43 protein-coding genes (1 of these 43 running past the window's edge) are annotated in these 57,671 nt (G+C 41.4%); 16 read left to right on the top strand and 27 right to left on the bottom strand.

The features are described 5' to 3' along the window. Nucleotides 1–1,047, top strand: the 3' portion of a protein-coding gene (locus tag LV85_RS13750; protein ID WP_111320384.1) for an alanine racemase. 36 nt of this gene lie to the left of the window's left edge; the window shows 1,047 of its 1,083 coding nt (coding positions 37–1,083); its start codon lies beyond the left edge, outside the window; it ends in the stop codon at nt 1,045–1,047. Between the two features lie 57 nt (nt 1,048–1,104). Then, the gene (locus tag LV85_RS13745) at nt 1,105–1,698 is read left to right on the top strand and encodes a porin family protein (RefSeq protein WP_111320382.1); all 594 of its coding nucleotides are present in this window, start codon (nt 1,105–1,107) and stop codon (nt 1,696–1,698) included. 416 nt (nt 1,699–2,114) lie between these two features. Here LV85_RS13745 and LV85_RS13740 read toward each other — a convergent pair whose 3' ends face one another. Together LV85_RS13740 and LV85_RS13735 are read right to left on the bottom strand one after the other, a co-directional pair. After that, nucleotides 2,115–3,206 (bottom strand): SO2930 family diheme c-type cytochrome, encoded by a 1,092-nt coding sequence (locus LV85_RS13740; protein WP_111320380.1) that lies wholly within the window; start codon nt 3,204–3,206, stop codon nt 2,115–2,117. Then, complete coding sequence (locus tag LV85_RS13735; protein ID WP_111320378.1) at nt 3,206–4,498, bottom strand: parallel beta-helix domain-containing protein; 1,293 nt, start codon at nt 4,496–4,498, stop codon at nt 3,206–3,208. Before LV85_RS13735 ends, LV85_RS13740 begins: the two co-directional genes overlap by 1 nt. A 192-nt stretch (nt 4,499–4,690) precedes the next feature. Here LV85_RS13735 and LV85_RS13730 point away from each other — a divergent pair, with 192 nt between their 5' ends. Beyond that, on the top strand, nt 4,691–5,803 hold the full coding sequence (locus tag LV85_RS13730) for an endo-1,4-beta-xylanase (RefSeq protein ID WP_111320376.1): 1,113 nt from the start codon (nt 4,691–4,693) through the stop codon (nt 5,801–5,803). A 53-nt stretch (nt 5,804–5,856) separates the two neighbouring features. Here the strand turns inward: LV85_RS13730 and LV85_RS13725 are convergent, their stop codons facing one another. The 5 genes from LV85_RS13725 to LV85_RS13705 form a co-directional block, all read right to left on the bottom strand. Continuing rightward, nucleotides 5,857–6,762, bottom strand: a complete 906-nt coding sequence (locus tag LV85_RS13725) for an NAD(P)/FAD-dependent oxidoreductase (RefSeq protein WP_111320574.1) — start codon at nt 6,760–6,762, stop codon at nt 5,857–5,859. Between the two features lie 102 nt (nt 6,763–6,864). Then, a complete protein-coding gene (locus LV85_RS13720; protein WP_111320374.1) occupies nt 6,865–7,587 on the bottom strand; it encodes a 3-ketoacyl-ACP reductase in 723 nt (240 codons plus the stop codon). A 96-nt stretch (nt 7,588–7,683) separates the two neighbouring features. Next, nucleotides 7,684–8,424: a subclass B1 metallo-beta-lactamase gene (gene bla / locus LV85_RS13715; RefSeq protein WP_111320372.1), complete on the bottom strand. Its 741-nt coding sequence runs from the start codon at nt 8,422–8,424 to the stop codon at nt 7,684–7,686. 65 nt (nt 8,425–8,489) lie between these two features. Beyond that, nucleotides 8,490–8,798: a nucleotidyltransferase family protein gene (locus tag LV85_RS13710; protein ID WP_111320370.1), complete on the bottom strand. Its 309-nt coding sequence runs from the start codon at nt 8,796–8,798 to the stop codon at nt 8,490–8,492. A gap of 440 nt (nt 8,799–9,238) precedes the next feature. After that, nucleotides 9,239–10,129 (bottom strand): winged helix-turn-helix domain-containing protein, encoded by an 891-nt coding sequence (locus tag LV85_RS13705; protein WP_111320368.1) that lies wholly within the window; start codon nt 10,127–10,129, stop codon nt 9,239–9,241. 146 nt (nt 10,130–10,275) lie between these two features. Between LV85_RS13705 and LV85_RS13700 the strand changes: the two genes are divergently transcribed. Further along, the gene (locus LV85_RS13700; protein ID WP_111320366.1) at nt 10,276–10,848 is read left to right on the top strand and encodes a hypothetical protein; all 573 of its coding nucleotides are present in this window, start codon (nt 10,276–10,278) and stop codon (nt 10,846–10,848) included. A gap of 145 nt (nt 10,849–10,993) precedes the next feature. Here the strand turns inward: LV85_RS13700 and LV85_RS13695 are convergent, their stop codons facing one another. Next, complete coding sequence (locus tag LV85_RS13695) at nt 10,994–13,999, bottom strand: PVC-type heme-binding CxxCH protein (protein ID WP_111320364.1); 3,006 nt, start codon at nt 13,997–13,999, stop codon at nt 10,994–10,996. Nucleotides 14,000–14,125: 126 nt separating this feature from the next. On the opposite strand from LV85_RS13695, the gene LV85_RS13690 reads away from it, so the two are divergent. Next, a complete protein-coding gene (locus tag LV85_RS13690; RefSeq protein ID WP_245942310.1) occupies nt 14,126–15,232 on the top strand; it encodes an SGNH/GDSL hydrolase family protein in 1,107 nt (368 codons plus the stop codon). Between the two features lie 97 nt (nt 15,233–15,329). On the opposite strand, the gene LV85_RS13685 is transcribed toward LV85_RS13690, so the two are convergent. The 5 genes from LV85_RS13685 to LV85_RS13665 all read right to left on the bottom strand — a co-directional run bounded on the left by LV85_RS13685 (nt 15,330) and on the right by LV85_RS13665 (nt 29,451). Further along, on the bottom strand, nt 15,330–16,556 hold the full coding sequence (locus LV85_RS13685) for an MFS transporter (RefSeq protein WP_111320362.1): 1,227 nt from the start codon (nt 16,554–16,556) through the stop codon (nt 15,330–15,332). 114 nt (nt 16,557–16,670) lie between these two features. Next, the gene (locus LV85_RS13680) at nt 16,671–19,421 is read right to left on the bottom strand and encodes a hypothetical protein (RefSeq protein WP_146260478.1); all 2,751 of its coding nucleotides are present in this window, start codon (nt 19,419–19,421) and stop codon (nt 16,671–16,673) included. A gap of 113 nt (nt 19,422–19,534) precedes the next feature. Beyond that, the gene (locus LV85_RS13675; RefSeq protein WP_146260477.1) at nt 19,535–23,017 is read right to left on the bottom strand and encodes a gliding motility-associated C-terminal domain-containing protein; all 3,483 of its coding nucleotides are present in this window, start codon (nt 23,015–23,017) and stop codon (nt 19,535–19,537) included. 112 nt (nt 23,018–23,129) lie between these two features. Beyond that, nucleotides 23,130–23,882 carry a peroxide stress protein YaaA gene (gene yaaA, locus LV85_RS13670; protein WP_111320359.1) on the bottom strand — a complete coding sequence of 251 codons (753 nt, stop codon included), beginning with the start codon at nt 23,880–23,882 and terminating at the stop codon, nt 23,130–23,132. Between the two features lies 1 nt (nt 23,883). After that, nucleotides 23,884–29,451 (bottom strand): T9SS type B sorting domain-containing protein, encoded by a 5,568-nt coding sequence (locus tag LV85_RS13665; RefSeq protein WP_111320358.1) that lies wholly within the window; start codon nt 29,449–29,451, stop codon nt 23,884–23,886. A gap of 82 nt (nt 29,452–29,533) precedes the next feature. Here LV85_RS13665 and LV85_RS13660 point away from each other — a divergent pair, with 82 nt between their 5' ends. Beyond that, nucleotides 29,534–30,580 (top strand): PorP/SprF family type IX secretion system membrane protein, encoded by a 1,047-nt coding sequence (locus LV85_RS13660; RefSeq protein WP_111320357.1) that lies wholly within the window; start codon nt 29,534–29,536, stop codon nt 30,578–30,580. A gap of 218 nt (nt 30,581–30,798) precedes the next feature. Here LV85_RS13660 and LV85_RS13655 read toward each other — a convergent pair whose 3' ends face one another. Then, entirely contained in the window at nt 30,799–32,220 is a 1,422-nt protein-coding gene (locus LV85_RS13655; RefSeq protein WP_111320356.1) for a Gfo/Idh/MocA family oxidoreductase, read from the bottom strand. 325 nt (nt 32,221–32,545) lie between these two features. On the opposite strand from LV85_RS13655, the gene LV85_RS13650 reads away from it, so the two are divergent. The 3 genes from LV85_RS13650 (at nt 32,546) to LV85_RS13640 (ending at nt 35,649) form a co-directional block, all read left to right on the top strand. Then, a complete protein-coding gene (locus tag LV85_RS13650; protein WP_111320355.1) occupies nt 32,546–33,568 on the top strand; it encodes a ThuA domain-containing protein in 1,023 nt (340 codons plus the stop codon). Between the two features lie 28 nt (nt 33,569–33,596). Continuing rightward, on the top strand, nt 33,597–34,682 hold the full coding sequence (locus LV85_RS13645) for a type I restriction enzyme HsdR N-terminal domain-containing protein (RefSeq protein ID WP_111320354.1): 1,086 nt from the start codon (nt 33,597–33,599) through the stop codon (nt 34,680–34,682). 115 nt (nt 34,683–34,797) lie between these two features. Further along, nucleotides 34,798–35,649 carry a sugar phosphate isomerase/epimerase family protein gene (locus tag LV85_RS13640; RefSeq protein WP_111320353.1) on the top strand — a complete coding sequence of 284 codons (852 nt, stop codon included), beginning with the start codon at nt 34,798–34,800 and terminating at the stop codon, nt 35,647–35,649. A gap of 236 nt (nt 35,650–35,885) precedes the next feature. On the opposite strand, the gene LV85_RS13635 is transcribed toward LV85_RS13640, so the two are convergent. The 9 genes from LV85_RS13635 to LV85_RS13595 form a co-directional block, all read right to left on the bottom strand. Then, entirely contained in the window at nt 35,886–38,759 is a 2,874-nt protein-coding gene (locus LV85_RS13635) for a type I restriction endonuclease subunit R (protein ID WP_111320352.1), read from the bottom strand. Between the two features lie 465 nt (nt 38,760–39,224). Continuing rightward, nucleotides 39,225–39,455 (bottom strand): hypothetical protein, encoded by a 231-nt coding sequence (locus LV85_RS13630; RefSeq protein ID WP_111320351.1) that lies wholly within the window; start codon nt 39,453–39,455, stop codon nt 39,225–39,227. 336 nt (nt 39,456–39,791) lie between these two features. Beyond that, nucleotides 39,792–40,739 carry a hypothetical protein gene (locus LV85_RS13625; protein ID WP_111320349.1) on the bottom strand — a complete coding sequence of 316 codons (948 nt, stop codon included), beginning with the start codon at nt 40,737–40,739 and terminating at the stop codon, nt 39,792–39,794. Between the two features lie 145 nt (nt 40,740–40,884). Further along, the gene (locus LV85_RS13620) at nt 40,885–41,262 is read right to left on the bottom strand and encodes a hypothetical protein (RefSeq protein WP_146260476.1); all 378 of its coding nucleotides are present in this window, start codon (nt 41,260–41,262) and stop codon (nt 40,885–40,887) included. A 131-nt stretch (nt 41,263–41,393) separates the two neighbouring features. Next, nucleotides 41,394–42,065 (bottom strand): DUF3800 domain-containing protein, encoded by a 672-nt coding sequence (locus LV85_RS13615; protein ID WP_111320345.1) that lies wholly within the window; start codon nt 42,063–42,065, stop codon nt 41,394–41,396. Between the two features lie 85 nt (nt 42,066–42,150). After that, a complete protein-coding gene (locus LV85_RS13610; protein WP_111320343.1) occupies nt 42,151–42,981 on the bottom strand; it encodes a toll/interleukin-1 receptor domain-containing protein in 831 nt (276 codons plus the stop codon). A 137-nt stretch (nt 42,982–43,118) separates the two neighbouring features. Next, entirely contained in the window at nt 43,119–43,949 is an 831-nt protein-coding gene (locus LV85_RS13605) for a toll/interleukin-1 receptor domain-containing protein (protein ID WP_111320341.1), read from the bottom strand. A 13-nt stretch (nt 43,950–43,962) separates the two neighbouring features. Beyond that, a complete protein-coding gene (locus LV85_RS13600; RefSeq protein WP_111320339.1) occupies nt 43,963–45,267 on the bottom strand; it encodes a restriction endonuclease subunit S in 1,305 nt (434 codons plus the stop codon). Then, nucleotides 45,267–46,835, bottom strand: a complete 1,569-nt coding sequence (locus LV85_RS13595) for a type I restriction-modification system subunit M (protein ID WP_111320337.1) — start codon at nt 46,833–46,835, stop codon at nt 45,267–45,269. Before LV85_RS13595 ends, LV85_RS13600 begins: the two co-directional genes overlap by 1 nt. Before the next feature lie 550 nt (nt 46,836–47,385). On the opposite strand from LV85_RS13595, the gene trhA reads away from it, so the two are divergent. Beyond that, complete coding sequence (gene trhA / locus LV85_RS13585) at nt 47,386–48,075, top strand: PAQR family membrane homeostasis protein TrhA (RefSeq protein ID WP_111320333.1); 690 nt, start codon at nt 47,386–47,388, stop codon at nt 48,073–48,075. 121 nt (nt 48,076–48,196) lie between these two features. Here trhA and yidC read toward each other — a convergent pair whose 3' ends face one another. Together yidC and LV85_RS13575 are read right to left on the bottom strand one after the other, a co-directional pair. Next, nucleotides 48,197–50,002: a membrane protein insertase YidC gene (yidC, locus tag LV85_RS13580; RefSeq protein ID WP_111320331.1), complete on the bottom strand. Its 1,806-nt coding sequence runs from the start codon at nt 50,000–50,002 to the stop codon at nt 48,197–48,199. A gap of 42 nt (nt 50,003–50,044) precedes the next feature. Next, on the bottom strand, nt 50,045–51,661 hold the full coding sequence (locus tag LV85_RS13575; RefSeq protein ID WP_111320329.1) for a CTP synthase: 1,617 nt from the start codon (nt 51,659–51,661) through the stop codon (nt 50,045–50,047). Between the two features lie 321 nt (nt 51,662–51,982). On the opposite strand from LV85_RS13575, the gene LV85_RS13570 reads away from it, so the two are divergent. Together LV85_RS13570 and LV85_RS13565 are read left to right on the top strand one after the other, a co-directional pair. Then, complete coding sequence (locus LV85_RS13570) at nt 51,983–52,759, top strand: hypothetical protein (RefSeq protein WP_111320327.1); 777 nt, start codon at nt 51,983–51,985, stop codon at nt 52,757–52,759. A 129-nt stretch (nt 52,760–52,888) separates the two neighbouring features. Next, the gene (locus LV85_RS13565) at nt 52,889–53,293 is read left to right on the top strand and encodes a hypothetical protein (protein ID WP_111320325.1); all 405 of its coding nucleotides are present in this window, start codon (nt 52,889–52,891) and stop codon (nt 53,291–53,293) included. Between the two features lie 66 nt (nt 53,294–53,359). Here the strand turns inward: LV85_RS13565 and LV85_RS13560 are convergent, their stop codons facing one another. Both LV85_RS13560 and LV85_RS13555 read right to left on the bottom strand, forming a co-directional pair. After that, on the bottom strand, nt 53,360–53,767 hold the full coding sequence (locus tag LV85_RS13560; protein ID WP_111320323.1) for a hypothetical protein: 408 nt from the start codon (nt 53,765–53,767) through the stop codon (nt 53,360–53,362). Next, entirely contained in the window at nt 53,764–54,339 is a 576-nt protein-coding gene (locus LV85_RS13555; RefSeq protein ID WP_111320321.1) for an RNA polymerase sigma factor, read from the bottom strand. Before LV85_RS13555 ends, LV85_RS13560 begins: the two co-directional genes overlap by 4 nt. Nucleotides 54,340–54,443: 104 nt before the next feature. Between LV85_RS13555 and LV85_RS13550 the strand changes: the two genes are divergently transcribed. The 4 genes from LV85_RS13550 to LV85_RS13535 all read left to right on the top strand — a co-directional run bounded on the left by LV85_RS13550 (nt 54,444) and on the right by LV85_RS13535 (nt 57,538). Then, nucleotides 54,444–54,785: a DUF6249 domain-containing protein gene (locus LV85_RS13550; protein ID WP_111320570.1), complete on the top strand. Its 342-nt coding sequence runs from the start codon at nt 54,444–54,446 to the stop codon at nt 54,783–54,785. A gap of 115 nt (nt 54,786–54,900) precedes the next feature. Beyond that, the gene (locus LV85_RS13545; RefSeq protein WP_111320319.1) at nt 54,901–55,371 is read left to right on the top strand and encodes a hypothetical protein; all 471 of its coding nucleotides are present in this window, start codon (nt 54,901–54,903) and stop codon (nt 55,369–55,371) included. Further along, nucleotides 55,368–56,810: a CCA tRNA nucleotidyltransferase gene (locus LV85_RS13540; RefSeq protein WP_111320317.1), complete on the top strand. Its 1,443-nt coding sequence runs from the start codon at nt 55,368–55,370 to the stop codon at nt 56,808–56,810. Before LV85_RS13545 ends, LV85_RS13540 begins: the two co-directional genes overlap by 4 nt. 23 nt (nt 56,811–56,833) lie before the next feature. Then, nucleotides 56,834–57,538 carry a tetratricopeptide repeat protein gene (locus LV85_RS13535; protein WP_111320315.1) on the top strand — a complete coding sequence of 235 codons (705 nt, stop codon included), beginning with the start codon at nt 56,834–56,836 and terminating at the stop codon, nt 57,536–57,538. Nucleotides 57,539–57,671 lie beyond the last annotated feature (133 nt).

Here is a 57,671-nt window from a genome sequence, read left to right as displayed (position 1 = left end):
GATAACTTCGAGTTTCTGAAAGAGAAATTTTCCAGTAACGAAATCTCTTGGGGAGTTGTGTCCAAGCTATTCTGTGGCAACAGACTTTTTCTGCAAGAGCTGATCAAACTAGGAGTGGAGGAAATCCATGATAGTAGAATTTCTAATCTTGCAATGGTTAAATCCTTGAAGACTGAAATCCAAACGGTCTATATCAAGCCTGTTTCCAAGAGAAATATTGGCAAGATGGTGCAGTTTGCTGATGTCAGTTTGAATTCCGAACTGGAGACGATCAGATGGATCTCTGAGGAGGCTAAGGACCAAGGGAAATCTCATAAGATCATTATTATGGTCGAAACTGGAGATCTTCGCGAGGGCGTGATGGGAGAACAATTAGTGGAATTTTATTCCCAAATTTTTGAGCTTCCAAACATTGAGATCATCGGTCTTGGGACGAATTTGAATTGTCTCAACGGAGTCATGCCTTCCACCGATAAACTGATTCAGCTTTCGCTGTATAAGCAGATCATTGAGCTCCAATTCAATAAGAAAATCCCATGGATTTCTGCTGGGACCTCTGTGACAATTCCGCTCATGCTAACGCAGCAATTGCCTAAAGGAATCAATCATTTCCGAGTGGGTGAGACGCTATATTTTGGGGTGAATTTGTTTGAAGAAAAGATAATAGAAGGAATGCACGATGATGTGTTTGAACTGCATGCGGAGATTATAGAAATGCAGGAAAAACCTCTGTTACCCGTTGGTAATCTGGCAGCTAACCCTCAAGGAGATGTGATGGAGTTGGATGAAACTCTCTATGGGAAGAGCTCATTTAGAGCGATTATTGATATCGGACTCTTAGATGTGGATACCAAATACCTTATCGCAAAGGACGGTTCTTATGATATACTGGGAGCGAGCTCTGATATGGTGATTATCAACCTAGGAGAAAATCCTAATAACTATAAGGTAGGCGATACGCTGAATTTTGACCTGAAGTATATGGGAGCATTGAGTCTATTGAACTCCAACTATATCGACAAAAAAGTAATTGGCCACTTGGATTAACTAATCGCTTTTGGCATGGTCATGGGAATACTCCGGGAAACCAACTAGTATTTGACTATGAAAAAAGTATTGTTATTTCTTGCTATTGGACTCTGCGCAGTTCAGCTATCTCATGCACAATCATCCGAAAAATTAGGGGGCTTTGGTCTTCGAGGAGGAGCCAATTTCTTCAATTTTGGTGGTAGTGATGTCTCGGAAAATGACTACAGTAATAGAGTGGGATTTCATGTGGGAGGCTACACTATGCTCTTTATGACAGATCGCTTGGCACTGGAGCCTGGAGTTTACTACTCTGTGAAGGGAACCCAAAATGATGATTTTGCCGATAGCCGTGCTATCTTGAATTATGTGGATGTTCCCGTTCTTTTTAGATTCTATCCTACAGATGGGATTAACATCTTCGCTGGTCCACAGATTTCATTCTTGGCAGGCTCCAAATTTGAAGGGGATTTCTTTGGGAATACGATTTCTTACGACTCAGATGCTATCAAAGAAACTGATATAGGCTTGGTGCTAGGTCTAGGCTATAATCTCCCAAAAGGATTCAATGTGCAGGCTTCTTATGATTACGGTTTCACTCCGATCTTCAAAGACAGCGATGCTGATGTGTACAACAGGGGATTCAAGTTATCTGCTGGGTATACTTTCTAATGGAAGCGTTATATAGAAAAAATACCTCCGTCTTCATGGCGGAGGTATTTTTGTTTAATCACAGAGAGTCAAATTTAAAATTTACAAAAGAGTGATGACGGTGTCTGCCTGAGCACTTGAGAGACGAGAGTCTCGAAATCGAAGGAGCCTTAAAATAAGTAAGTGAAGTTATTGTCCTCGACTTCGCTACCAATGACAGATTGATTTGAGGACATCAAAAGCTGGTCAGTTCGAGCGAAGTCGAGAACCTTTCGACTTCGCTCAAGGTGACCATGGTTATGGTTCCAAACTAAATTACTGTCATTTCATTTTTGTATGTTCAAAGAATATTTAATACTCCGACTGACACGCTTTCCGTATCTTCAAATTAAGCTTTCACTTGTAATGGATTCGTATTCCTAATTTTTAATAGGCTATTAATTCATACTGTTAATCCAATCCTTGATCAGTTGAACGCCCTCTTTGTGGACTGTAGTTCTGCCAAGTTCCGGCATTGCGATACCAACTTCGGTAGAGTTCATACGATGCGTAATGATGGATTCATCAGCCTTGCCTGGCACGATATCAAAGTCAAAGGTCCCAGCTCCATTTCCTGCGGCTACAGGGATCTTGTTTACACCAAGCTTTCTAGGATCTGTTTGATCGTAAGTGAGAAAAAGCCCCGAAGTACTCGCAGGACCTTCCGCGCTGTGGCAATGAGAACAATTGATGTCTAAGTAAGCCATCGCTCTATCGTCCAGAGGAAGATTCTTGTCCTCGTAATTGATCATCGCTGGATGTGTATTTTCACCTTCGAATCCTTCCAACTTACCCAACTCAGTCCAATGTGCTAATTGATTGGCTTTGCCTGAGTTGAATTCTAGCTCATTATTTAAGTGCTGAACTTTTACTCCAATAGGCGTCAAAGTTTCGGATTTATTGTGGCAGGTTTTGCACTGATTTTTGTTGGGAACGAGGTAGTTGATCACCTGATCTTTTCCATCGTAATCGGTGAAAGAAACCTCAACTTCTCCACCTACTACTTTTAGAATGGCTTCAGTCTGGCTCTCATTCCAGATGTAAGGATAGGCTACCCATCCATTTTCCTCATTGATCAGCAAGCGAGTTTCAATAATTCTACGGGCATCTTCTGGCTGCCTGAAGTCTTCTGGATAATAGAAGTTTTTGATGAGAATTGTGCCTTGCGGGAAATCCAGTTCATTGGAAGTAAGTGTCGCTTTTTGCCCCTCAGGAAAGAAAATAAAACGGCTTTTCAGCGCATAATCTGTGAATAAGGAGGATGCAGGCTTGTATGGGATTACCTCTTCGATAGGAGTCAATTCATTCAATTCACCCGAGAAGAATCCATAGGTCGACAGCCTTCCATAAGGAAAAACTCCAGATGCTATTTCCTCTTTCAAGACTACGGCTTTGGATTCGGTTTTAGCGGGTTCGTTTTGACAGGCAAAGGTGATTATCGCCAAAGCGAGTACTAGATTGAACCCCCAGAAAATTCTACTTTTTGACATTACATTTCAGCGATTGCGCTGACGTTTGTATTTACAGGTACGCTACAGTTTTGGAAGGGAGAAGCATCCGCAAAGGCCTTGATATTGTCCTCGCCTTCAGTCAGGTCGAAACGGGTAAAGAATAGGTCTTCTATGCCTTCTTCGGAAAGACAGATTCTCATCGGATTAGTGGTGATATCTGCGCTGATAGCCTCATCCCATATACCATCATAGATGATATCCTGCGTTTTGGCTTTGCCATGTGCATTGTAAATGCTGATCAATTGTCCCAGTTCTCTGCTCAAATCCGGGAAGCCTTTGGTACGATCGTATTCATTATCATGCACATAAATGTCGCTGGTAAATGGAGACCAGTTAGGGGCCTCACTTGGGAAACCAGTGATCTGATAGCTTGCAATGGCGACACCAGTAGTTTTGTTGCGAAGGATGCGGTTATTGTAGATTTCCACTTCTTTGGCCGCAAGTAGAACTATTCCAGTTCCTGGGGGTACCATTGTTATCGTATTTCCATTTGCACTTTCTCCCATTGCTGTAGCAAAGTTTTTATGGTTGTTTTCGATGATCTCGTTATCGTAAATTTTTGTTTTTGCTCCATCACCCTTCGGCAAACCTGGGAGATTGAAAACTAGGATTCCAGCCGAATTATTACGGGCTACATTTCCAAAAACCTCTGCATTATCAGAGTTCTCAATTTCGATTCCTGCTACATTTCCGAAGGCAAGAGAATTCTTGACAATGATGTTTTCTGATTGTCCAACATAGATTCCTGCGTCACGAGAATGAGAAGCGATTACTTCGTCGATCATGACATTCTTGCACTGAACTGGATAGATCGCGTAAGTACCATTCTTGGACTTGTCGCCGTTGGTCCAGGTGACGTTGATTCTACGGAAGGTAATCCCATCGGTATGCTGCACTTTCACGCCATCCCCAGGTGCATCTTCTACGGTTAAATCTTGGATGGTTAGATTATTTCCCACCAATTTGATTCCTTCGCCGCCTGTCTTTAAGTTTTTGAAAGAAAGCACTGTTTCCTCCATACCTGCACCTTGGATCGTGATATTCGATTTGTTGTCGAGTATCAATTGGGTGTTTAACTCATAGAAACCAGCAGGGATTTGGATGGTGGCACCATCTTCAGCCATGATGAAATCCTCAATAACCTTTTCAGTTTGCTCCTGAGTCATTCTTGGCAGTTCTGAACTGTCAAAAGTTTGTTCGTTCGAAGAGCTGCTGCAGCTGAATCCAATAATAGAAACTAGAAGTAGAGCGAGGAAATTGAGTTGTTTCATGATTTATTTGCTGGGTTAATAATCGTTTCAAAGCTAGGTAGATACAAAACTTTATACCTTGACTTTTGTCAAATAATAGAATTTTGCTTTGTTAATGTTCGTAAATTCTGGTTCTGAAACCTCATTTCAGGCTAATCAGGTTATGAATATTCTTTTTGCTAATTTGTCAATGCCTATTAAACCAAGATAACCATGTTGAGAACAAGCCTAACCTTTATTCTTCTTACTATAATTTTTTCTTCGCAAAAGCCGAAAAAGAATGGAGTTAAAGACCTTTTTAAAGAAAGCTTTTACATAGGAGTTGCCGTAAATGGGCAGCAGGTTTCGGGAAAGGAAGCAGGAGCTTTACCGCTGATTGAGGAGCATTTCAATAGCTTAAGCCCTGAGAATGGGCTGAAATGGAGCTTGGTACATCCCAAGCCTGAGGTTTATTCCTTTGATTTTGGAGATGCCTATGTGGCTTTGGGTGAGAAAATGGATGCCTTTACGATTGGTCATTGCTTGGTTTGGCATCAGCAAGTTCCCAACTGGGTTTTTGAAAATGAATCTGGAGAACCACTGGACAAGGATAAACTACTTGCCAGAATGGAAGATCATATCCAAACTGTGGCTGGACGCTATAAAGGCAAGATTGACGGTTGGGATGTGGTGAACGAGGTATTCAATGAAGATGGGACTTTCCGCGAGTCAAAGTGGTATCAGATTGCTGGAAAGGATTTTATCAAAAATGCTTTTCGAAAGGCTTATGAGGTAGATCCAGCCGCCGAGCTTTACTACAATGACTATAATGTATGGAAAGCCTCAAAACGAGCTGGGATTTTGAAACTGGCGAAGGAAATGAAAGCGGAAGGGATTCGTGTCGATGCCATAGGGATGCAAGGACATTACACCTTGGGAGGACCTTCATTGGATGAAATTGAAAAAGGAATAATTGAAATTGCTGAAGCAGGATTTAAGGTAGTCATCACAGAATTGGACGTGGACGTGCTTCCTAGACCTAATAATTCAGAGGGAGCAGATTTGAATATCAATTTCGCAAATTCACCAGAGTATAATCCCTTTGTAAATGGAATTTCTCCGGAAGCTGAAGCCAAGCTTGCACAGCGATATGCAGATCTTTTTCAGCTGTTCCAGAAGCATAAGGACAAAATCACAAGAGTAACGCTGTGGGGATTGCATGATGGGAAAAGTTGGTTGAATAACTTTCCAGTACGCGGACGTACTAATTACCCCTTACTTTTTGATCGGGATCTGAAATTGAAAGAGGATGTTTTTGCTAAGCTTAAAGTGGTATCTAAACAATAAGCAGTGTTCAGTGATCAGTCGCAGTTTACAGATTTTAGCAATCTTAAGTGTATCTAGAATTCTGCATCCACCAATTCCTTATTGCATGCAGCTCCTGCCATAGTGCCTGTTGATACAGCAAAGGAAACGGAACGGAATTGCGTAGTATTATCTCCGCAGGCGTAAACTCCCGGTATGCTTGTTTTTTGCATCATGTCAACTTTAATATGGCCATGATCGGTCAATTCAATTTCCAGACTTGATGGGATGTTCCCATTTTGCACAAAGTCAGCTTTTGCATACAAGGCTTGCAAGGGGAGTTTAGATCCGTCTTTGAGAATTAGCTGCTCGATCTTTCCATTGGTATGCTCAATTTGTTCAATCTCAGTATCGATGATTTGGACTCCTTTTGCCATCAATTTAGCAGTTTGTTCTTCTGTTAAAGTTGATTTACCATTGGTGAAAATCGTTAAATCTTCAGTCCAATTGGTGATCAGTTTTCCAAATTCGTAGCCGAAATCTCCATTTGCCATAATCCCTGTTTTCTGATTTCTCACCTCATAGCCATGGCAATAGGGGCAGTGAATTACAGATATTCCCCAGCATTCGGCAAAGCCTGGGATTTCCGGCATAATGTCGGTTACTCCTGTTGCCAAAATCAGCTTTTTACCTTCAAAAAGTTCTCCTTTTTCTGTTTTGATTTCAAAGCCTGAATCGGTCTTTTTCCCTTCCACAGCGAATCCTGAAAAGAAAGTTACAGTGTCATATTGCTCCACTTGCTTTCTAGCTATAGTGGAAATCTCCGCAGGAGTCTTTCCGTCTTGCGTCAAAAAATTATGAGAATGGGGAGTTTGTCTATTGCAAGGCTTCCCGCCGTCTATGACCAATACTTTTCTCAAAGATCTGCCCAAAGCCATAGCTGCTGAAAGACCAGCGTAACTTCCGCCGATAATGATTACCTCAAATTTGCTTGAATCCATGTCTAGTGTAGTTAGATACCCAAAGGTAAAAAAAGGAATCATTTATGCAATAATGTTGCATAAATGATTCCTAAGTAAGAGGTAAATTATATCCTGTGATGATTAAGGATTAGTAGACCAAAACTCTACGTTTTTCACCAAAGCTCTTTTTGGAAGCTTCAAGTGGGAGATGAGTAATTCTGCAAAATCCTCCGGTTGCAGCACTGTGTCAGGATTTCCATCTGTCAGGTTATTTCCGATAGCCAAGTCAGTTGCAATTGTGCTAGGAGTCATGCTGAATACGCGGATATCTGATTTACGAACTTCCTGCATAAGTGATTCGGTCAGTCCGTTCAGTCCAAACTTGGATGCGCTATAGGCACTTGTCATCGCATTTCCCTTTAGGCCTGCTGTGGAGGAAACATTTACTATATCACCTGATTTACGCTCCAGCATGCCAGGCAGCACTTCGTGAATTACATAATACACTCCAAGTAGGTTAACTTTGATCATATTTTCCCATTCTGATACTTCCAGATCTAGGAATTTGCCAAACTTGCCAACTCCGGCATTATTGACCAAAATATCAGGGGCTCCGACCTCAGAGATCAATGAAGCGATTGCAGTTTTGATGCTAGCGTATTCAGACTGATCTGCTACGGCATAACTTACTTTCAGTGAAGCGTCAATTCCCGCTACGGTTTCTTTGACTGCCTGTAGATCTGATTCTGTTCTGGACAAAAGTGCCAGATTTACGCCTTCCTTGGCCAATGCTACGGCTATTGCTTTGCCTAATCCTTTTCCGGCACCTGTGATAAGTGCGGTTTTCCCTTGTAGTGATTCCATTGTTTTGTGTTGATCGTTAGTAGATACAAAAACAGCTGGCAGGGATTTGAGTTCAGCAGGATGATTATTTCTTTTTACAATCTTAAAATGTTCGAGTTATTTCTTCTCAAACATCTCAATCGTATAGTCCAAAAGCTCTGTTCCGCCAATATTCCCATGTCCAGGAATGACTATATTAGTTTCAGGAAATGCTAATTTTACCTTTGAGACCGTCAGAGGCCAGGCTGCTACATTAGCGTCTTCGAGGTTGCCATTTCCAGCACCGAGTGCCTTGATCATGCAACCGCCAAAGATGACTTTGTCTGCAGGGACATAAGCCACGAAATTGTCTTGGGTATGTCCTTCGCCGAAAAACTGGTTGATGACCTTTATATTTCCTGCTTCTAGGGACATCTTCTTCTTGAATCCATTTTCAGGAATTGGATAAGATGCAGCTTTCGCCAAGGAAATGGTCTTTTCAGAAGCGTAGGAGGCTATTCCCTTCGCATGAAACTCATTCAGTCCGCCAAGGCAATCCCAGTGAAAGTGAGTGGCTACGACTCCTTTTACTTCTGACTTTTGATCATTTTCCAGCCAGTTGATCAATTCTACACTCGCTTCATCGTTCGCCGGTGTATCAAAAACTAATGCCTCGCCTTCATTAATAATAATTATTCCGTTGCATGCCACCTTACCAAAATCATTGGTATTCAGGTAGCTGATATGTACAAAGGTATTTGGACTGATTTGTTCGATTTGGAGGGTTTCTGAATTGTAGATTTGTTCACTCTGTTGCGCAAAAATGGAAGTGCTAATACAAAGTATGAGTAAGATTGTGATTGAAAAATAGTGTTTCATTTGAAAAGTTAGGTGCTAGTATTGTTCACTAATTTGCTACTTAATATACTCTCGATATTTATGCCTTAGCATTCATAAAGTGGGGTTTTTGACTTATTTATCTCTTGAATTAGTATGAGGTTTTTTAATGATTTTTCAGAGACAAGATCAATTGATCTTTTAAATAATTTTTCCAGACTCTCTAATAATTTAAAATAATTGTTCGCATAATCCAGTAGTTCTATTGAGTTGGAAAAACGTACCAGAAAGTCAATATCACTGGAATTGTCAAAATCGCCATTGGCTGCTGATCCGAATAGAGCAAATGAATCCACCTTATGCTCTTGGCACAAAATTTCGATTTGAGCTAAATGTTTTTTGACGAGTTGATTCATAGCTTTCCAAAGTTAAAATATTTTTACATTAACTAGTCTAGCAGATACTTGACATAAAACAAGCCCAATGAAAGTGCGTCGCGACAACTCCTTTTACTTCTGTCTTCTGATCATTTTCCAGCCAGTTGACCAATTCTAAACTCGCTTCATCACTTGCCAGTGCGTCAAAACTAATGCCTCGCCTTCATTTTTAACGATCATTCCATTACATGCTACCTTACCAAAATCGTCTGTATTTTGAAAGCTGATATGTACAAAGGTATATATCAGCTTCCTAGCTGGCAGACATTATCAACCAGAAAATTCCCGGCAAGGTTGTCTGTCGACGGAGAAGCACAACACCCTAGCAAACGAGCCGTCAGCCTAAATTCACGGACACTAGAGAGTTCGTAAATGGCAAAGTGAATTTTAATAACTTCAGGTTGGAGAGGGAAGATCCTCTAAGAGCTGATTTCAAGCTTATATCCTTTGCCTCGTTTAACAACAATGTTTATGTTCGGATCAAACTCCAGTTTTTTTCTGAGCTTTGATATGAACATATCAAGACTGCGGCCCACAATAACACCTTCGTCCTCCCATATCTCTTTTTGTAGCTGGCTCCGCTCTATAACTTCGTTAGGTGACAAAGCAAAAATGTGTAATACACGGGATTCGGTTCTGGTTAGATCGATGGTCTTATCATTTATCACAAGTTTGCGGGTTTCTGCGTCAAAAGACATGGATCCCAAAGTGAGCAAATTAGCATTTCGACTGTCGGGCGGAGACTTCCTCGGTTTGACTGTTCTCAAAAAAACAAAACCGACAATTGCTAATGCGATTAAAGACCCAATTATATACTCATTTTTTGCCAGGGATATGCCCGCTGGTTCAAATTGAATTTGGATCATATAGTTCCCAATAGGTTGCCTTCTTCCTATGCAGGCTATAATATCATCCTTCTTGTTTTTTGATATAGCATATCCAAAAACTACACTGGCATCATCAGAGTTAACCACGTTAACAACATAATCAGGTGCAAACGGACCATTGGCTAATAAACTTTGGATGGTATTTACGAGGGAGTCGGGTTGAAAAGTAAGCTCATTCTCAAAACTGATCTGATATTCATTTACGGCGATCTTTTTTACCGGAAGCACTCGTGATGTGCTGTCACCTGATTGTAAAAGAAGTTCATGTCCGATTTTGCGAAGTAGAATTTCCTGCCTGGCCAGATCAAAGTCATCTCTGCTCACTATGCTGTAACCCACACAAATCAAAGAGATAAAGATAAGCAGTACCGATGCATACAGGTAGTTAGGTTTTCTGGAAAGGGTGTTTTGCCTGAGATGCATCGTGTCAAAAGTTTATTTACAAAGTTTACATTTCTATTTACAATCCAAATTTCTCAAGCTGCAAAATATTAAAGTAAATTCACTACATCAATTTTGACAGGGCATGAAGCTAACATGCTAACTTCTTATTCTTATAAATTAATCAAATGAATAATAAAAGAAAAGGTTTGACCTGCCTGACTATTCTGTTAATAGGAGTACTTTTTTTTACCCTACAAGCTCAACAAAAAACCGATATTCGGCGTGCTGACTTTTCCGGTGAATGGAAATCCAAAGAGTCGATAAGTATGGACGGAAATATTGTTTGCAGCTATGACGAGGGTGATCGAATGTTGGCTGATTTTATGAAAATATCACAGCAGGAAAATACTCTAAACATAGAAGTTTCAAGCTCCTTTCCTGGCAAAGCGCCGGTTGCAGGCCAGGAAACGCTAACCTTCGATGGAAAAGAAATCCAAATTAATCATGGTCCGGAAAGAGGGAAAAAATATAGCACAAACTGGTCAGCTGATGGAGAAACCATGACAGTTAACTCAGTTGTGCATTTGATGATCCATAATCCTTATAAAGAAAATCCTCGGGAACAAATGCTAGTTTATGTAACAGAGGTTTGGAAGTTGAGCAATGATGGCCAGTCTATTTCTATTCAGGCCAAGGCAAAAGCAGACATGTTCGGCGAGGAGCGCTCTTGGACAACCGTATTCGATAAAGTCTATTAGCATTCAACTGTAAAGGGGTGCAAGCCATGTGTTCGAACTTTTGTGGGATTAAATGCCTGCACTTTCTACATCGCTGATATGTTTGTAATCCCAGCCTATTTCCATAAACTGGGATTTGAGCTCATTATTTTAAAGTGTGGATTTCTTATTTCCTCAATGTCTCCAGATAGCTAACTAAATCCACCAATTCAGTTTCAGAAAGCGGAAACTTAGGCATCAAAGATTCATCCAGCTGCGTTACGCTTTCCACATCCACAAGTTTGTAGATTTTCTGTTCGCCCGATCCTAGCAATTTCACAACGAGATCATTCTCAGTTTTCGAATTGACAATACAGGTGAACTCAGTGCCATCCTTCATTTTTACCAATTGAGTCTCGTATCCAAAACCCATGCCTTCGGATGGATTGATGATGGAATTGAATAGTCCCTCTTTGGATAGTTTGTCTCCGATTTCAGTCAGTCCTGGGCCAAAGTCAATGCCCTCATTTCCAACCTTGTGACAGGCTAGGCAATAATTGGAAGCTATGGTTTTTCCATTTTCCACAGAGCCTGTCGCTGCTGTCATTTTCGCAATATCGTACTCGTTTTTAGCTGAGTCGCCGAAGAACGCATTCGCTTCGGCTCGAATATTTCCATTCCAAGATGAGAGAAGAATTTTCTGCGCGATTGGTAACATATCAGCTGGGATTTGGTCTGATTTCGCTAGCTCCCACAGATACGGCTCTGAGTTAAAACCTTTCGCCGCTTCCATTGCTACAGTTCTTACTTCCAGGGGCTCCGATTGGTTTGTATAGATTTTGGCAAGTACTTTTGCCATAGCCTCATTGTCAATCGTTCCAAACTTTTGAATGGCCAAAATACGCTTTGCTTGATCAGTATTGTCAAAAGACTTTTCTATATCAGCTATTCCATATAGCGAGCCATAGATGCCTGCTGCCATTTGCGAATATTGATTGTTCTCAGACTGGTATACCAGTTTTTCTAATCGAGCTTTTTGATCTGTCAAGCCATACTTGCTCACCACATCCAAAAAGTCTCTGTCATCAGCGATGCTTCCTGCGGTTTGTTTGGCGAGTGTAAGAATTTGTCTATCGGGATTTTCAGAATCAAAATTGATCTGTCTCAAAATGATCAACTGATCTTCCTCAGTTACATTTGCCAGTAGTGATTTTAAGGTCTCGCTTTTGGCAGTGGGTGATTGGAAATCCAATGCGCGATAATAAGTCTGATTGTCTCGGCCTGGCTGGGTAAGTATGATTTTTCCCAACAAATTTGCTGTGTTGGTAGCTCGTGATCTCCAGACAATATCCTTAGCTTCTTGACTTTCCATCCATCCCGAACCAGTCGCGTCTAGGTAAAGAGGTAGGTAGTCGTCCCAGAATCCTTCTGCGGCAATTCCCAGAGCTTCCAAATACCATCGATCTCCGCTTTCGTATCCATCGACAAGCTTTAGCCATACTTCTGGAGCAGACTTATATCGAATAGCCAGGGCGACTTCTCTACGAACTTGCGCAGATTCGTCTCCAGCCATTTCAAGCAAAAATGATACATCGCTCATTTTATTATTTCTATAAGCTCGAATAGCTGCTACTCGGATGTTTTCATCATTGTCTGAAGCTGCGGTTTTGATGTAATCATTTCCATTGGGAAGTTTGGTGAGTACCCAGAAGGCTCTGGCTCTCATTCGACTTTCACCATCGGTAAATAATTTCTCAAGCGCATCTTTTGCTTCATCGCCTTTTGCGACCAGCGCCATAAAAGCCTTGAAGTGTGTCGCACGGTTAGGGTTTTGTAGTAAATTGATCAAAGAAGAAACGCTGGTATAATCAGGCTTGCCGATTTTATAATCAATCTCTTTTGGCGCTAACCTATAAACTCGACCTTTGTCCAGATCTCCCATTGCATGACCACCTACTCCTGGATCATACCAGTCTGAAATGAATAAGGAACCATCTGGTGCTACAGTCACATCGGATGGTCTAAACCAATTGTCTCTGGAATTCCCATCAAGTAGATTGATGATTTTTGCAGTGAAACCAGCCCCTGAAGGAACCGCTGGATAAGCTCTCACGATATTTGGCCCAGCATCAGAGTGGATTACTTGATTTTGGTATTCTTCAGGAAGTAATTTTCCCTCATATACCAAAATGCCTGTAGGCGAACCCGCATAAGTTTGGAGGAGATTTGGAACTACCCCCGGATCATTCAAATGCCAGTGCTGTTGATACACGGAATCCTCCATGTTGATTCTTCTAGATCTCCAGCCAGCTCCCGTAAACTCGTCTTTGAAGCCATAGTTGCCGTAATCCATCACATAGTTGATCCGAGTACTTCTGTTGCCATCATCATCATTATCAGACTGCCACATTCTGCCGTAGCTGTCTGTGGCGACTTCATAATTATTTCTGAAATTCCATCCTAGTATTTCCACATCTGAACCATCGGGATCCATTCGGAAAACCATTCCTTCTCTATAAGGTTGAGTTTGATTATTGACAGGTCTGCCAAGTGGGTCAAGAATCGGAGTGCCGTCCGCATTATGTAAGCCTTCACCGGCATTTCCATAGTTGAAATACAATTTGCCATCAGGCCCAAAAGTAAAGGCATGCATACCATGGTCATGCTGCACACCACCTACACCTTCAAATAAAATTTCTTTTTTCTCAGGTACATCATCTCCGTCAGCATCAGTGAATACATATACATAAGGGCTGACAGATACATACACTTTATCACCAAGTACAGCAATTCCCAATGCCGCATTGATGTCATTTCCTTGGTAGAAAACCTTGGATTCATCTGCTACACCATCGCCATCCGTGTCCTCTAGAATCAAGATCCGATCTCCTTCAGCTCTCGTTGGATTTCTTGGGTTCAAAGTGGTACGGTAATTATATGCCTCTGCTATCCAGACCCGCCCACGGTCATCGATGTCCATGTTGGTAGGGTTTGACATCATAGGTTCAGATGCAAAAAGCGTGAGCTCTAGCCGATCGTCTGCTAGGATGATCCCATCTAAGGCATGTTCTGGACTTCTCTTTTCCTCCTCACTAAGCTTGGAATACGCCTCATCGTTGAGTAGTTCAGGTTTTTTTTCGCAGGAAAAAAGGGATAATCCCAGCAAACTGAGAATCGTTAATTTCTTAAACATAGGAGGGTGGTTAATAGGGTTTGATCATTAGAAAATCAAATTAGTGAAAAGTTATGAAAGCGGATGAAATACATGCTAAAAGGTAAGGTTCACCTGTTTTTTCCTCTCAATATCTTATGTTTAGGTATGATAAATACTATGAAGGTTTTGGTTACTTTAATTCTACTGCTGCTTTGGAATAATTCTATTGCGCAGGAAATCCAATGGCATGGCGAAAGTCCAGCTATGATTGCAGCCCTGGAAGGTAGGGGCTGGGATGATATAGGATTTAACAGGCTTCCTAGTTCTGCCGAAAATATAGTTAGAACTCCCGTATGGAATTTGTCCCGACAAACTGCTGGACTTTCCATCAGCTTTAGCTCTGATAGTCCTGAGATCCAAGTTTCTTATACTCCAACGTCAAAGAATCTGGAAATGCCTCATATGCCTGCCACTGGCGTGTCAGGAGTGGATTTGTATGTGGAAAATGAGTCAGGAAAGCAGCACTGGGTTAGAGGAAATTATAAGTTCGGAGAAGAGGTGAGCTATGTTTTTCGACTTGATACTGAGGCTGGCTCGGCCAAAGATTTCCAGCTTTTCTTGCCGCTATACAACGGATTGACGGATTTAAAAATTGGTGTTCCTGAAGGAAAGAGTTTTGCCTTCAAAGCGAAACGTACTGAAAAGCCTATTCTGGTATATGGTACTTCCATTGCGCAAGGGGCTTGTGCTTCTCGACCGGGCATGGCTTGGACAAATATTTTGGAAAGGGAAATGAATATGCCGACGATCAACTTGGCTTTTTCAGGAAATGGTAGAATGGAAACTGAGGTTATAGAATATATCTCTCAAATCGATCCAGCTATTTTTATTTTGGATTGCTTACCTAATCTGGGGCCTAATGCAGGTTTTTCATCAGAGGAGATTAAGGAAAAGATCAGGTATGCTGTTACCACCTTACGTGCTAAATATCCAGATACCCCGATTTTATTGACTGAGCATGCAGGCTACTCAGATGGCTTGGTGTATGAGCCTAGAGCGGAGATTTATAAGAACTTGAATACTTGGCTTGAGGAAAGTTATATGCAATTAAAAGCGCAGGGTGTATTCGGTCTTTATACTTTGAGTAGAGAAGAGATAGGGATGGGAACAGATGACTTTGTGGATGGAACGCATCCTACAGACTTGGGAATGGCAAAGTATGCTTCAGCCTATGCGAAAAAGCTGAAGGTGATTTTTTCGGAAACCAATTAGGCTTCCTCTTTTCATATAATTCTAGATCTATTATTCAGAGATAAAGAAGTGGTTAAGGATCAAAAAAAAAGCAGCTCGAAAGCTGCTTTTTTTGAATTTAGTGAGCTGCGGAAACAGCTGGTTTCTTGCCTTTTTGCCAGAAGAATAATATGGTAAATAGTACAATAAGAATGATAGGGAATAGCATCATTTTCTCAAGTGTATCCTGTCCGGTAGCAAGCTCTAATGCATTACCTGTAAGTCCTTTTGCAGTATTTTCAACTGTAGAACTATCAATCCAATGACCAATTACTGGTTGGAAAAATCCTGAAGAGAACATTCCAATTGCACCAATTACAGACATTCCTAATGCACTACTCAAAGGGACTCTCTGAGCAACTGCTCCGACCATAACAGGCCAGAAATAGGCATATCCTAATCCATAAATGATGGCAGCAAGATATGCTACAGGCCCAGTGACAACACTAAATAAATAAATCCCTAATGCTGTGAAAATAGCTCCTCCTAGTAGAACTCCAGTTTGACCCAGTGATGAAACTACAGGCCCTGCAAAGAATCTAAGAACTGTCACTAAACCAGCAGTAAGTGCTAGAATAATCATTGGATCAGCTCCACTGCTTCCTAGGATTACACCTACCCACTGCCCAGGTCCAAATTCTGAAATAGCAGTAAATGCCATACATACAAGCAAGAAAATGTACAATGGCGACATCATAGATTTTAAATTGCTTGAGAGGGAAGTAGCTTCGTCCACTTTTGGCTCAGGGAATTTTTTACCGTAGAATAGGACAAAATAGGTGATCGCTGGGATCATAATAACTCCCATTTGAGCTTGCCATCCCAGGTCAAAAATTGTCATAAACTTCGAGATCAATGCTCCCATCACGATCCCACCAGGGAACCACATATGGAATCTGTTGAGCATCTTATTCATGGTGTTGCCAGAATACATATCTGCAATCATCGGGTTACAGGCTGCTTCAGTACAGCCAGTTCCAAGACCTATACATAGCATGGATATCAGAAGTCCAATATAGCCGCCAGCGAAAATAGTAAGTAGAACACCTAGTGTGTGTGCTACAAAAGCAATTTTCATAATGTTTTTTGGTCCCACTGAGTGGTAGAATAAACCACCGAGGATCATTGAAATAGGAAAGCCAAAGAACCACATGGAGTTGATGTGACCTAATTGTTCTCCTGTTAGGTCGAATTCAGCGCCAAGTTGAGAGAGGATGCCTGCACGAATGGAGAAGGATAGTCCTGTGGTAATCAGGGCAAAACAACTTCCGTTGAACAGTGCGCTTTTGTTGATGGTTTGATTCATATGATAGGTTTTAGAATTTTGGGATAAGAACAATCGATTGTAAAGACTGAAAAATAGGAAAAATATTGCATTCCGCTTTCCCGCTAATAAAAAATATTCTTCTGAAATCTGAGATTAATACAATACGAGTAATGATCCTCTTTCTTTTTCATCAAGCCCATAAAGTGGGTTGCGAAGTACAATAACGACTGCATAAGTGCCTGTAGGTACGTACTTTCCGTCTGATCTGCCATCCCAAGAAAGTACGGGTTCTTCTAGGGGAATATCATTGGTAGCGCTATGGTAAATAAGCTCTCCTTGGCGGTTTAAAATAAATAGTTCTGCCTCTGTAATACCTTCGCTTATAATGACACGGAAGTCCTTATCAGGATTTCCAATGATCATCGCATTTGGATATACGAGTTGGTAGTCACAGACATCGTAGGTTCTGAAGCTATCTTCAAACACACAACCATCTTCGGTAGTCACAAACAATTGGTAGTTGCCAATTTCGGTTGGTTTGAATAAAGGCTGTGTCGAAACAAGTTGTCCTTCGAAATACCATTCATAGGAAGAATACTCTCCTGGGTCGATAGGTGGAAGTGTGTTGTCCTTTGAGCATATTGGATAACTCTCATCCAAATCGGGTAAGGTTAGCATTGTGCTTTCTTCCACTGCAATGAAACTTCTTCCTATTTCACAATGCAGCTTGTTGTAGGCTACTGCCTCATAAGTACCTACTTTATCCACAGTGATTTCCATCATATTATCGAATTCAGGTAGTTCACTTCGCTGATCATTCGAATCGTAAAAAATCCACTCAGTATTTAGAACCTCATCCTCATCTGTAGTCAGTGTAATTACAGATGTCCCAGGTTCTGGACAGATCTTGGTAGCTTCGAGTACCATCGGGACAGCGGTGATAGGAGCTACTACTTCAAACTCGAATGGAGTTACGTTACAAAAGCCACTCGCCAAAGGCTGAACAAGCAGGGAGTAATAACCTATAGTAGAAGGATAGAATTCAAGCCCTCGGCCTACGATTTCATTCTCTGAATTGAGCCAGCGTATGCTGGTTTCTTCTGGTAATAATCCTTGGATGTCAGCAACATATAGAATGGGGTCAAAGCAACCTCTTTCTACCTTCTCAGGCGCGAAAGTGATTTTTTGAGAAACGGTGACATTGAAATCCTCAAATAATGCGCACAGGGTTGAAGATGAGCTGTTTGCTTCTCCTTTTAAAGAATATTGACCTCCTTCAGTAAGCAAAAAAGCTTCTCCTGCATTCAATGACTGCATACTTCCATCTGGGTATGTCAAGGTGAAAAGCAAATCCTCATCTGTTTCAGGGATAAAATCAAAGCTTTCACAAATAATAAAGTCTTCTGGAATACTGAAATCTACCTCAGGCTGATCATCTATCGTGAAAGATTTAGTAGGGTAGGTGCATCCATCTATGATCAATTCTAGAAGGTATTTTCCGGAGGACATATCAAGATCCAAGACTCCGTTGCTGGGAACAGTACCAGAGTCTATTTCACCTTTTGTAGTAGAAAATAAGCGATATGTCCCTGTACCGATAGCTTGTCCAAAATCTACTTCGACCTTTCCTTTTATGACACCGTCTTCAGCACAAGTTTCTGGTAAAACTTTCACTTGTGGGGTTAATTGATTTGGCGGGCTAGGTGATACAGGAGGGTTTGCCGCGTCTAGCTGTACTAATTTGGTGATTTCACACCCATTTTGGGTAGCTATAATAGAATATACCCTAGGTGTGAGATTGGTGTAGGTAAGTACTTGTCCCGCCGCAATTGGGCCTAGAGATATTCCAAGTTCAGGAATCTCGAGGGCATCCAAATCACTGACGCTAGTAAGCTGAAAGCTACCATTATCTGTGATGCAATCGTCTGGAGAGGTTAGGATCTGTAAGTCAAGCTTGGGCGATTCTAAGAATTCAAAGTCAATTTTCCTTTCAGAGGGGCAATCTGGATAGTTAGCATCAATAGCTCTGAAGAAAACTTCATATACTCCAGGACCATCCAGATCACTGGAATTTAGCGTTACTTCAAAGGCATTTCCCAAGCTGGTTTTAGTAGAAGCAGTGCTTTTTTGAATAAACCATTCTCCTGTCAATGGAGTGTCAGTGCCCAGTGTTAGATTAGATCCTTCGCAAATTTGATCAGCGGATTTCGTGATTTGATAATCAATCGCTGGACCGACATAAGTAGATCCCTTGATGGTGCAGCCTTGGGAGCCATCTGCATTTGTAAGGAATAGCTCCACAAAGTGGTATCCTGTTGAGTTGGTTAGGAATTCGTTTCCAGATCCTATAATTACGTCCTCACCATTTTCATCTAGAGATTTCCACACAATGGTGTAGTCAGAAAGGTTAGGAGTGCTAGGGTCTAAGGCAATAAGCAGCACAGGGGTATCGGCGCAAAGCAGGTAATCTGGTTTCATCGCCAATTCAGGGCCCTTTTGTACTACGACATCCAAAGTCTCTTCGTGGAAATTGGCATCAGTTCCTCTTCTTATTTTTAGAGAAACTACATAATCTCCTATCTCAGTGTACAGAAACTGAATAGTCTCATATTGGTCACCGCCACTCCTGTTAAATATTTCTTCCCCTGTAGACTTGTTGATTTTCCATTCATAAACATCCCCAGGACTACCGCCAGCACTATAGCTCCCGATGACTCCACTGTTGACAATACACAGGTTACTGTCACCGGTGAGTTCCAGCGCTGCATTTATCGAATAGTTAGTTTCGGGTTTACTTGGTTTTTTTTCTTGCTTCCCCAGGGTAAGCTGAGGAGACAATATAAGGATGGTCCAAACCAAAATCATCCCAATCATCCGTAATGGAAATTGGCAATAAGGCTTCAATGAAATCAAATTAGGGTGTATGCAAAGATAACAATACCTGCTATCAATGAATTATTCTTATGCTTTCTGGTTCAAAAAATGTTCCAATACTTTTAGATCTATTACAATGGATGTTATTCTATAATAAGTATCGACCCAAATTCGGATTGAGAGATGTTTTGGGCATGGTTTTTAAAATTAAGTCGAAGTGCATAGGTTCCGTTTGGGATAGCTTTTCCATTAAAGGTGCCATCCCAAAAACAGGTGGATGCCTCCGAGATTAGATTAGTTTCGGAACATTGGAAAACCACTTGTCCCCATTTATTTAGGATAACAAGGTCTAATTCGTCTATTAGGTAATTCGTATACAACAAGAATTCTTTGTCAGGATTGCCTGGTTGTACTGCATTTGGATATATGACCTTTAGCTCACACTCTTCTTCAGTAGTGAAATTGGTCTGATAAGCACAGCCTTCTTCAGAGTAAACAATCAGCCGATAATCGCCTATGGAAAGGGGCTTGAATATAGGAGAAGTCGACTCAAGGTTATCTCCAAAATACCATTCATAGCTGGCAAATTGTCCAGGGTTTATGCTAGGGGAAATGTCAAATTGTGGACATACCTGATAGCTTTCCTCCACTTCGGGTCTCACAGAGTCTGAACTTCTCAATATTAACGCTTTATCGTAACCTAGAAGACAGCGTACTTGATTTAAAAGGCGGACCTCATAGGTTCCTTCATTGATAGCTAAGATTTCTGCTTTGCCATTTTCGCTGGAAAGAAGGATTTCAACCCCATTTGGGTCAGTAAACCACCATTCTATGGTACTGACTTCTTCCAAATCAGCCTCAACTCGTAGAGCTGCAGAGCTGGCATCAGGGCAAAGTGGCTCGGCAATAAGGGATGTCACTACCGCCAAAACCGGAACCTCTACTTCAAATTCGATAGCCTTTTGGTCGCATGGAAAACTGCCTTTAGGCTGTACGTCTAAGGCAAATGAACCATAGCTGTTGAGTGTAAGGAATTGATCTGTGCCAATGATATTTCCAGCATTATTTGTCCAGGTGAATACCGCATCTGATGGGTCAGTATTTCCGATTTCTGCTATGTATGTTTTTTCTCCAGAGCATTTCTCTTCAACTAAAACAGGCGAGAAAGTTATCTTTTGGAAAATATTAACCTCCACTAGTTTGATTTCAGGACAGAGCGGCGCATCGAAATCAGGATTGTATCCAAAAAAGCTATAAGTACCCTGCTGATCTAGGGTTATCGCCTCTCCTGCTGAAATTGACACCGTGGTTCCGTTCGGCTGAGCAATGTCAAAGACAAGGTTTTGATTAGTGCTTGGAGTGAGTTCGTAAGATTCACAAATAGCTAATTCCGATGGGACATCAAATACTACACGATCAGGACTGACTTCGATTTCAAAGGAATTCCTACCCAATTCGCAGTCTTTGCCTATAGCAGGGATAATGCTGAAAGCTGAGGCCTCGTAGATCCCCGCTTCTGTAACTGTGATTTTGTATTTATCGTCGAATTCTGGCAGATTTTCGATATTTCCGTCTTGATCAAATCTGCGCCAAATGATATCTGTAATTACGTCTGGTCTGTCAGATGTGAGTGTGATGATTGATCCAGGACCAAGTTCACATAGTTTGGAATAAGTAAAGTCTAGATCCACACTAAGTACAGGCTTCTCTATCATAATAGTTTTTGGAGGAATGGGGCAGGCAGCACTTCCTGCCGGTTGTACGTCTAGCTTAAACTCACCAAATGAAGTAGGGAAAAGAAATTCTCCATTACCTACTATTTCATCATCGTCATTGTACCAGGTGAAGGTGACAGTGGAGGGATCAATGCCAAAAATATCCGCTTGATAGGTTCTGTTTCCAAAACAGTCTTCTGAAATAAGTTTAGGCTCAAATGTGACAGGCTCCACTAGAGTCACCGTAAATTCTTTAAGGGTAGGACAAATAGCAGATTGATTTGGTAGAAAGCCCTTTACCTTATAATCTCCAGCTTCAGTTAAAGTGAAGGGCTCATTGAGTGCTTTAGTTTGTTCGCTTAGATCTGGGAAGATTAGGGTGAATTCCAAAGCTTGGCTGGACTCAGGAATAAGCTCATAAGATTGGCAAACCGAGAGGGATGTTGGGATAGAGAATTCCACCTGCTCTAGCGAGGGTACTTCTATTTTGTCATTTTTCGGTAGGCTGCAAATGTCTTCATCGAAGAGCTCGAAGAAGTAGAGTCCGCCAGGGATATCTATTAAGATTTCGGATTGGTTGGTGACAGGACTAGAGCGAATTATTCCACCTCGCTCGTTTATTACTTTGTATGAGCCTGTCAGGCTCCCGTTTACTATTCTGATGGTGAAAGAACCATCTTGTTTACCTGTTTCAGTACAGATTTCGGGTTGGATGTCTGTGACTTCAAATTCCAATTGATTAGGAGAGTTATCCAGAGGAATCACTGTTGCGAGTGTGTTGATACAGCTTCCGAGCGTGCCAATGACAGTATAGGTGCCAGATTTCAATCCGCTTAGATCAACGATGTCTCCAGGAGCAAGCCCGGAGCCAGACACGGAAGTCCCATCGACCAGCAGCTGGTCTATCTGGGTTAAAGCCCGGATTTGGATCGCCCCGTCGGGGTTGAGGCACCCTGAAGATGGTATAGCGCCCACAAATTCAAAGTCAGGTCGTGGGGTGAAGGTGAGGTCTACGGATTTTTCCTGAACACATTGTGGGTTCTCAGCATTGCCCAGCGTGAGGAAGATCTTATAATCTCCGGCACCATCTAATTCATCTGAGCTAATATTGATGGATGATCCAGATTTGATAAATGTCCTTGGGCCACCAGATTTTTCATATGACCAGTCCCCAATAACTTCAGGGCTAGACGTGAAAGACAACTGTTGATTTGGGCAGGTTGAACTTTCAGAGGCTGATATGGTAAAGGTAGAGGACGCAGATAGTTTGGTCATAAGCTGCGTTTCACATTCTGGATCTCCATTTTGATTCAAGAAATGAAAGCTCACAGAATAATTGCCCGTAGTGCCAGTCTTCAAGCTATTGCTAGTAGAAATAGTATTGCCCAGTTCATCCGTCCAGTTGAAAATGTAATCTGAAAATCCAGGGCTTGCTGGATCTATCGCAAGGAGTTCTAATTCCTGCCCAGCACAAATAGCATACGCAGGCTTTAAGAGGGGTGTAGGTCCCTGAATCAACTCCACCTCTTTTTGATCTTCTTTGATCAATACTCCTGCCCGGTGCACAACTAATTCTATCCGATGAACTCCTATAGTCGAGAAGGTATAACTAATAGTCTGGAAACCTGCCCCACCAGTTCCTTCGAAAACAAGCTGATCAGCAGGGTCAAAAATCTTCCAACTGTACACATCTGTAGACGCCTCTCCAGCTCCAAAAAAATCACCGATGATACTTCCAAAGACGATACAAAGCTTGTCTGGCCCAATGATTTCCGGATCATTTGCATGTATTTCTCCAACAATGCTAGTTGCATTATTTGTGGAATAGCGAAGCAATTCTCCCTTGGAAATAAAAAACACCAGGGCAAATAAAATCGCTAATGCGGAAGATTTGAGTAGTCTTGAGTACAAAATAGAATAGGGTGATCGGATTTTTTAAGACTCTAAGCTACGCTTTTATAGTGCTGAAAAAAAAGTGCTTAAGTAAATCCGCTGCTCACATCTTGTCCCAAAATCTTAGGGCTTAACGTACAAAAACCCAGTCAGTCGCAGAGCTCAGTTTCTCGGAATATTCATATCCGTCCTCATTGAATGTCTTCAGCTGCTCGGGTTCGGTGATTCTGTTTTTGATCGCAAAATTACTCATCATACCTCGGGCTTGTTTGGCAAAGAAGCCGATGATTTTGTAGCTGTCATCTTTATACTCTTTGAATTCAATGTTGATCAGCGGACTTTTTAAGCTCTTCTTATGAACTGCCTTGAAGTACTCCTGAGAGGCAAGATTGACTATTGCTTGTCCCTTAGCTGCTGCATTGATTGCTTTTGAGATCTTCTTGTCCCAAAACTCATAGAGGTTTTTACCTTTTTTATTCTCCAATTTGATTCCCATTTCCAAGCGATAGGGCTGGATCAAATCCAAAGGCTTCAACAAACCATATAATCCTGAAAGTATTCTTAGGTGTTCTTGAGCAAAGTCAAAATCCGACTTTGAATACTCCTCCACATCGATTTTGGTGTACACATCACCCTTGAAAGCTAGAATGGCTTGCTTAGAATTTTCTGAAGTAAAATCTCTCTGAAAAGTTTTGAATCGCTCATCGTTGAGTTCTGCCAGATTATCTGAGATATGCATCAGTTCAGCGATTTCCTTTGCCGATTTCTTTTTCATGATTCTCACTAAGGAGCGAGTATCCGTTTGAAAGTCAGGTTGTGTAGATTCTTTAAAATTTGGAGCACTATAATCCAGCGTTTTGGCTGGTGAAATCAGGATAAGCATATTATTGAATTACTGTAATCGCCTTGGTTAATTTTTCTGTTTTGTTCTGGTCTCTGCTGGTAAACTTCACTACCACGGCATATGTTCCATTTGGCACAAATTCCCCTCTGACCTGTCCGTCCCAAGGGCAGAAGGCTTGACTTGGCTCTAAGTTTTCGTGAGTACAGTAGAAGATTAATTCTCCCCAGCGATTGTAGATATAGACTTCTACATCATCGATGTACTCGTTCGCATAGAGGATGAAGTTTCTATTTGGGTCATTTAGGATTACGCCATTCGGAAAGATTATTTTCAGAGAACAATCTTCTACCACATCAATGGTAGAAACGTATTCACAACCTAAATTGTCCGATACTATCAGTTCGTATATTCCGCCTTCCGTAGGGGTAAAAGTAGGGGCAGTGGAAACTACCACGCCATTTAGCTCCCAAGAGTAATTGTCATAGACTCCTGGGTCGATAGTTTGGGTGACACCTTCTACTGCACAGATGGTGAATCCTGCTGGTACCACAGGAGGAAGGATGGTGGATTTGACCACTATATCATTAGCTCTTCCTAGGTCGCAACCCACACTGCTTCTTAGCAATACTTCATAGGTCCCTTCTTGAGATACTTCGATGATCGGCATTCCATCAAAAGCAGGTATTCTGGTTCTAGTCCCATTGACCACTGAGTACCATTCGAAATCATCAACATTGGTCAAATCCGCCACTACTGCGATCGTGGTACTAGTTTGTCCAGTACAAAATGGTTCTACGTCTAGGCTTACTTCTACCTTTTGGGAAATGATTTCGGCAGTAAATGGGATTTTGTCAGTTGGGCATAAGCCGCCAGCTACTGGCTGAACTTCCAGCGTATAGTCTCCAGATCTACTAGGGACGAATACCTGCCTTCTTCCCACGATTACTCCTCCATTGTCTTTCCAAAGGAAAATCACATCTGCAGGATCAGCATTGTTCAATATCGCTTCGTATTGAATACCAACTTGACAATCTACTATTGGTGGAGATAGGTCAAAGTCAATTGGCTGCGTAATATCTGCGACAATTGTCTCTTCTCTTGGGCAATTTACTCCAGTTGGATCTTCTCCTCTTACTGTATAGGTGTCGGAAAGCGTAAGGGTATATTCTCCATTCGCATCAGCAGAAATAACTGTTCCTGCTGAACTCGTTACGGTATAATCCAATACATCCGGAGAAGTAGGCATGAAAGTGAAGCTTTCACAAGCTGTCAAATCTGAAGGTACAGAGAATACTACTTCAAACTTCTGAGCTATTGAATAGATATTTGGATCTGGGATAGCGCAACCTGAAGGATCCAGTACTTCTACAGAATAATCTCCATAACCTAGATGGATAGTGGCTTGCGGTGTTGCATTGAGCGCTCCTTGGAATACTGCTCCATCTTCTTGGCGCGTGATGATATACTCTCCATCAACTGGCGTTGCAAATACAAAACGAATGTATCCATCTTCCACACCTGTCGCATTACAAGTTTCATCTTCAACCTCTACTGTATATGCAAAGCCTGCAGGCGGATTACTATTTTCGATAGTAACAGTCTGGGAGAATGTACAACCTGTGGCATTTTCTGTTTCTACACTATAATTCCCAGGGAGTAAATTGGGTACTTGAAGTACATCTCCTTGATTTACATTTGTGAAAGTGATACCTTCACCTACTACAGTGACCAAACTGGCTGGAGATTGCATGCTGATCTCAAACGCTCCATCGGCAGTGGTACAATCTGTCGCTGGACTAGTTTGTGCCAAAGTGAAAAGCGGTAATTCATTGACCAACAAATCCAATTTCTTTTCAACAACACATCCCTCTAAAATCGGGTCCTGAGTGACGAATATAATCTCATAATCTCCCGGGCCTGGAAGTGTATTGATATACAGTTCAAGTTCAAAGAATTCACCTAGTGCAACTCGATTAGGGTCGCCATTGAGCTCATAGAACCATTCTCCAGAGATAGGGGTGTTTGGCGCAAAAGTGACTGTGGTCTCTTCATAACATACTTCAGTGGTAGTCTGATCTAGGTCAAATTCGAAGGCTGGACCCACGAATATTTCTGCAGTCGCAGGACAAGTCTCATAAAGCAGTGCTTCATCATCAGAAAGTCCATCTGGGAGTCTATAAGTTACATTTACAGTATATATGCTTTCTTCATCAACTGTGATTGTATTAGAGTTTTCGTCGCCAAACACTTGTCCAGCGGCATTAGTCCATTCGAAATTATACAAGCCCTCAGCAGGATCATAGCCATCAATCGCCGTTAATGTGACCGGGTTGCCGGCGCAGAGAGTTGCATCATCTGCTAAAGTCAATTCAGGTGGCGCTTCTACCAATATCTCTGTACTCGCTTCAAAGTAGGTAGGGTCTCCACATCTGTCCACCCTAAGATCCACTGTGTAAGTGCCAGCTATATTGAAAATTTGATCTAAGTTTTGGAATTCATCACCAGGGCCACCGTAATTATTTCGGATGACTGTGCCATCATCCTGATTGGTAATGGTCCAGAAATAACTGTCGATATCAGGTTCCCCACCACCTTCTAGTAATGCACCAGCTCCAAGTTCGGGGTCAAGACAAAGTCTTTCTGGAGCAGCGAGGCTAGGTTCTGGGATGGAGCTTCCTGAGTTTTGAACAAAGGATGGTAGACCGAGATTAGAGTTCCCTGGCATTGCATCTACTCCATCCTGAGTAAAGGTGCTTTGAGAATTACAGCCAGAACCCACATTGATTTGACCAATTCTATTATCTCCAACTACAGCAACATATATCTGACCATTTGGACCTATTTGCAGAGCTCCTAGGTTCAAGCCAGCCGTTTGAGAAATCTGATTTTTGGTGCTGAGAATACAGGCTTCTATTTCTGCTCTTGTGCTTGCTCCTTCGAAGCAAGTGGGACAAACTGCCGCGTCAGGATCGTCGTTGTCATTTGCCTTGATGATAAATTCCTCTATTCCAGGCCCACCGCTCAAATAGGAAACAAGTACACGCTCTCCATCTTCAGAAAATTCCAAGCCATATACTTCGCCATCGCATCCCAAGTCTAGACGAGCATACTCTGTCATTTCGCCAGTATCGCTGTCAAAATCAAAGATTTCCAGCTTATTACAGCCACCATCAGTAATGGTGATCGCCACTTTGTCGCCATCAGAATTGAATTTCATAGCACCAACGCCGGAATTGAATCCATGATTGCTACCCACAGAACTGAGAACAGGTAGTCCAATGCCATTTGCGGAAACTGGATAAGCTCTATAGGTATTATTGCCCAGTTCATGGTACATAACCCAAGTCGTATCACCTGCATCTAATGCAGCCGTGTGCTCAGTAGACGGGCTGAAAAGGAAATTATCCTTCGTTACGACATTGCCTACACCGGTTGGATTTTCGGATTTGATATCAACTAGAGAGTATTTAGCCTCATTAGACCCATTGGCAGAAAGCTGAGAAGTGAAGAGGTAGAATAGTGTTTCTTCTCCTGGCACAGGCACTGCGAGCACTCCTTGGCTACTTGAATTGTCTCCTCCTATGTCATCTCCGTTCTCCATCAAATCTCCATTGAGATCCCATACAGATTGCCCGTCCGTATAGAAAAGCACTTCTCCATCCTGACTGGAAATAGTTGTGGTTCCAGCAGGTATGTCATGCGGGTGCGCAGTTGCAATTGGTCTTGGTGTAGGAGCATCCGGGTCATTGGGATCAGGATTGAAATCCAATCCTGCACCATCACCGAAGTACCAGATATTGTTCGTCTGATCTTGTACATCCCACATTTTGATGCGGATTTCAGCATAAGCATAGCAAGAGGAGCCTGGCTCACGAACTAACACCCAGTATAAACCTGGGGTACAGACTTCATTGTCTTTTCTAGTTCCCCAGCCTTCATCTCGATAGTTAGACCAGAAATATTCGTAATTATCATCTCCACCTTGGCCTCCGCCACCTTGACCGCCGCCGCCTTGACCTCCTCCGCCACCTTGGCCTCCATCATCTTCTCCTGACTGAGCCATAAGTAATGGGCCAATATCTATACAGGATTCACAAAGGGTGGTGTCCTGAGGAGAGAAATTGGCTTCAAGGTTATTTTCAGTGAGAGGAATAGTATGATTGACAATGGTAGTCTCTCCGTCGGCAAAAGTTACCGTAAGGGTGACGTTTACACTAGTTTCTTGAGTGGCATCCGCAGGAATCAGAAAATGCTCTTGCGTATAATCCACATCTATTGGATCTCCATTCTCATCAGTGAGTTCCGGGCTGAATTTCCAATTAAAACTTACTGGTCTATAGTTTTCTGGAGTTAAGACCGAGGTGAGTTGTACAGGGTTTTTCGCACAAGGCATGTCTGGTGACCAGGTGAAATCTACTGTAGATGTGATGTCTGCATTAGGTGCAAAAGTGGGGAATACCGTGCCGCAGAAATCTGTTCCGGCAAATGGATCTTCTTCCAATTCAAGCAACATCAAATCGACCTCATTTGGGTTGTTAACTTTTCCCATCAACTGAGGACCACCGACTTCTTCTTCATATAAGTAGTACAGACTCCCATCAGGCCCAACCTTGATGTCATGCACCGCAAAAATGCCTGTAGGAGGAGTTCCCGAACCCAGCAATGGAATCTCTTCTAGGCTGGACGAAAGATCAGCGGTAGGCACTCTTTTCAATTCATTTCCTAGGGAGAAATAGATATAGGAACCATCTGGGGAGAATTCAGCTCCTCCATATTCGTCACCTGTTCCAGATTGACTGATAGGGCTTGCCGCACCAAAAGTTCCCGAGCTGGTATCAAAGTCCAAGACTAAAATCGGATCTGTACCTGAGTCTGGGATTATGATTAATTGATTGGTATCCTCATTGAAGACGATCATTTTTGGAGTGGAGGAAATCACCTGGCTTCCTGTATTCGTGAAATTTCCTTCTCCATCATCCAAGCTCCTTGAGATAAGATTCCCATTATCAAAACTTATTAAATAAGAAGGAGATGCTGAGCTTTTTACAACCAAAAGTGCTCCAGATCCATTGCCTATTACATTGTCTTTAGAGGTGATCTCACCCAGAGGCCTATCATTTCCAGTAGCTTGTCCTGGAGCATTCATGTCTGCCACAGCATACTGTAGCTCCCCGCCTAATGAGAGGTAGAAAATGTAAAAGAGTTTGTTCCCATCTGGATCATAGTCTAAAAATCCAGTTGCTACTTGCTGTATTCCATCAATATTTCCATTTAGACCTGAGCCTACACCTTGTATTTGCTTTTCGCTATAGTCATAGACCAGTTCGCCATTGGTAAGGAAAAAGGGCTGTCCGGTAATTGGGTCAATTGCCAGCGCCGAATTTTTTTTTGTAAAGACTATTGATCCAGGAATAGTCTGAACGGTAGGGGTATTACCTTTTCCGAATGATAGGTAATTATTCTCTGTAGCTCCTCCGCAAAAGCCGAAAATCCACTCATTGTCATTAAATCCCTGTGAATAGACGTCGGAATTAAATACAAATGTTGTAAATAGGAGGGCGAGAGTAAAAATGTAGGGTAACCTTATGGAATTAGGGCTGCTTTTCATAATTTTCGAACTGCTTCTAAAACAACATACGATCTGTAGCGTTGAAGAAGCCTACTGAATATTCAAATTAACGAACAAATACTTGTTACGGTCTCTGGTTTACGTTGTTTTTCTTTGTGTGGTTGGACTATTTCTCGGGACCAATGCTTTTGCCCAGGACCCGCAATATAGCCAATATTATGCGGCACCCCTTTACTTAAATCCTGCTTTTGCTGGATCGGAGTTGACAGGACGCGTAGGTTTCAATTATAGAAATCAATGGCCTAGCATTGATGCGCAGTTCACCACTTATTCTGCTTATTACGATACCTACCTCAACGATTACAATTCAGGGATAGGTGTAATGGTGATGCAGGATACAGAAGGAGCCACCAAACTTAGATCCACTACCATTGCAGCTATGTATTCTTACGAGCTGAAATTGGGGGATAAGATGTATTTCCGACCTGGATTTCAGGCAAGTTATATTCGTCGTGAAATTGGTTTCTATGAAAATTTGGTTTTTGCCAATCAAATCAATCCAAACGATCCTTTTGGTCCAATAACTCCAGGAACAGATATTCCTGGTTTAGGTGATCCTGTTAATATGCTTTCCCTTTCATTTGGAGGATTGTTCTTCACAGAGGACTTTTGGATAGGTGGATCAGCTCACCATGTGAATCAGCCGAACCAGTCTTTTATTGATGGAGATAGTCCCTTGCCAGTTAAGTTTTCTGCGCATGCAGGCTACAGGATTTCACTTGGGGAAGGTTCTATGCGTGGGGATTTTACGCATATGCGAAAGGAACGTTATTTGACTCCTACGATTAATTATAAAAGACAAGGACCATTTGAGCAGCTCGATATTGGTGCCTATTTTTATGTAGAGCCTATTGTTTTTGGACTTTGGTATAGAGGACTTCCTTACAAAAAAGTGGAGGAGCAAAGTAATCGCGATGCGATAGTAATGATGGTGGGTCTCAATCTTCTTTCTGGTCTAAACGTAGGCTACAGCTTTGATTACACAGTTTCACAGCTGGGCATTCAGTCAGGTGGTGCGCATGAATTGAGTCTTTCTTGGACTTTGCCAAACAATCATCAAGGACAGCCAAGAAGAAGAGATACACTGCTTCCTTGCCCTAAATTCTAACCTACGATTTTAGAATTACGATTGACGAGTCACTGTAATTTTCAAACACTCCATATTATTCAATCCTTTTGCTTAAATAAAAAGGAGAAAATTGAGGTCTAGCTATTTGGGGATTAGCGCTGTGGTCTTTTCAAAACCTACGTAAACTAAGGGGTTCGTAAATAAAAAAGCTGAAACGATCTCTCGCTTCAGCTTTTGACTTTAATGTGTTTTTTCTCCTATAGGGTGTAAAACTCTTCCCAGCCTCTTCTCGGCACTTCACCTCCAAGCAATTGATTAGCAAGAGGGTTATTCGTGATTCGCTGAGTTTCTCTATCGAACTTCAAGGTGGTATTGAGCTGCTGAGCCAATACTCCCAAGCAGAACACCTGACTCAATGGGCCTGCAACTTCAAATCTTGAACGTGTTTGCTCCTCGCCTTTACAAGCCTTTAAGAAGTTAGCAAAGTGATTGGATGGGCTGTCTGGTACTTCAGGAAGCTTGCTTTCCATGGATTTGGCTTTTTCCTCACCAATAATCGAAAGCGTGCTACCATGAGATCCGCCTTTGAAAGTAAAGTCTTTGCCATAAATGATTTTACCTGGATTTAACTTTGCAGGCTGGATTTGACCAGTACTTGCCGCTGGAATATTTGCGTCTAATTCAGACACTCCATAGTCTTCAGGTACTGGAGGGACATTATCCACCCCATCATACCAAGTAAGATCAAGGGCAGGCATATCACCTCTTTCTGGGAATTTGAAAGCGATGGTAGAAGACATCGGGAAGAAGAATGGGTTATGACCTTTCAGCATTACCGGATCCACCTCGTATGGTAAACCAAGGTCTAGGAATTCATGTACAGTATCCATCGTATGGGCACCCCAGTCTCCTAAAGCTCCCATGCCGAAATCGTACCAGCATCTCCACTGACCGTTGATGAAGTCCTTGTTATAGTCATGCGGGAATCTTGCCATCATCCAGGTATCCCAATCCAAGGTGGAAGGAATAGACTCAGCTTTTGGGAAGCTTTGCATATTTATATCCCAACCATGCCATCTTCTTGGGCTGTTCATGTGTGCTGTAACAGCGGTGACATCCTTGATGATTCCTGCTTCTTTCCAGGCTTTGAATTGGAAGTAGTTGGCCTCTGAGTGTCCTTGATTACCCATCTGGGTAACTACATTATGTCTTTTGGCGCCGTCCATCATCAAGGTTACCTCGTTGAAGGTACGAGCCATTGGTTTTTCTGTATAGACATGCTTGCCTTCTGACATGGCTAGCATGGTAATCGGGAAGTGGGAGAAATCAGGAGTTCCTACAGTGATTGCTTCGAATCCACCTCCAAATTCATCAAACATCTTTCTGAAGTCCTGAAATCGCTTCGCTTTAGGAAACTTGTTCATGATCTTGGTGGTATGGGGAGCTCCCATATCCACGTCACAAAGGGCTACGATATTACAAAGGCCTGTTTCATAGAGTTCATTGATGATCTGAGCCCCTCTGTTACCAATGCCACAGCAGGCAAGGTTTACTTTATCACTTGGAGCAATGTGTCCTGTGGTTTTGCCTAATACTGAGGAGGGAATAATGGAAATGCCACTAAGTCCGAATGCGGCTAGTGAGCCAGTTTTGAGAAAATTTCTTCTATCCGTTTTCATGTGTTTATTGTTATTTTTTATTGGTCATCCCCCCGATAAGTATCGGGAGAAATCTAGCATGGTATCCTTTTTCGATGATTATCGGGAGCAATCCTGATATCCCCTCTGTGTCGGATACGACCGACTAGATTTCATGTTTTATGGGTATTTGGGAAGTTCAAATTGTGTTTCAGACCAGAAAGTAGGGATTTTTTGGCGCTTGTCATTTCATTTTTATGTTGGAAGGCGAAAGAATTAACGGAATCGATACCGAAATAGAAATCCAAGATCAGGATGAAAACCCTTGAAAGTTTTACTATTTTCCCAATTCATTCTATAAATAACTATGAATAGTATATCTCTAAACAAGTCTACATTTTTACTGGTCTTGCTAGCAATCCTTGCAATTCCTTATGTTTCAGCTCAAAATGGCAAAACTTTCTTACAATTTGAAGGCAAAGATGGTCCTGGCAAAGGCAAGAATGTTGTGTTGATCTCCGGAGACGATGAGTACAGGTCTGAGGAATCTATGCCGATGATGGCTAAAATATTGTCAACGCATTATGGTTTCAATACCACTGTATTGTTTCCGATTGAGCCTGAAACAGGAAATGTTGTCCCTAGCTATCAAAATAACATCCCCGGCTTGGAGCATTTGAAGAATGCAGATTTAGTCATTATGCTGATCCGTTTTCGGGATCTTCCTTTGGATCAGATGAAGCATTTGGAGGATTATTTCAAATCAGGTAAGCCTTTGATAGCGCTACGTACTTCCACGCATCCATTTTCTATCAAGGACAAAAGCTCTCCATATGCCAAATGGACCTGGAATAGTAAAGTTCCGGGTTGGGAAGGTGGCTTCGGTCAGCAGATCGTAGGGGAAACCTGGGTAGCGCATCATGGTATTCACAAATCAGAAGGAACAAGAGCATTGATAGATGGAGTGGATCGCGATGCAGATCACCCGATTCTAAGAGGCGTAGATGATATCTGGGCTCCAACGGACGTGTACTCTATTAAGAATTTAACATCAGCAGCCAACGTACTTCTTTTCGGTCAATCTACTGCTGGAATGACTTCAGAAGCACCACTTATGTGGGATAAATCAATTATGCCGATCGCTTGGACAAAAGATTACTCGCTAGATGGTGGCAAAACAGGTAAAGTCTTGGGAAGTACATTAGGTTCTTCGATAGACTTTCAGGCGGAAGATATGCGTCGCTTAATTGTGAATGCTTCATTTTGGCTGCTGGACATGCCAGAGGTGATTACACCTGAGCTTTCTGTAGATATTGTAGGAGACTATGAGCCTACGATGTTTGGCTTTGATAGCTTTAGGAAGGGGATGAAAGTGAGCGATTTTAAATAAGTTCTAATTTTTTTTATAAAAATCGAGTATGAATGAAAAATGGGAAGAAATATGCTTTTTGCTATCCGAAAATGTAAAGCAAGAAATAAGTGAAAGTGAATTTGAGCAAAATGTAATTCAAGCATTGAGAGTTCTAAATTGGAAAGAATTCACAGGTGATATTCAAATTAGACCTTCATTCCAATTTGGAGCCACGAATAGAATAATGCCTGACATTGTAATAAATTCGTCGAACAAGAAAAATTTGTTTGTAATAGAAATTAAGCAACCAAATATTCCATTGACAACCCGTTTTCAACAGCAGTTGTTTTCTTACATGCGACAGTTGAGACTTCAATACGGAATTCTAATTGGAGAAGCAATTCAGCTGTTTTATGATGGCGACCTAGCACAGCACGATGACCCAGTTTTACTTGAAACAATTCAAATTGATAAAGGAGATAGTAAAGGTCAAAAATTTGTAGAACTTTTTTCAAAAGATGATTTCACTTTTGACAAGTTGAATACTTTCACTGAAAATTCGCTTAAAAGGATTAATCGTAAAGCCGATCAAAAAGTATTAACATTTAAAATTTTATCACAAGATTATCAATCGAAGGTTTTAGATTTAATAAAGCAAGATTTTTTAAAAGAATATGATGCGGAATTGATTGATAGTGTTCTGAATGATATTTCAATCAACATTTCTGCAAACCAAAGCTTTCAAGTTTCAAAACCCAAACCCCCTAGTAATAATGGTCAAAAACCTGAAAACACTAATTCAAGGGATACAACAAAATATATACTAAACGGGAATGGTGAACCACTTGCTAAAAATAGGTTCGTTTTTGAGTTTGTAAGACAGTATTTTAGAAATAAACCATCTAATTTTTCGAGTTTGAAAAACACATTTAAAAAGGAATTTCAAGGTTCGACTGGGGTTATTAACGAATTTGAATATGTTCAAACCAAGTATGCGAATAAATCAAACAAAAGGCACTTTACAGCCGAAAATCAAATTTTGGAAAGTACTGATGGAGTGAAATTTGTCGTTTCGACGGAGTGGGGTAAACATAATATTGCCGAAATTATAGATTTGGCTCGACGTGAAGGGTTTCAAGTGGATGAGGTATAGTAAGATCAATTTTTCAAAATTGGGAATTTTCTATCTACTAATATCGAATGATGAATGTCGAATAATAAATAATGAAGTTCTGAAAGAAATAAGTAACTAGTTGAATGAGAAATAGATGAACAAAATAGGATTTAATGTGCTGGCATGGTCAGCCGAGATGTCGGAGGAGTTGCTGCCTGTATTGGATCGCTTGAAGAAGATCGGATATGATGGAGCAGAGTTTTTTATCGGAGGTTCGCCAGAAGAATCCTTCAAATTGGTTGGAAATCACTGTGCTGATATAGGTTTGGAGGTAACAGCTGTAACTGTAATGGGGCCAGAGCAAAACCCAATCTCTACAGATGCCAAGGTAAGAGCTGCCGCCGGCGAGCAACTTAAATGGGTGATTGATAGAGCGCATGATTTGAATGCTCAGGTGCTTTGTGGTCCATATCATTCAGGATTCACTGTCTTTGCCTCACGAGAACCTATAGAGGAGGAATATAACTGGTCCGCTGAATACCTGCATGCGATGGGTGATTATGCTCAGCAGGCAGGTGTGTTATTGACTCCAGAGGCGTTGAATAGATTCGAATGCTATCTCTGCAATACCATGGAGCAGCTTTCCTATTTGTTGAAAAAAGTCAATCATCCGAATGTGAAGGCGATGTTTGATACGCATCATGCGAATATTGAGGAGAAGAATTTGGCGGATGCGATTAAGTTTATTGCACCTCAATTGGGCCATTTCCATATTTCTGAAAATGACCGGGGCACTCCAGGTTCTGGTCATGTGAACTTTGACGAGACCTTCAAAGCTTTGGCTGATATTCAGTACAAAGGTTGGTTGACTATCGAGGGCTTTACTAGAAATGATCCTGCTTTTGCCAATTCCATCGGTGTGTGGAGAAATTTCTCAGAGCCATGGGATATGGCGGAGAAAGGCTATGACTTGATCAGAGGAATGGGAGAGAAGTATGGCTTATAGGAAGCCGTATAGATGTCATTTGTTCTCGTGAGTTACAAACTAATATGGTTTCAATCCATGCTAACTCGGAATAAATCTTGACGAGTACATAAAGCCCAACTTTTGATAGTTGGGCTTTTTCTAGGGTTTAGGGAGGTGTGGAGTTTTCTATTGATTCTTTTGGGTTTTCGGAATATAGGTCAAAAAGGAAATAATTAGAGAGCTGATGAGTGTAGTTGTAAATCCGAGTGCCTGGCTTATGCCGCTGCTGAAATCCCGTTTATAAATGTCTCCACGAAGTCCATGATCTTACCTTTGACCCGTTCGGCTATGGTCTTGCGTTCCTTCAGACCAGGACGGGTATTGAGCATGCCGATGATGTCATCCCGAAGAGGCTCTTTCTCTGTGTAGATGAAGTCTCCTATGACTTGTTCCAGTTTCTCTGTATTCAGTCCTTCTTCCACACTTAGAGTTTTCAATGCTTCGATCCGCTCCTTAGTCCAGAAGTTGAGGAACTCCTCAGGGATGTCTTCTGAGTCTTTGATTATAGGCAGCGTCTGATTAATGAATTTCTCGATTTGTTCACGTTTGCTTCTAAGTTGGGATTCTCCTACAATCAGCTCCACAATTGCTTTTTTCTGCTTCTCCTGATCTTCCGGTGCAGCATCCTTAAGGTTAGCCAGTAGCTTCAAAATGTAGCTGACATTGATTTCATCTCGATGGATTAGCTCCAGTTCAAAATCCACATCGTTCAGGATGGAGACCTTCTCTTTGCCGGGCTTCTTGCTGGAATCGTAGATGTCAAGGTACTTACTCTTGTAGTCCTCAAAATCCTGCTCAGACATGACCAAGTCATCAAATTCAAACTCAGTGAAAGTGCCTAGCACATTCTTCAGACGCATCAATTCCCTGAAAGCCTTGATGAATTCCAGTTTCTCTACCTCGCTTGGTAGCTCATTCACACTGTCCACTGTGGGAACGATATCAAGCAGCTTGGTGACGGCTTCTTGAAATTTCTCGATGTAGTCTTCATAAGGCTGCATGATGATCTCATCCTTCGCATCGAGATTGGAGAAGAGGGTTATCGCGTCATCTGTAGCCTGCTTCAGGTTTCGGAAGCTGACGATGTTGCCTTGGGATTTCAACTCGTCCAAAATTCGGTTGGTGCGGGAATAAGCCTGGATCAGTCCGTGAAATTTCAGGTTCTTGTCCACGTAAAGCGTATTCAAAGACTTGCTATCAAAGCCTGTAAGGAACATATTTACCACCAAGAGTATATCAATCTGCTTTTTCTTCACCCTATCTGCCACATCGTTGTAGTATTGGTAGAAGAGTCGACTGTCTTTGGTGTTATAGTTTGTTGAATTGGTCAGGTTGTAGTGGCCCATAAATTCGTCCAAGTAATCACGTGGGTGCTTCTTGTCAGGAGTCTGATAAATTCCGCGCCCCGTGTCTGCAGCCATTCCCAACTCCTCTTCCTCCCATTCCTGCTCAAACTCTTCTCCGCTGTCAATCAGATCTACATTTGCACCATAGGAGAAGATGGTTGCGATCTTGAGCTGATGCTCTCCAGCTTCTTTTTTCTGGTGAAATAGCTTGTAGTATTCAATTAGTGAGGGTACGCTGGATACACAGAAAATCGAGGTGAAAGATCGGCTGTGAGTTTTACGACCATGATTAGCGATGATATAGTCAGTAACATTATTCAAACGTTGAGGGGCGTTCATCACTTCTTCCTCATCAATTGCCTCCACATTGATGTCTAATATATTTTCTTTTTTCTTGAAGGTGCTGATGTATTCTACTGAGAACTTCAATACGTTTTCATCTCGAATAGCATCAGTGATAACGTACTTATGTAAGCAGTCTCCAAAAAGCATCGTAGTCGTCCGCTTGCCAAAGGCATTAGTCCCGGCATTCTCTTCAAAGATCGGTGTCCCTGTGAAGCCAAACATCTGAGAACCCCCGAAGAATTCTTTGATGTCTGAGTGGGTCTTTCCAAACTGGCTTCTATGACATTCGTCAAAAATGAAAACGATCCGTTTGTCCCGGAGCTTCTCCAATTGCTTTAGGTGCCTAGTCTTGGTGATGGCCGTATTCAGCTTCTGTATGGTAGTGACGATCAATTTGTTGTCACCAGCGAGCTGCTTTACTAGGGTGTTGGTGTTATTGGTACCGTCTATGCTTCCCTTAGAAAAGGAGTTGAATTCCTTGGTGGTCTGGTAATCCAGGTCTTTTCTATCTACTACAAAGACGACTTTGTGAACCTGTGGCAGGTTGGTAAGAATCTGAGCTGTTTTGAAGGAAGTTAATGTCTTGCCCGAGCCCGTAGTATGCCAGATGTAGCCATATTTCGGAGTAGTTTTCACCCGCTCGATGATTGCCTCGACCGCATAAAACTGATAGGGGCGGAGAACCATTAATGTCTTCTGAGTTTCATTCAGCACGACATACTTCGTGATCATTTTGGAAATGTGGCAGGGTTCCAAGAAAATGTCGGAGAACTCTGATAGCTGTGTGATCAACTTATTTTTAATGTCTGACCAATAGAAAGTCTGTTTGAAAGATCTGTCTTTCAGAGGTGCATTTGCATAGTACTTCGTGTTGACTCCATTGCTGATCACGAAGATGTGGATGAACTGGAATAGCCCTTGCCCAGCTCCATAGGAATGGATCGTATAGCGATCTGTCTGCTTGAAAGCTTCTTTGAGTTCAAGCCCTCTTCGCTTCAATTCTATCTGTACCAGTGGAAGTCCATTGATCAAGATCGTGACGTCGTATCGGTTCTTATATTTCCCTTCGACGGAGATCTGCTGGGTCACCTGAAACTGATTTTGACACCAGTGTATCTGATTAACCAGTTCTATGGTGCGGTGCTCTCCAGTTTCATCCACATATGGCACTCGATCTCGAAGGATCTTGGCTCGTTCGAAAACGTTTCCCTTGTTGATGAAATTAAGGATCTGTCTAAAGTCATCCTCACTTAGTTTCACCTTATTGTGGATTTCCAGTTGGGACTTGAGGTTGTGAAGTAAGGCTTCTTCGTCTTTGATGATAACTGACTTGTATCCCAAAGCCTGAAGCTGTAGGATCAAGTTATTTTCTAATGCCTGCTCGGGTTGTATCGTCATGAACTGGTAAAAAAAAATGACCCGAGAGCAGGTCTTATGGTATGTTACTCAGGTTCTGTTACTGCTAAGATGTGGATTTAGTTGACAAGAACCAAATGCCGGAAAAGTTCTCATGCCAGTGCCGGAAATTTATATTCCTACTATGACTGGCAAAGATGGCTTAATCGATTTACAATCTAATCAGTAATTCAACATATCCGGATTTTGGCGAACATCAAAAAAGGTAAGTATTACAACCCTATCCTTCATGATACGGTAATAAATTCTGTTTTGCTTGGTGAGTTGGAATGCACGGATTTTCTTTTCCGGATCCACAGTTATGCCTATTTCAGGGAAATCAGCTAATAAGTCTAATTTTAGTACGCTTCTCAAATTGGATCCCTACACTTGCTCCCCAAGTTTCCACTAGGTAATCTACATTTTGATGGAAGTTTTTAAGGGCAGTCTTGGATACTACTACCTTCATTAGAGCAGACGAAACAGCTGATCTTTCGCTACTAGATTTTTCTCGTCTTCAGATTCCTGATAGGAATCAAGAACTTCTTGTTTTTGTGCCGAGGTGAGATCGCTCCACATATCTCCGGAAGCAGAATCCTTTCTTCTGGAAAGAAATTCCAATAAGGATTCTAAGAGTTCATCATTTTGGATATCTTCCACCAACTTGATGATATTGGATTTTAGTTCGACAGTTGACATAGCTAAATGTTAGTGCAAATGTTTGTATTGTTAAGCTAACAAACGGACTGGCAGAATCAAAGTTCCAATGCAAATTTTAGATCCTTTTCCCTTGTTGATGAAAGCGGGTCTGTCTGGGAAATACTGTATACTTAGTAGTAAGACAGGTTAGATACAGGCTATCTGGTCACCTTTATTTTACAGCAAGTTTATTTGATTTTAGTCCCCTAAAAAGAAAAAGACACGCCTTGGGACGCTGTTCAAGTGGGTAGCGTGGCGTGTACTGTCTGTGCAAATATAGAGAGGAGACAGGGTTTTACAAGTCTTTAATAATGTTCCTATTGCCGATGGAAAAGCTTAACCGCACTTTTTGATTAACCAATCCACAAGACCTGCGGAAATTGCTAGTTCTGCTAGTTTGTCGCTAAAATAAAGAATGGTTCCTGATTGCGGTTTATGCCCCAATAAATCTGGGGTTGGTTGGGGGCAGACATAAAAGATTTTTTGATAGTCGCTCCTAAAACCATTCACTTCCTTTTCGAAAGCCATAAACCCTGTAAGGTTGGACGTTGCTTTAACCTGGACCACACCCTTTTCACCTGTGACGGTTGATTCCATGTCTAGATCGATGGTTTTCTCCTGTTTTCCTAGATAGCTAACTCGTCTCCACCCAGACTGACGGAACACTAAATCAACGAATAGCTCTAGGTCATTCCAAAATAACTTTTGAATCAATCCTGCGATTTTTGTCTGAAGCACTGAAGTCAATGCCTTGATTTCCTCTGCATCCTCAGAAAGTTGGCTGTTAATCTTGCGAAGCACATACTCGCTATCAACGGTACAGATTGTACCACGGTATGCCTTTGTGGTCAGAATTTTTCCAGATAGGTTTCCAAAAAGGAGCTTTTTGCCAGCGATATCTTGATCTAACCAAACACCTTTCACTTTTCTTGATTTGATGTTTTCTGTGTTGACCTTGATCTCCATTTCCGCTTGGCACCACCATAGCTTGTTGTCATTGAATGTCAGCCAGACAGTGTCTTCCCCTTCTTCATAAAAGGATCGGATTTGTCGGACATGATTATTTGAAATAGCTGTAGAGTGACCTTCTTTTTCGAGTGCTTTCTGAACTGCTGTCCAATTACCTGAGATGCAGGGCTCGTGAGGGACAGTGCTGTAGCCCAGTTTCACAGTATTTGGATAACTAGTAAAGCTCTCCTCAACAAATTCACCTCCCTGTCCAAGTTTGATACAGAGGGCTTTAGTCGCTTCGATCAGGCTCCGGTTATTGAGAGTGTTTTGCATGGGTCAAGTGAAACTTTGTTTAAAAACTTACGTTGTTTATATTGATTCTAAATAGAATATCCGTACATTTGCGGAGAGTTCATCCTACCGCTCGGAGGAAGGAAATCGGAAAACGCAAAGCCTCGATGTCTTGCGTTTTCTGCATTTATAGGACTTCTCTAAGTCTGCGCTTATATTTTTTCTCAAACTTATCACGCTTAGCGTCTCTTCCTTCCACATAATACGCCGTTAGTAGATAATAGCCGGCTGTTTTTCTGAGAGGTTCCAGTATCACCACATAATTTTCTGTCTTATCATAGATGTAGGTCCTAATTCCTTCTGGTTCTTTCACAGAGAACACCATCAAATCATCGGTTTTTCTCTGATCCAAATGGTAGCGCACCCAGTGGAGTCTTTCTGACCTCTTTATGTCGAAGTCTCTTCTTCTTTCCTTCTTGTCAACAATGACTGTAGTTAGGTGAGTGAATAGAATATCCATCTTGTTTTGCTCACCCTTCGGGGTAGGAAAGACTGGTTTTTCCATGAATACAGGCTGGGAACTGTGAACAAAATCGCGATTAAAAACTCCGAGAAGAGATCTGGATTTTGTGGGGCCATCCATCCCAATAAGATCTAACATTTGGTTATATACTTTCAGCAAGTTAAAAGGCATACCTATTTCAGTGAGATAAAAAAGAGATCCATTTTATCCTCAGTCCAATTGCTGGACTTTTCCAGAGGTTGATCGGAGTGATGCTTGATGCGCTCTATGAGTTGAATCTTTGCAGTGACCTTTTTATCGGTGTCATTGAGGTTGTAGCTCAGTGCTCCCAGGATCAAATCCGCAATCTGCATCATCAAACTTTCATGTGAATGGATATTCTGCACGTTTCGAAATACACCCAGCTTTGTGTTGAGGATGTCTTTCAGTCGATTTACTTTATGAGCGCTTAGCGTATCCTTGATGTCTAGATATACATTGTAGATGTAGTTAGTATCCTTCTTGTGTATGAGCAGCTGGTAGTACATTTTGTAGTAAAAGTCATCGAAGTCCTGTTGGTAAAGCTCGTTTTGAATTTTGGGCTTTTTGACGATGATGGCTCTGAAGCTGAGGTCAGTGTCGAAGAAATAGTCGATGAGTTCTTTGTAGAAGTCGTACTGTGAAGCAGAAACGTTACTCCATTTTATCTCTCCGTAGAAATGGTGTTTCTCCTTTAGTGATTTTATCCGCTCGTTGTGTCTATGGAGTTGGTTGTATGCCACGCAGGTGTACCCGATCAGCATGAAAGGCTTATGATCATTTTCTAAGTGGCAGCTTTCGTCACAGTAGAGGTTAAAAGTCTTCATCAGGTCAAATGGTTAAAGTTTTTGTACACAAACATCTTTTGTAGCAGTCTGTTCTTCTAGCCTGCTTTGTGAAAGCTGGAGATTTTTATTTCAGAACTTGAACTAGTTTTTTAAACCAACCTTCTTTTCCGTGTGAAAGCCAGTGTAATTCCTTAAACTCTCGAGGAGGTTTGCAGTCATCCAAAAGTATCGGTATTATATATCGCGATCCTAATGGTCGATATTTCGCTTGGTCAAGGATGTACCGAATCTCTTTATTTTTGTAACCTGTTCGTTCGAGAGTTTTACTTGAGAAAAAGACAAGAACATATTCCGATTTTTCAATTGCGGTTTCAATTTTGGTTTCCCAGAGATCGCCTGGTAAAATTTCATTCTCATCAAACCAAGTGAGGATCCCCGCATCATTGAGTTTGCGGGTGATATCCTCCACAGTTTTTTGATCCTCTCTTGCATAAGAAACAAATGCTAATTTCAGAGGTAGAATTAGTTCTTTGTTGATGATCTCTAGTTCTCCAATCTCATACTGTTTTGGGTTTCCGGGAATCTGATAGTTTACCTTTATAAAGCCAGGTTTTCCGTGATTTTCTAAGCTCACAGCCAAACCAGTAGGAATTGGTTTATTTCCCATCAAACAGATACCTCCTAATTCTTTTTCAGCTTCTTTGAGGGATTTGATCGCACTGAAAGGGATTGTTTTGATAGATTGTCGCACTCGATCAATTGGGATTTTAACATAGCCTTTAGGGAGATCTTGAAATAATTCATCTTTTTTATCCCACGGTAAAAAACCAACAACACCATTTCCCAGAAGGGATTCCTCGTGCTCCAAAGGAAAACTGCCCCAAATCCTCTCACCACTTGTTAGTGTCACCTCAAAGTCGCCTGTTTTTCTATCTATATCTTTCCAGTCTTTCATATTCGTTGAGCTTTATCAAACATCTGTCTTATCAGGTTCTTCTTCTTTTCAAGCCTGGGAACAATACTGCTAACCACTCGGCAGGAGAAAATGGTTTCAAGGAGGTGTTTGTTGGTTGACGGAGTATTTTTCCATGGCTATTCTGTTGATAAAAGTTTGACGATTCTACTCAGAATTGCGTCTCTTTTTCCTTCCCAAACATCTCCAGGTATAGGGTCAAGCTCAAAAAAACTTTCAACCTGGGATTTTAAGGTAGACCATTTCAACTTATCAGTAACGGTCAGCCCTTGAGTGATCTTAAGGACGGTGTTTAATCTGCTGAAACTCATAGGAGGTATAAGAATTGGAATATGAAATTTGGATAGTACCCAAGTACCACCCATTTCTAACATGCACACTTCACTTTTGAAATACTCTTCAGAAAGTAAAGAGATCACCATCCCTTCCCCACTTACCTCTTTCCTGAGAAATTCTACCCAATCTGAACCAAGAGGTATTCCATAGCCATCCGCTGTAGTAAAGATTATCTGTGTCGGCTTAACACCCATCAGTTCTAAGAGGTTTATTACTTCTTTGCCGATTTCCTTGTCTTTTGAGGAGTGACTGATGAAAATCTTTTTTTCCTTAAAGGTGATCGAATTCGGTTGTTGAAGATTCTCTTGTTTTTCTTTGGCCTCCTCAATTAGATCATCCAAGAGCAAAGAGGCTTTTTCAAGTCCGTTTTTGAAATGTTTCTCTTCATATTCTATCCTTGGCATTTTCTCAATTTGTATACCGGCGTAGTCGTACCAATAGCGAACTCGTGAAAATTGACCGTATTCTATAGAGTCATCTCCAAAGATGTTTTTTATTGTGCGTATTGTTTTATTCTCCCAGTTTTCAAATTTGGGATCAGTCCTCTTTCCCGCTCTCAGAGTAGGGATTTCTTCTCTAAGCTTTTCCAGGGTTTTTATCAATTTAGTTGTCATAGTTATTCAAATTTTAAAAAAACATCTTTTGCAGCAACCCCTTCTTCCAAGTCTGCGTTTGGTTGATCTGCTGATCCATATTCTCGATACTGCTATCCAAGCTTGTCAGAAATTTGACGATTTTATTTTGCTCGCCTGGAGTTGGAAGCTTTACATCTAGCTCTCTCATTCTTGGTACTGAAATGCTCAACACTTTTGTGCCCTGTGCGATTTTCATAATTTGGGATCGAAGTCCATCAGACTTCATGATATAGCCACCGAAACCCACCTCAGTGGTTTCCTGCTTTCGCTTTGCATGCAGGGTGTGCAGTCCAGCCAGTACTTTCTGTCCGTTTACATTGACTATTTCTATGGTCTTTCCGATGTCGGCATAATCTTCGGATGCATCAGCAATCACCAAGTCCCCAGCCTCCACCAAGTTTTCCGAAACTGTTTTTCGAATTGCTACATCATTGTTCACAAATGGGAGATCAACCCTCTCCAAATCCAAAAGTGTATGGAACTTGGTATGGATGTCACCATAGTGGATGTTTCTGAATTTCCCGGACTCATAATTCAGCTTGTCTCTTGAAAAGGAGTTCGTGGTTCGGAATTCATATACCTCCCCCAACTTCTTCTCTTCCCAATCCGGAAAATCCGAACCGTTGTCTTGCTTGAAGCGGATTTTCGGTACTTGTCCTGAGCCTGCCGAAGGAAAGAGCTGCTGCATCACGCCTTTTTTGTAGGCTTCAAGCTTCTCTTTTTTCTGCTCTAGCAACTCAATCCGCTTGTCCACGGCTGTCAGAAATTCGGCGATCCTTTGCTGCTCGGGGAGGGAGGGGAAAAGAATCTTAAAAGAAGAAAGATCAGAAGGTGCTAGATTTGGAGGGTCTGTCCCAGCAATGTTGTTTTCAATTCGTCCTATCAATGATCTTCGCTGGAATAACTGATACGCATAGTCGAGGCTTCCCAAGGAAATCAATTTTCCTACTCTTTGATTCAATAACGAGTTATTTGAGCCTTGATCAATCTTTGCAATTTTAAGCTTGCCAGAAAGTATTGGTCTGGTTAATGCTATGACGACATCGCCTTCTTTCAGCAGAAACTTTTTGTATTTAGCAGAAAATGATGGCGGCAGGTACGACATGTTTGTATTGCTGATTTTGTTAATCCCAACATCAGCAATTTTTATCCATCTACAGCCGGTATCCTGTGAATTCGAACTTTGAAATGCATAACCGTTGAAGATTTGAATTTCCTCGCTTAGGGTTTTAACGTTCCAAGGTGTTGTAAACTCAGGAAACCTCAACCCAGGCGCAGTTCTTTTTTCGTTCCTCATCAAAAGGGTGTTTTGATTCCTAGTTCCTTGCAGAAGCCGGTTAGTGAAACCTCGTTGGATTTCAGCTCGGAGTCCAGTTGTACCAGTCCCTCGGCTACGGTATCCAGCTCTATGGATTCTTCTTCCTCGAAGGTGTCCACATAGCGCGGGATATTGAGATTGTAGTCGTTTTCGGCGATCTCAGCCAGAGTTGCCACATAGCTGTATTTGTCATGTGTTTCCCTTTTGCTGTAGGTTTCCACGATCAGCTCCACATCTTCCTCTCGGAGTTCGTTTTGATTTCCCACTTTGATAAAGTGATCTTCTCCGCTGGCATCGATAAATACGATGTTGTCATCCTGCTCCCGGCATTTCTTCAGCACCACGATGCAGGTAGGGATGGAAGTACCATAGAAGATATTCGCAGGAAGTCCGATGACCGCGTCGAGTACATTCATTTCCTTGATCAGGTACTCTCGGATTACACCTTCAGCTCCTCCACGGAAGAGTACGCCGTGTGGAAAGACACTGGCCATGATGCCGTTGTCTGCCAGCTGGAAAAGCATATGCTGCATAAAGGCAAAATCAGCCTTCGTCTTCGGTGCTAGTCTTCCGTATTGGCTGAATCTAGCATCGTTGCTATTGAGTGGGTTGTCATCTCCCTTCCAGTGTGCAGAGAAGGGTGGATTGGCGACAATGGCTTCGAATCTTAGGTTTTCATGCTGTGGATTCTCCAGCGTGTCCTCCTGCTGAATGTTGAAGTCACGGTAATGCACATCATGGAGAATCATATTCATCCGCGCCAGATTGTAGGTGGTGCGATTGAGTTCCTGTCCGTAGAATTCTGTGATTTCGGCTTCCTTTGCTACCCGGAGTAGGAGAGAACCCGAACCACAGGTTGGATCATAGACTGACTTGATTTTGGTTTTGCCAGTTGTGACTAGCTTAGCTAAGATCTTCGATACCTGTTGAGGGGTATAGAATTCCCCTGCAGATTTACCTGCACCTGCGGCGAATTTACCGATGAGGTATTCGTAAGCATCTCCGAGTACATCGGATTCTAGGTCTCCGAGTTTGAAATCGATCTTATTCAGGTGATTTAGGATCTGTACGATCACGGCATTTCTGGCAGCGACAGTTCTTCCGATCTTGGTAGAGTTCAGATCGAGATCTTCGAAGAGCGCATTGAAATCCTCCTCGGAGTCAGTGCCCATGGTGCTTTGCTCGATGTGATTCAGCACAGCCTTCAGATCTTCAAGGATGTAGTTGCTTTCCGTTTCTGTGTCAGCGTTTCCACGAGCAGCGATGGCAGAGAAGAGTTCGGTAGGCAGTAGGAAGTAACCCAACGTAAGTAGGGATTCTTCTTTGATGGCTTCCAGCAAATCAGGGTCAGTCAGGTCTTTATAATCAGTCGTTGCTTCACCCAGCAAGAGGGAGTTGGCATAGATGTATTGCTTTTCCGATAGGTACTTGTAGAATATGAATCCCAGGATGTAGTCCCGGTAATCATCAGCGGAAATTTTGCCTCGGAGTAGATTTGCTATTCCCCAGAGCTGTGTTTCCAGCTGGCGTTTTTGATCTTCAGACATTGAAGTGGTTGAGTTATTAGTACTTGAAAAAGGATTTTCGACAGGATGAGGCTTGTGAGAAAGCTGTTCATCTTCGAAAAAGTGTTTGCTTGGCTAAAAATAGGTGTTTCAGTGGAAAGGCAAAGCACAAGCGGATGAAAAAAGCACTCGAGTGGTAGGGCTGAGTGTTATGAAGCTGACGCTATCCTGGGATTATCAAGTTCACAAGCTGGGAGTATCCGTCTTTGCAGTCAGATGTGCCAGCCATCCCTCGCTGTTGGAATCACAATTGCTTTGCTACTCTATTTTAAGTTGATCATTAAACCTATAGAACTTGCTCAATTGACTTGTGAACCTCTGCTGCATTCAATCTTTAACCAGAAGGATACTATTGAACGCATTATTTTTAATCATACCCTTATCTTTAAGATGCACGAATATCAATTGAATTAGCGAACTAAGATGCTTGAATTTTTCCTTCTAGAGGAATTTTCCCCAAGACCTAGCTTAGGGAAAAATATATATACTAATTCATACCCTAGTTTTACTGATCATTTATCACCTTTCGCAGATGAATACTGACCCGATACTTGGTTTTGATGACCCCATTGATTCATGGACTCATTTATTAGGGGCACTAGGAGTGGCGATACTGCTTTTCTATCTTTTCAGAAAGGACGGGCTGGGCAGGAAGCATCCTCTTCCGATCTTGATCTATGGTTTTGCATCCATTTTTCTGCTGTCCATGAGTGGTACCTATCATTTACTGGAGCGTGAGACCACAGCCCGTTATGTACTGAGAATCCTCGATCATGCAGGAATATTTTTATTGATATCAGGGACTTTGATCGCTATTCATGTAACGCTGTTTACGGGATTTATGAAATGGGGGATAGTGATCATTACCTCCGTTATAGCCATTCTTGGGATCACTATTGGCTCCATATATTTTAATGAGCTTCCCGAGTATATGACGCATACCGTTTTTCTGGCGTTTGGATGGCTTGGTATGGTTTCGGTGATTGGTATTTGGAAATTGAAGAAAAACATCTCATTCCAGTATTTGCTGTATGGAGGCCTAGCTTATACTATTGGCGCAGTGCTGGATTGGATCAATTATCCTATTCTGATCCCTGGATTGTTTGGGCCTCATGAGCTATTTCATGTGGCTGTTTTAATCGGAGTGGGGTTTCATTGGGTTTTTATCCTTCATGCCATTCGGACGGTATATGAAGAAAATCAGCTAGAGCTAAAAGAATAGATCCCCGCAGAATTATCGGGTTGACTAATGCTGAGAACTGACTTTCACCTTTACCCTATCGCATAGCAGCTTATATTTTTAGGCAAAAAAAAGAGCCCATTTGATGTGGGCTCTTTTCGGATTATTTTTTGCGACTGTTCTCGGATGCCTTCATTGCATCTTCCAGTTTTTGCTGGAATTTCGATTTCTTTTTATTTACGTTCTTCGCTTTGCTTTCTTCTACTTTTGCTCTGATTTTCTCGTCATCTACAAATAACTTGATCATCGCCTGCTGACCAAAGGTCACCATATTGGAAACGAAATAATAGAAACTCAATCCAGCTGGATAGGAGTTCAAAATAAACATAAACATGACCGGCATGATGTAACCCAAGTTTTTCATAGGGCCAGTAGCAGTAGTCAGTTGATTGTTGAAATGGGTGTAAATAATCTGCGACACTGTCATAAGAAGTGTAAACATACTCACATGAGATCCATAGAAAGGGATCGTAAATGGCAGATTGAAAAAGGTGTCGTAGGTAGAAAGATCAGTTGCCCATAGGAAGGATTCCTGACGTAGTTCTATTGCATTTGGAAAGAAAAAGAACATCGCAAACAAGAATGGCATCTGAAGCACCATTGGCAAACAACCAGAGATAGGGCTTACTCCCAGTTTGGAGAAGAGCTTCATCTGCTCCTGCTGCATCTTGGTAGCATCGTCACCGTATTTCTCTTTTAGCTCATCGATTTCAGGCTTGATCACTCGCATTTTGGCCATGCCTATATAGGACTTATAAGTCAATGGGAAAAGAGCGAGTTTGATCAGGAATACGATGATGATAATGATGACACCGTAATTGGTAAAGAACTTCTCTAGGAAAGCGAAAAGATTGACAATGATATACTTGTTGACCCAGCTTACAAAGAAATAACCCATGTCCACATTGTCCTCAAAGCCATCCGTTACCTTTTTCAAGGTTTTGTACTTGTCAGGACCGAAGTAATAGGTGAATCCAGCTTTGCCGTCCTGCAGTGGAATCGATAGGCTAGTTGCCATCGAACGAACGATGGAGCTATCTGTCGGCGTGCTTTGCGTGATGGATACATTTCGGAAATCCGTATCTGCAATCATAGCTGCAGAGAAGAATCGCTGACTAAAACTTACCCATTTGATAGGTTCAGGTATGGTTTCTTCTTCCAAGTCATCGCCAGCACCCAAATTGTCAAAAGAGCCTTCAGTGGTGTAGTAATTAAGTCTAGTTTGTCTTCTGGATTCTGCCAAGTTGCTTTCATGAGCTATCACTTGATCTTCCCAGCTTAGCGCTAGTGCATTCCCCGTGATTACTCCTTGATAACGATCTACCTCAAAAGATTTTTTTACTTGGTAGCTGCCATCAGCTAAGCTGAAAGATTGGATGATTTGACCACTTTCTGTACCAGCGCTTAGCGTTAGCGTTTGGGTTTTTACCCCTTCTTCGTCTTCAGTGCTTTTAATGGAAGGAGTGAAATAAAGGTCATTCAGATCTAGGGGGCCATTTTGGCTTTCGATGATGAAGTCCATTTTGGAACTTTCCTCATTGAAAAGTTCCAAAGGAGTCATGTCCCAGCTTTTGTATTCTTTAAGAATCACTTTTTTGACCTCCGCTCCTTTAGAGGAAATGGTCACCTGTATTAGGTCGTTTTCAAGCGTAAGAGTTTCTTCTTCTCCTACGGTCATGGTTGCTAATACGCCATATTTTGCACGTCTACTGGCGTCTAGGGTGCTATCGTTTTCAGAAGTAGTATCTGTAGTTGCTGCTTGGCTTGCTGTATTGGCTTGAGTTGATTCTGTTTGCTCAGTAGTTACTGGTTCCACTTCAGGTATCTCCGGAGTAGTCGCAAAGAAAAGCGAATAGACTAGGATGACCGCTGCAAAAAGAATCAAACCAGTTGCTTGATTTCTGTCCATAAAGATTAATCGTAAACCCGATAATGAAGCTTCGGGGAAGTTTTATTTTAGTTTATTGTCCACTGCCGCTTGTATGAATTTCACGAAAAGTGGCTGAGGGGTGAGTACGGTGCTTTTATATTCAGGGTGGAATTGGACACCAACAAACCAAGGATGGTTTTTGATTTCCACGATTTCCACCAAACCTGTTTCAGGATTTTTACCAGTAGCGATCATTCCATGTTCTTCCATCGTCTGCAGATATTCATTGTTAAACTCATATCTGTGACGGTGTCTCTCGTTGATTTTAACTTTCCCATAAGCGTTGAATGCCTTACTGCCTTTCTTGAGGTCACAGGCATAAGAACCCAAACGCATAGTCCCGCCCATTTGGTCGATATTTTTCTGTTCTTCCATCAATCCTATCACTGGATCGGCGGTGTTAGGATCCATCTCGGTACTGTTTGCATTTTTCAACTTGAGTACGTTTCTGGCGTATTCGATCACTGCCACCTGCATGCCAAGACATATTCCTAGGAAAGGAATGTTGTTTTCCCGGGCATATTTCACGGTTTCTATTTTTCCTTCAAACCCTCTCTCTCCGAATCCTGGCGCAACAACGATTCCATCCAAATCTTTGAATTTGGCAGCTAAGTTGTCAGGGTTGATTTCTTCTGAGGAAATAAGGCGCAGATTTATATCGCATTCTATGGAGGCACCTGCATGGGTGAATGATTCGATGATGGACTTATAAGAATCCGGAAGGGATACGTATTTTCCTACTAGTCCTATAGTGACTTCTGAAGTTGGGTTTTTGAGTTTCCCTAGGAAATCTTTCCAGTTTTCGAGATCTGTGTTTTCTTTGGAAGTAAGCTTCAACTTAGTCATCACTCGCTCGTCGAGCTTCTCCTTTTTCATCAATAAAGGCACATCGTAGATAGAGTCAGCATCCATTGCCTCGATCACACTATTCAGTTGAACGTTGCAGAAAAGAGCCAACTTCTTCTTAACATCCGAAGGCAAGTGATGTTCGGTACGACATACCAAAATATCTGGTTGAATACCAGCTTCTAACAATTGTTTTACCGAGTGCTGCGTAGGCTTAGTTTTAAGTTCTTTGGCAGCACTTAAATAAGGGATTAACGTAAGATGTATAACCAAGAAGTTGTTGGCTCCAAGATCCCATTTCGCCTGTCTTACTGCTTCTATGAAGGGTAGTGACTCGATGTCACCTACGCATCCACCGATTTCGGTAATAACTACATCATATTTTCCGTCTTCACCTAATTTGTAAAAATTAGCTTTGATTTCGTCAGTAATATGAGGGATGACCTGAACGGTCTTTCCAAGGAATTCACCTTTACGCTCCTTAGTGATCACATTGTTGTAGATCCTACCGGTAGTGATATTGTTGTCCTGAGAAGTAGGGATATTCAAAAATCGCTCATAGTGTCCCAAGTCCAAATCCGTTTCAGCGCCATCATCAGTCACATAGCACTCGCCGTGCTCATAAGGATTTAGCGTCCCAGGATCGATGTTCAGATAAGGATCAAATTTTTGGATAGTTACTTTAAAGCCTCTGGCTTGGAGCAGCTTGCCTAATGAAGCGGCGATAATGCCCTTGCCGAGAGAGGAAGTAACTCCTCCGGTAATAAAGATGTATTTGGTGCTTGACGCCATAAGAATGGGGGAGATTTGAAAATTGTTTGGATTCTTATGGGGCTCAAAATTATGGAAAAATTCCCGATTAATGGCTTTTTGAACATTAAATAGATCAGGTTTCTCGATTTTCTTCTCCTTGGCTTAAAAACTTTACTTTGACAATACCTGTCAATTACTTGTCGTGGGTCGGATTATAAGCTAGTTTTAATTGTTGGGTTTTGAGAAATGATCACTGCTGCAGGAAGCTATTTGGAGATGAATTGTGTGATTACTCAAGGCAACTATTTTGATTTAATCAAATAATGAATTTTCCATTAATCACTACTAAAAACAAGAAATATGAGAACTCTAAACAGAAGAATTATCCTAATAAATCAAACGTTTGATCAAGGCCAGCTAGACATGAGGAAGTTGGAACTAAATGAAATAGAGACTTTTGTATTAGATCCAGTTGACTTATTTGCCAAAATTGATTGGACTAAATTCGAGGATAGCGTTGAAGTATTAAACATGGTGTATGCTGATTTATTTGAGGCAATGGTAATTGATGATAAATCCCTGTTATGCTACTGGCCAACTTTTAATTCCTCGGATGAGCAATGGTTTGAATTACTCAGTCAATGTAAACCTGCTGGTATTCAAGTACAGGTAACTTATACAAATGATAATTTTGGTAATGCAAGAGAGATGCTTCCAGAATTCCAAAGACTATGGAAATCTTTTATCTTATTTATGATAGAGACGCTATGTGAAGATATTAAGCTTAATGAGGAGTTTGAAGAAATCGCTTGCCTTAATAATTTGAATGAATCTATTCTGTTATTTAAAATCATAGAAAATGGAGAATCACGGTATTCTTACCTCTTGTCTAAAGAAACTATGATTGAATCTGAACCTTCATTAGAATCTCAACGTAAGCTTGGATCTGATAACATGCCTTTATTCGCTGATTTCGAGGGTTTGATGGAAGAGTTGAGAGACACAATAGATCTTGGGGATTATCAAACCACCTTTGTAAATAGAGGTATGGAAAAAAAATACTTCAATTCCCTATTGAAAAAGTACAGTTCTAATAACCTAATTAAACATTGGATAGAAAACTATTCTCAAAATTAAAAAATTATCTACTCAGGCTTGAGTTGTAAAATTATCTTAATTTTAGAGGAGATTTTTATATATAGTTAGTTTTTCTATTATATTGCGTCAAATTATTGATAATAATATCTATTAACAAGTCAAAAAAATATGAGAGATTTAATCAAAGATGCTATTGTTGACCTAAAAAAAGGTGATGGCTTTATTTATGTTACCGCTGATGGAAGCAAAATAGATTTGCATGATGCAGCAAAGCAAGGGATTTCTGTTACTCCAGTTAATCCTAAAGCACAAGTAATTAAGAAATTGGAGGAAGCTGGACTTCCATTGAATGATACAAGATTCCTTAACGAACTAAATGAATTGATTTCATTGGTAACTGGCAACAGCGCTGGTCCTAAAGTTACTAAGAGAAGAACATTCAGCGATGCAGAGAAAAGCAAAATCGTAGAAGAGTGGAAGAAAGTAGAAGCTGCAGGTAAGAAAACAAAAGCAGCATTCGCTAGAGAAATTGGAGTTGGTTACCAAACGTTTATCAACTGGTTGAGAGGATAAGTTTTTTTTCCACTCAAAACAAAAAAAGACAGCTAAGCAGCTGTCTTTTTTTGTTTGGTGCTTAAGCTAAGACACCTTCCATTTTTTGAATGTGGTAATCACCGTAACAGCTGCCAATAAACTAAAAACAACTAGGGCTTGAATAGTAATTAGGGATAAGTTTATTTTAGGAAATGAGATTTGTGGTAATGAAACTGTTACTTGTGGTATAGGTATCGCAGATAATTGATCAATAAGTGGAATGGTGTTTTGTCCTGATGGCAGGAATAATAAAACTGAAATGACAAGTACTGCAATGACAGCTCCTATTATTTTCCAAGCTAATGCAGATATTACAGGGCTATAGACTGAGACTGATCGCTTAGGTTTTAGCTTTGCTAATATAGTCTTATGGAAGCCTGTAGTAGGAGCTTCTGTCCCCAGTTCAGTGATGTATTGCCGGATATATTCTTCTTCCTTGCTTAGATTTTTCATAGCAGATGGATTAATTCACTTTTTGTAATAGTTCGCAATGAGTCCAAAAGATTCTTTCTTCCTCGATGCAAAAGTATTTTGACATGTGAGTTTGTCAAACTCATAATATCTTCTATTTCTTTTATGCTTTGCTCTTCTAAATAAAATAAGGTGAGTGCTGCTGCCTCGGATGACTTCATGGCATCCAGTCCTTGTTGTATAAATTCTTTTCGCTCGGCAAGTTGGAGTGACTTTAATCCATCCAAGTAATCCACACCGTCTTTAGCAAGTTCTTCTACTTCTTCCAGTTGAACTGTATGATGTTTTGATTTTCTCAATCTGCCCAAAGCCTCATTATATACGATTTTGTATAGCCAGGTAGTAAACTTAGCATTGCCCTCAAAGGTTTTCAAGGAATGGAAAGCTTTCATAAATGCATCTTGCGCAGCTTCTTCGGCCTCTTCTCTATTTTTCAAAATGCGCATAGCTAAAGTAAACGCATATTTTTCATGCTTTTGGATCAATTGTCCATAAGCATTCAAATTACCCTCAAGTGTTTTCTTTATATAGAAGTCGTCTTCCTGGAATCGCATTTTTACATTGGATGCATGTATCCGAAAAAAAGTTACAGTTTTTTCTACATACTTGTAACCTTTTCTCGCAGTACCTACATCAAAGAAGAAAAAACAAACATACCATGGCAGAAACCATCTTAGTTACCTTGATAATTTTCTCTAGTATTTTCGGGATCATCTTTACCTTCTTGACTACCCGAAATAAGGAAAGGCTCGCACTCATAGAAAATGGGGCTGACGCAAAACTCTTCAACTCAGGCAAAAAGTACAGCTTTGGCCAGTTCATTCTGAATATTGCGCTACTGGCTGTAGGCGTAGGTACAGGTGTTTTGGTAGGAGCAATGTTTGAAAATGCTGGTCTAGAAGAAGGAGTGGCATTTAGCTCATGTATATTTATTTTTGGAGGAATTGGCTTGATGGTTAGTTTCTTCTTGAATAGAAAACTAGATAAGGAGGATCACTAAGCCGACAATCCTAGTGAACTTAAGCCTTCCTTTTGCAGGGAAGGTTTTTTTTTGCTTTTAGCCAAAATGGGCTGCTCTCGAAATTCTGATTATTTTTGTGAAAAAATAAATCACCTTGGATCACGCACAACTAGTATCTGCTTTTAGGGAAAAGGGCATTTTGCACCTAAAAGAAGGAAATGGAAAAGTAATCACGCTCATGAAACCAGCGCTGTGGAAGCCTGAGATGAGTGAGGATTGGACTTTTCTTCTTTTTGATTTATTCCAAATTCGGGCGATTTGTGAGCCTTTTTCGGAGGTTTCGCTAGATGTGGTAGAATATGCCAACAAACCGACGGTCTATCACAGTCCTGCAAATGGTATTATTAAAGATGGTCCTATAGTGGATGGCGTTCTGAAGTTCAGCCTGATCTTGGAACCCACTTGGAATAAGTTACTATTTCAGATTTCACAACCTGTGCTTGTCAAAATCGACAGCAAAGAAGCCGCATCATTTCAGACGCCAATCTTATTCCCGCTGCTGAGCCCAAGTGCCAAAGAGATGTTTTTAGGCCCAGATGGGGATGTCAAAATTATTAAGGGATGAATTTCAAAGCACATCTTGACGAATTCGAAGTCTTTAACAAAGTCGCTAAAGCTGCCGCCAATTTAGGCGTAGAAACCTATGTGGTGGGTGGCTATGTGAGAGATTTGATTTTGAAAAGGGAGAAAAGCGGTCTCAAAGATATAGATTTTACTTGCGTAGGATCGGGGATTGAGCTGGCGAAGGAAGTGGCTAAGCAATACGATACTCACGTGCCACTCTCTGTCTTCAAGAATTTTGGTACAGCCATGCTGAAATTGGATGAGTGGGAATTGGAATTTGTAGGAGCAAGGAAGGAATCCTATAGAGCAGACTCGCGAAATCCTATCGTAGAAACAGGGACGCTTCAGGAAGATTTGGAGCGTAGAGATTTTACGATCAATGCCATGGCAATTTCTCTGAACGCCTCAAACTACGGTGATTTGCTAGATCCATTTGATGGATTGTCAGATATCAAAAAGAAGCTGATTCGCACTCCTCTAGAGCCAAACATCACCTTTTCGGATGATCCACTGCGTATGCTTCGAGCTGTACGATTTGCGGCTCAATTAGATTTTGACATTGATGGTGATACCTTTTATGCTCTAAGTGAAAATGCACAACGCCTGAATATTATTTCAGGAGAGCGGATAATTGTAGAGTTGAATAAGATCATCGAAGTCAAAAAACCTTCCTATGGCTTCAAGTTGCTATTTGCGGGAAAGTTGCTCCATGAGTTTTTTCCGGAAATGGTAGATTTGCAAGGGGTAGATTCAGTGGATGACAAATCACATAAGGATAATTTCTACCACACGCTGCAGGTTCTTGACAATGTCTGCTTAATGACTGATAACCTCTGGCTACGCTGGGCAGCTATCCTTCACGATATAGCAAAGCCAGCCACCAAGCGTTTCAATAAAAAAGTTGGTTGGACATTTCATGGCCATGAAGATAAAGGAGCTCGTATGACTCCTGGGATTTTCAGAAGGATGAAACTCCCGATGGATGAGCGTATGAAATATGTGCAGAAACTCGTCAAGCTACATCTTCGCCCTATTGCTTTGGTCAAAGATGAGGTGACTGATTCGGCCTTGAGAAGATTGCTCTTTGAGGCAGGAGATGATATAGATGATCTGATGAAGCTTTGTCGTGCAGATGTGACTTCGAAGAACAATAAGAAAGTAAAGCGATACTTGGAGAATTTCGATAAAGTTGCCCAAAAGCTCATCGAAGTAGAGGAGAAGGATCAGGTTAGAAACTTCCAACCTCCCATTTCTGGAGAGGAAATAATGGAAATATTTGGCTTGGAGCCTTCAAAAATCGTTGGAGACATTAAAGAAGAAATTAAAGAAGCTATATTGGAGGGCAAAATTCACAACAACCCGACCCAGGCTCGTGAATTAATGCTGGAGATTGCCAAATCCAAAGGATTGTCTCCAGGGGCAGGTCTCCCAAAATCATAATTTAAAATTAAAAATCAATTCAAATGAAGCGCGTATTATTCATGCTGCTTATGGCCTTTTGCGCCAGCACTACTATTGCCCAGACGGCCGATTCTTTAGCCAGACTCGATCCCAAACTTAAAAGGTCTCTCAATGCGATTGATCAATCCGCATATCAAATGGCCATGCGTTACAATGATGTAAACTCGGCTAAGGTTTCCTTGTATAATTTGATAGCAAGAAATCCTGAAGATATCCGCTACGTGGAGATGCTTGGTACGGTATATTATGAGGCAGGACAGGCGATGTCTGCCGCCTTGGTCTCAATGGATGTGTTAAAGGTCAATGACAAAAGCATCACCTCTTTGGAGATAGCTGCTTATTCCTTGGAGCAAGTAGGGGCTTTGGAGAAATCTCTACCCTATTTTGAAAGTCTATACTTACTCAGTGGCGATAATTTCAGCTTATACAAATCTGGTTTTATTCAATATAGTTTGAAGAAATACCCAGAGGCTTTGAATTCTATGAATATGTTGGTAAAGAATGCTAAACCTGATGAAAAAGTAGGTTTTCCAAAGTCACAAACCGAGAATCAAGAGGTAAGTATGAAAGCTGCTGCTTTGAACATGAAAGGAATGATCTACTTGGATCAAGGATCCAAGATAGAGGCTAAAGCTGCTTTTGAAGAAGCATTAGCACTAAATCCTGATTTCGACATGGCCAAAGAAAACCTTGCGAAGACTAATTGATCAAGTCAATTCTACATAGGAAGACCGGCATTTATGCCGGTTTTTTTTTCTGAAAGTCTCAGCAAATACCCCATAGTAATTCCAGGACATCAGGATCAGCTAAAGGATTTCTCGAGAGAAAAATTTTTTCTAC

It is taken from the genome of Algoriphagus chordae (assembly GCF_003254055.1).
Lineage (GTDB): Bacteria > Bacteroidota > Bacteroidia > Cytophagales > Cyclobacteriaceae > Algoriphagus > Algoriphagus chordae.
This window is presented reverse-complemented; position numbering and strand designations above follow the sequence as displayed.

Excerpts from the sequence above, each read along its gene's own strand:
- LV85_RS13745 (WP_111320382.1), top strand. The coding sequence starts at position 1,105 with ATGAAAAAAGTATTGTTATTTCTTGCTATTGGACTCTGCGCAGTTCAG.
- LV85_RS13740 (WP_111320380.1), bottom strand. The coding sequence starts at position 3,206 with ATGTCAAAAAGTAGAATTTTCTGGGGGTTCAATCTAGTACTCGCTTTG.
- LV85_RS13735 (WP_111320378.1), bottom strand. The coding sequence starts at position 4,498 with ATGAAACAACTCAATTTCCTCGCTCTACTTCTAGTTTCTATTATTGGA.
- LV85_RS13730 (WP_111320376.1), top strand. The coding sequence starts at position 4,691 with ATGTTGAGAACAAGCCTAACCTTTATTCTTCTTACTATAATTTTTTCT.
- LV85_RS13725 (WP_111320574.1), bottom strand. The coding sequence starts at position 6,762 with ATGGATTCAAGCAAATTTGAGGTAATCATTATCGGCGGAAGTTACGCT.
- LV85_RS13720 (WP_111320374.1), bottom strand. The coding sequence starts at position 7,587 with ATGGAATCACTACAAGGGAAAACCGCACTTATCACAGGTGCCGGAAAA.
- bla (WP_111320372.1), bottom strand. The coding sequence starts at position 8,424 with ATGAAACACTATTTTTCAATCACAATCTTACTCATACTTTGTATTAGC.
- LV85_RS13710 (WP_111320370.1), bottom strand. The coding sequence starts at position 8,798 with ATGAATCAACTCGTCAAAAAACATTTAGCTCAAATCGAAATTTTGTGC.
- LV85_RS13705 (WP_111320368.1), bottom strand. The coding sequence starts at position 10,129 with ATGCATCTCAGGCAAAACACCCTTTCCAGAAAACCTAACTACCTGTAT.
- LV85_RS13700 (WP_111320366.1), top strand. The coding sequence starts at position 10,276 with ATGAATAATAAAAGAAAAGGTTTGACCTGCCTGACTATTCTGTTAATA.
- LV85_RS13695 (WP_111320364.1), bottom strand. The coding sequence starts at position 13,999 with ATGTTTAAGAAATTAACGATTCTCAGTTTGCTGGGATTATCCCTTTTT.
- LV85_RS13690 (WP_245942310.1), top strand. The coding sequence starts at position 14,126 with ATGATAAATACTATGAAGGTTTTGGTTACTTTAATTCTACTGCTGCTT.
- LV85_RS13685 (WP_111320362.1), bottom strand. The coding sequence starts at position 16,556 with ATGAATCAAACCATCAACAAAAGCGCACTGTTCAACGGAAGTTGTTTT.
- yaaA (WP_111320359.1), bottom strand. The coding sequence starts at position 23,882 with ATGCTTATCCTGATTTCACCAGCCAAAACGCTGGATTATAGTGCTCCA.
- LV85_RS13665 (WP_111320358.1), bottom strand. The coding sequence starts at position 29,451 with ATGAAAAGCAGCCCTAATTCCATAAGGTTACCCTACATTTTTACTCTC.
- LV85_RS13655 (WP_111320356.1), bottom strand. The coding sequence starts at position 32,220 with ATGAAAACGGATAGAAGAAATTTTCTCAAAACTGGCTCACTAGCCGCA.
- LV85_RS13650 (WP_111320355.1), top strand. The coding sequence starts at position 32,546 with ATGAATAGTATATCTCTAAACAAGTCTACATTTTTACTGGTCTTGCTA.
- LV85_RS13645 (WP_111320354.1), top strand. The coding sequence starts at position 33,597 with ATGAATGAAAAATGGGAAGAAATATGCTTTTTGCTATCCGAAAATGTA.
- LV85_RS13640 (WP_111320353.1), top strand. The coding sequence starts at position 34,798 with ATGAACAAAATAGGATTTAATGTGCTGGCATGGTCAGCCGAGATGTCG.
- LV85_RS13635 (WP_111320352.1), bottom strand. The coding sequence starts at position 38,759 with ATGACGATACAACCCGAGCAGGCATTAGAAAATAACTTGATCCTACAG.
- LV85_RS13630 (WP_111320351.1), bottom strand. The coding sequence starts at position 39,455 with ATGTCAACTGTCGAACTAAAATCCAATATCATCAAGTTGGTGGAAGAT.
- LV85_RS13625 (WP_111320349.1), bottom strand. The coding sequence starts at position 40,739 with ATGCAAAACACTCTCAATAACCGGAGCCTGATCGAAGCGACTAAAGCC.
- LV85_RS13620 (WP_146260476.1), bottom strand. The coding sequence starts at position 41,262 with ATGGAAAAACCAGTCTTTCCTACCCCGAAGGGTGAGCAAAACAAGATG.
- LV85_RS13615 (WP_111320345.1), bottom strand. The coding sequence starts at position 42,065 with ATGAAGACTTTTAACCTCTACTGTGACGAAAGCTGCCACTTAGAAAAT.
- LV85_RS13610 (WP_111320343.1), bottom strand. The coding sequence starts at position 42,981 with ATGAAAGACTGGAAAGATATAGATAGAAAAACAGGCGACTTTGAGGTG.
- LV85_RS13605 (WP_111320341.1), bottom strand. The coding sequence starts at position 43,949 with ATGACAACTAAATTGATAAAAACCCTGGAAAAGCTTAGAGAAGAAATC.
- LV85_RS13600 (WP_111320339.1), bottom strand. The coding sequence starts at position 45,267 with ATGAGGAACGAAAAAAGAACTGCGCCTGGGTTGAGGTTTCCTGAGTTT.
- LV85_RS13595 (WP_111320337.1), bottom strand. The coding sequence starts at position 46,835 with ATGTCTGAAGATCAAAAACGCCAGCTGGAAACACAGCTCTGGGGAATA.
- trhA (WP_111320333.1), top strand. The coding sequence starts at position 47,386 with ATGAATACTGACCCGATACTTGGTTTTGATGACCCCATTGATTCATGG.
- yidC (WP_111320331.1), bottom strand. The coding sequence starts at position 50,002 with ATGGACAGAAATCAAGCAACTGGTTTGATTCTTTTTGCAGCGGTCATC.
- LV85_RS13575 (WP_111320329.1), bottom strand. The coding sequence starts at position 51,661 with ATGGCGTCAAGCACCAAATACATCTTTATTACCGGAGGAGTTACTTCC.
- LV85_RS13570 (WP_111320327.1), top strand. The coding sequence starts at position 51,983 with ATGAGAACTCTAAACAGAAGAATTATCCTAATAAATCAAACGTTTGAT.
- LV85_RS13565 (WP_111320325.1), top strand. The coding sequence starts at position 52,889 with ATGAGAGATTTAATCAAAGATGCTATTGTTGACCTAAAAAAAGGTGAT.
- LV85_RS13560 (WP_111320323.1), bottom strand. The coding sequence starts at position 53,767 with ATGAAAAATCTAAGCAAGGAAGAAGAATATATCCGGCAATACATCACT.
- LV85_RS13555 (WP_111320321.1), bottom strand. The coding sequence starts at position 54,339 with ATGCGATTCCAGGAAGACGACTTCTATATAAAGAAAACACTTGAGGGT.
- LV85_RS13550 (WP_111320570.1), top strand. The coding sequence starts at position 54,444 with ATGGCAGAAACCATCTTAGTTACCTTGATAATTTTCTCTAGTATTTTC.
- LV85_RS13540 (WP_111320317.1), top strand. The coding sequence starts at position 55,368 with ATGAATTTCAAAGCACATCTTGACGAATTCGAAGTCTTTAACAAAGTC.
- LV85_RS13535 (WP_111320315.1), top strand. The coding sequence starts at position 56,834 with ATGAAGCGCGTATTATTCATGCTGCTTATGGCCTTTTGCGCCAGCACT.